Below are 56,226 nucleotides of genomic sequence, written 5' to 3'. Positions count from 1 at the left end.
GTGGCGGGCGAGGCGTTGGAGCCGATCAGCGGCACCCGGGCCTGCTCGACGGCGTCCCGGATGGCGACCATGACCGCCGAGTTGACCACCCCGGTGAGCGCGAGCACGTTCTGCTTGAGCAGGCCGTCGACCGCCGCCTGACCGGTGCGGGCGTTCTCGCCCTCGTCGGCGGTGACCAACTCGACCGGGTGCCCGCCGAGCCGTCCCCCGTTGAGGTCGAGGTAGAGCTGGAAGCCGTTGACGATCTCGGTGCCGATGGGCTTGAGCGCCCCGGTCGTCGGCGCGACGAGACCGATCCGTACAGGTGTCCCGCTGGCTGTCGGGGCATCGTCGTCATCCGATCCGCACCCCGCGACCAGCCCGGCGGCGCCGAGCCCGGCCAGCAGTTGCAGGGCCCGCCTACGGTTCATCTCCGACACCAGCGTCCTTCCCGGTAGGGGGCTGGGCCGAACCGCCGCCCCTCGGCGTTCTACCTGCTCGGTCATGCTCCGTCAATCATTGTGCAGGGACCGTAACGCGCTGGTCACGTGGGGCCAGTGCGGTGACTCCGGATCGATGAGCCCGAAATGCTCGCATCGAGGCAGCTCAACGAAGGTGACGGTCGATCCGGCGGCGGTCGCCGCGGCCACGTAGCCCCGGCTCAGCTCCACCGGCACCTGCTGGTCCAGGGTGCCGTGCAGCACCACCGTGCGGGTCCGCAGCGGCAGCCGGGTGAGCGGGTCGGCGGCGGCGTACCGGTCGGGCACGTCCGCCGGGCCACCGCCGAGCAGCGCGGCCACCGCGCCGCCGTCCAGGTCCCGCCGGTACGCCTCGGCGAGGTCCGCCACCGGGGCCAGCGCCAGCACCCCGCCGACGGTGGCCGGGGCGTGCGCCGCCGCGTACAGGGCCAGGTGTCCGCCCGCCGAGTGGCCGACCAGGACCGGCGGGTCGGCGGTCACCCGGCCCGGCAGCGCCCCGGCCGCCAGCGCGGGCAGCGCCGCGACCCCGGTGACGACGTCGGACAGGGTGCCCGGCCAGCCGCCCCCGGGCTGGCCGGTCCGCCGGTACTCCAGTTGGGCCACCGGATGACCCAGGTCCGCCAGGGCCGCCGCGAGCGGCCCGGTGTGGGTCCGGTCGTACTCCGCCCGCCAGAAGCCGCCGTGCACCACCACGACCAGCCGGCGGGCCGGCCCGGCGCCGCCCGGCCGCCGCAGGTCGGCGACCTGGTCCGGCTGCTCGCCGTAACGGACGGTGACGTCCGGCGGCGGGCTGGGCCGGCTGAGCACGGCCCGCGGGTCGGTGGTCATGGCCGCGACGGTAGCGCGCCCACCTGTGCGGCTACCGCCGGGTAGCCCCTGGTCTCGGCGGGCGGCCCCGGGTGGGCCCGGGAACGGTCCCGGTGGGCGGGGCCGGGTGGGCCCGGGAACGGTCCCGGTGGGCGGGGCCGGTCGGCCGCGCGCACCGGCGCGTCGGGCGGGGTCGGCGGGGTGGGAACCGGTCCCGGCGAGCGGGCCCGGCGGGGCCTGGGTCAAGATGGGTGCCATGACGCAAGCGCGCTCCGCTGGACAGGAAGACGAGCCGGGCCGCGACGGTGCCGGCGTGCCCGGCACGGTGGTGGTGGTCGGCCCGGACGGGCGGCCGGTCGGCACCGTGCAGACCGACGAGGCGCAGGCGGGCGAGGACCCCGCGCGCCTGGTCGAGCAGCCGGCCAAGGTGATGCGGATCGGCAGCATGATCAAACAGCTGCTGGAGGAGGTCAAGGCCGCGCCGCTGGACGACGCCAGCCGCAACCGGATGCGGGAGATCCACGAGCGGTCGATCGTCGAGCTGAAGGAGGGCCTCGCGCCCGAGCTGCGGGAGGAGCTGGAGCGGATCTCCCTGCCCTTCGCCGAGGAGCAGCCCCCCAGCGAGGGCGAGCTGCGGATCGCCCACGCCCAGCTCGTCGGCTGGCTGGAGGGCCTGTTCCACGGCATCCAGGCCGCCCTGGTGGCCCAGCAGATGGCCGCCCGGGTGCAGTTGGAGCAGATGCGCTCCGGCCAGCGGGCGCTGCCCAGCGGCCCCGGCGGGATCGTGCCGGGGATGCCGGGCGTGGGCGGCCAGCCCGGCGGCGAGGGGCACAGCACCGGTCAGTACCTCTGACCAGCGGCCGGCCCCGGCCGGGTCAGCCGGCCGGGTCGGCCCCGTCGAGCCCGAACACCTTCGCCAGGTACGTGGCCACGCCGTCCTCGGAGTTCGCCGAGGTCACCTCGTCGGCGATCGCGAGGACGGCGGGGTGCGCGTTCGCCACCGCCACCGCCCGGCCCGCCCAGGTCAGCATCGGCACGTCGTTGGGCATGTCCCCGAAGGCGAGCACGTCCCGGGCGGCGATGCCGTCCCGGTCGCAGTACCAGGCCAGCCCGGCGGCCTTGGTCACGCCGGCGGCGGAGATCTCCACCAGCCCGCCGTACGAGGAGTGGGTCGCCTCGGCCAGCCCCTGCAACGCCCCGGCCACCACCTCGACGAAGACGTCCGGGTCCTGCTCACCGGCGCGGGCCAGCAGCTTCACCGCCGGTACGGAGTGCAGGTCCTCCGGCGACTCGACGGCCCGGATGGCGTCCAGGTCGGCGTCCCAGCGCAGCGGGTAGTGCGTCTCGTGGCGCATCTGCCGGCTGTCGGCCACCTCCACCGCGAAGCTCACCCCCGGCACCGCGGCCCGGAGCCGGCGGGCCACCTCGGCGAGCAGGTCCGGGGCGAGCGGGTCGGCCCGGAGCACCTCGTCGGTGGTCGGGTCGTACACCACCGCGCCGTTGGCGCAGATCGCCGGCAGCGGCTCGGGGAGCTGGTCGTACACCAGTTGCAGCCAGCGGATCGGACGGCCGGTGACCAGCACCACCGGCGTGCCCTCCGCGCGGAGGCGGACCAGCAGGTCGGCGGTACGGCGGCTGATCGTCCGGTCGTCGGTGAGCAGGGTGCCGTCGAGGTCGGTGGCGACGAGGCGGGGTCGGTCTCCCATCACCGGCAGCGTAGTCGTCAGCGGGAGAGCAGCCGGTCGAGGTACACCGCCACCCCGTCGTCGTCGTTGCGCAGGGTCACCTCGTCGGCGGCGGCCCGGACCATCGGGTGGGCGTTGGCGACCGCCACCCGGGCCCAGCCGGCCCACTCGAACATCGGCAGGTCGTTGGGCATGTCCCCGAAGACCAGCACGTCGGCCGGGTCGACGCCGAGCGTCTGCGCCACCACGGTCAGCCCGGTGGCCTTGTCGGTCGCCGGCGGGCAGATCTCGACGAAGCCGAGCCCGGCCTGGGTGAGGGTGGCCACCTGCGGCGGCACGATCCGCCGCGCGGTCGCCAGCAGGTCGTCGACGTGGTGGTCGGCGGTCCGGACGAACGCCTTGATCACGTCCCCGGCCAGGCACTCGGCCCGGGTCCGGGCCTCGAACCGGTCCTGGTACGGCCAGCTCGGGTGGTAGTCGCCCCAGAGCGGGGCGTCGTGGTGGTCCAGCGCCTCGACCATCACGGTCAGCGGGCCGACCTCGGCCTCCAGGTCGGTCAGCAACCGGGCCAGCACGTCGGCCGGGAGCCGGACGTCGCGCAGCACCACCGGACCGGCGGGGTCGCTCTGGTCGACCACCCGGCCGCCGCCCGCCAGCACCAGGAAGTCCGCCGCGCGGATGTCGTTGCGGGTCAACTCGGTCAACCGGGGACCCCGGCCGGTCGCGCCGACCACCGGGATACCGGCGGCCCGCACCCGGTCCAGCACCCCGTGCGTGTACGCGGAGACGGTGTCGTCGCTGCGGACCAGCGTCCCGTCGAGGTCGGTGGCGATCAGTTTGGGCAGTCCCGGGCGGGTCATCGTTCCTCCTTCGCCCGCCGCCGTCGTGCCGGCCGCCTGGTGGGCCGGTTGCTGCTGGACCCACGACGGCGGGCAGCAACCGTACCTCGGAAAACCGGTCGCAACCACGGCTTCCGCGCTAATCGGGCACCAACCCGGGGCGGACACCGGGTGACGTCGCCGTGCCGGGCCCGCCACCCCTGGGCGGGCGGGTCAGGCCGGCGGTTCCGGGCGGGCGAACGGCACGGTCGGCTGGACGGTGAGGTCGGCCGGCGCGGGCAGGTCGTCCTCGTCCGCCGCCCGCCGGTCCCGGCGGCCCCGCCGCCAGCCGGCGAACCCGGCCGGCGGGTCGTCGCCGTGCTCCGGCCGCCCGGCGGGACCGTCGGTCGCCGGGTCGTCCCCGCCGTCGGTCGCGTCGTCCGCCCGCCCGCCGGTGGTCGCCGGACGCCGACCGGAGCCGCTGAGCTGGAGCGCCCCGGCGAGGAAGAGACACCCGACGAAGGCCATCACCAGCCCCCGGCCGTACTCGACCTCGAAGCCGTCCTCCGGGGAGTAGAACAGGGTGCGCTGGCCCGGGTCGTCGAGGGCGAACGCGGTGGCGACCAGCAGCGCCAGCAGCGCCGCCGCGAGGGCCAGGCCGGCCGTGCGGGCGTTGCGCCGGACGCTCGGGGTGCCGCCCAGCGCGAGCGCCACCACACCGCTCAACGCGAGCAGCCCGACCAGGTACCCGACCCCGAAGCCGCCGACCTCGGAGACGTTGCCCGGGATCCGCAGCGCGGTGTTGCCCTCGGGGCCGCTGTTCGGCACGGTCATCACCAGCCACTCGCCGACCAGTGAGGCCACCGCGGCCACCGCCCCCAGCCCGGCCAGCACCGGCGGGAGCCGCCGGTCCCGACCCAGGTCGGACAGGGTACGGCCGATCCGGCCGGCCGGCCGTTCCGCCGTCGGCCCCCACTCCAGGACGGCCGGGCCGTCGGCGCGGTCCTCCTGCTGCCGTGGGATGGCGATCTCCTGCTGTCGTGGGATGGGGAGATCCTGGGACATCGGCCATCCTTCCGCCTGCGGGCGCCGGAACCGTCGGGAGATCCCGGCCGTCGGTCGGTCCGGACCGCGCGTCGCCCCGGTCGTCGTCCGTCCGGGCACCGCGTCGGCCCGAGGCGAATCATGACACAGACACTGGTCGTCGACCCGATAGCACGCGGGCTGGTCGCCGGGCGGCCCGGCTTCGGTTAGCGTCAGGGCATGCCTATTCGTACCGCTTCCGCACGCTGGCAGGGCACCCTCACCGAGGGGTCCGGCACGGTCCGTACCGGTAAGGGCGGCTTCGCCGGGAACTACTCTTTCAAGTCCCGTTTCGAGGAGGGGGAGGGGACCAACCCCGAGGAGCTGATCGGCGCCGCGCACGCCGGCTGCTTCTCGATGGCCCTGTCCAAGCTGCTGGCCGACGCCGGCTCGCCGGCCACCTCCGTCGAGACCACCGCCAAGGTTCACCTGGACAAGACGGACGCCGGGATGACCGTGACCCGGATCGACCTGGAGACCGTCGGCGAGGTGCCGGGCATCGACGAGGCGCAGTTCACCAAGCTGGCCGAGGGCGCCAAGGAGAACTGCCCGATCTCGCGGCTGCTGTCGCCGGGCGCGCAGATCAGTCTCACCGCCCGCCTCGCCTCCTGACGATCCACCCGCACGTGCCGTGCCCGCCGGCCCCGCCGTACCCGGACGGGGCCGGCGGGTGCCGCGGGCGGTGCTGCGTGCGCTGAAGCCGGCGCGCGCGTCGGGCAGAATGGTGGCGTGCCGGTCGAGATGAGCCGAGAGCGTTTCGAGGTACTGGTCGGCGAGGCGCTCGACGAGGTGCCCGAGGAACTGCTCGGCCTGATGAGCAACGTGGTGATCCTGGTCGAGGAGGACTCGCCCCCCGGTGAGCCGGAGCTGCTCGGGCTCTACGAGGGGCACGCGCTCACCAGCCGGGGCTGGGACTACTCCGGGGTGCTGCCGGACCGGATCTTCATCTACCGCCGGCCGATCCTGCGGATCTGCGACACCGAGGACGACGTCGTGGACGAGGTGGCGGTGACCGTGGTGCACGAGATCGCCCACCACTTCGGCATCGACGACGACCGGCTGCACGACCTGGGCTGGGCCTGACCGCCGCCGCCCGCCCGTCTGCCCCCGCCCCCTGCCACCTGCCTCCCGGCCCTCGTCCGGCGGCCGGCGGCCCGGTGGGTCCGCCCGCGAGGGCGGCCTTGCGATGCTGCCCTACCGTCGCGGGCAGGTACGCGAATCAGGAGGCACCCCCACCATGCGTAGCGAGCTGTTCTCCGCGGAGAACCTGGAGAAGGAGTCCGCCCAGCCCGGCATGCGGCTGCAGAACTCCAAGATGTTGAAGATCCGGCTCAACGGGGAGGCGATGGCCCGGGTCGGGTCGATGGTCGCCTACCAGGGGCACGTGCAGTTCCAGGCGCTCGGCTCCGGCGGGCTCGGCAAGTTCCTCAAGCAGAAGCTGACCGGCGAGGGCGTGCCGCTGATGAAGCTCACCGGCCAGGGGGACGTCTTCCTCGCCGACTTCGCCAAGGACGTGCACGTCATCGACCTGGAGCCAGGGGACGCGCTCTCCATCAACGGCTCCAGCGTGCTGGCCTTCGACCCCACCCTCCAGTACGATATCCGGATGGTCGGCGGCACCGGAATGGCCGCGTCCGGCCTGTTCAACTGCATCTTCACCGGCTACGGCCGGATCGCCATCACCACCAAGGGCGCCCCGGTCGTGCTCAGCGTGGACGCCCCCACCTACGTCGACCCGCAGGCGATCGTCTGCTGGTCGGCCAACCTCCAGACCGGGTACCACCGCGCCGAGCAGTTCGGCCTGGGCACGCTGCTCGGCCGGCGGACCGGCGAGGCGTTCACGATGAGCTTCGCCGGCCAGGGCTTCGTGGTGGTCCAGCCCTCCGAGGAGCCGCCGGTCGCCGGCAGCGGCCAGCAGGAGCAGAGCGGCGGCCTCGGCAGCCTGTTCAGCTAGCGGCTTGGGTGTAAGGAGGGGCCCCTTCTTAACGCTTTCGGTAGAGCAGGGGCCCCTTCTTAACACCGCCGTCGGGCTGCCGCGCCGCCGTGTGCGTCAGGCCGGCGCGTGCGTCAGGGCCGGCACCGTGGCTCAGGCCGGCACCGTGGCTCAGGCCGGCACCGTGCCTCAGGCCGGCACCGTGCCTCAGGCCGGCACCGTGCCTCAGGCCGGCACCGTGGGGCGGGCCGCTGGGGTGCCGGCCGGGGTGTGGGCGGTCACTCGCCGCGGCGGAGGCGGGCAAGCCAGGCCGCCGCGTCGGCGTAGTCGGAGTCGGAGAGCCCGACCGGGGCGGGCACCGGTCGGTCGCCCGCCGCCGAGGTGGCCCAGCGGTGCCGGGGGTACGAGCCGAGGAAGCGGACGTCCGCGCAGACCCGGCGCAGCCCCTGGAGGGCCTCGCCGAGCCGGACGTCCGCCACGTGCCCGGTGCAGTCGAGGACGAAGACGTACCGGCCGAGGGCCTCGCCGGTGGGCCGGGACTCGATCCGGGTCAGGTTGACCCCGCGTACCGCCAGCTCCATCAGCACCGAGAGCAGGGCGCCCACCCGGTCGTGGGCGATGTAGACGGCCAGCGTGGTCACGTCGTCGCCGGTGGGCGGCGGGGGCGGACCGGGCCGGGAGACCAGGGCGAACCGGGTGACCGCGTCGGGGTGGTCGCCGAGCTTGTCGGCCAGCACGGCCAGCCGGTGCCGGGTCGCGCCGATCGGGGCGCAGATCGCCGCGTCGTACTCGCCGGTCGCCGCGCCGGTCGCCGCCGCGCCGTTGGAGAGCACGTCGACCACCACCGCGTCCGGCAGGTACGTGCGCAGCCACTGCCGGCACTGGGTGGACGCCTGCGGGTGGGCGGCGACCGACCGTACCGAGGCCAGCGTCGTACCCGGCCGGGCGCCGAGCACGAAGTCCACCGGCAGGATCACCTCCCGGGTGATCACCAACGGCTCCCCCTCGGCCAACTCGTCCAGGGTCACCCCGACCGCTCCGCCGATCGAGTTCTCCAGCGGCACCAGGGCGGCGTCGGCCTCCCCGCTCCGGACGGCGTCCAGCGCCTCCGGCACACTGCGGGCCGGGGTACGGGTGCCGTGCTCGGCGGCGGGAACGGTGCGCAGCGCCTGCTCGGAGAAGGTGCCTTCAGGGCCGAGGTAGACGAAACGGGTCGGCGGTGTTCCGGGCATGGCGACAGCCTACGCACCCGGGACGCCCCGGCAGGCCGGCGTCCGGTTCCGGTACCCGGCCCGGAGGGCGTCCGCCACCAGCCCCTGTGGGATTCCCGTGCCCGGGAGCGGTCGGTCAGCTGGCCGGGACGCCGTCGCAGGCCAGCGTCCGGATGCCGGCCGGGGCGGTGGCCCGTACCTCGGCGGTGCAGACGTCGGTGCCGGCGGTGACCAGCTCGGGCGCGCCGGGCTTGCCCCGGGTGACCACCTGGAGACGCTCGTGCCCGGTGACGTCGAGCATGGTCCAGTGCCAGTCGTCGGCACAGAGCGGACCGGTCTGCACCTTCGCCCGCGCCCCGGTGGGCAGCAGCCGGGGCCGGCCGCGCACCAGCGCGATCACGGTGCTGGCGCTGGGGCCGTTGGAGCAGGCGGTCGCGGTCGGTCCGGAGCCGACCGGGGGTGGGCCCGTGGTGGCGCCGGGAAGGCCGCCAGGCGGCACCACACCGGGCGCGCCGGGGGCCGGCGATCCCGGCCAGCCGCCGGGTAGCTCGGTCCCCGGTGTCCCGGGCAGCCCGCCCGGTGACAGTGGCGACCCCGGCAGGCCGCCGGGCGGCAGCGGCGATCCCGGCAGGCCCCCCGGTGGCAGCGGCGACCCGGGCGCGGCACCGGGGGGCGGCGTACCGCCCGGTGCCGACGGGTCGGCGGTCGGGGTGACCGGCCGGGGCGGTGGCAGTCGCCCGGAGCTCTGCAGCTCCGGCGGGGTGCCGCAGGCGGTCGCGGACAGCAGGACGAGCAGCGCGACCGGGACGACCAGCCGGCGGGACGGGGTGTGACGGGGTGCGGTGGGCGGCACGAGCCGATCCTTGCATCGGAGAACATCACTGTCTGCGGGGGTTGAGCCCATCGTAGAAGGCGCTTCGCCGCAGGTGAAGGCGGCACCGCAGGACGAGTTGACGCGCGTCGCCCCCGCTCGGAATGGTCGAGCGGGCGGAACCCCGGTGGCCGTCGCCGGCCCGGCCGCCGGGGATCAGCCATCAGAACATGCGAAATCGGGCACAAGGGCGGGTGGGTCCGGGTGCCAGATCGCGGGAAAACGGGCGCGGTCCCGCGCCGGCCGCCGCCCGTCGGGCCGCGGCGAAAAAGTGCGGCAGCCATCCGTCGGCGACGACGGTGCGGGAGCCGCCCGTCAGACCTCGGAGAAGAAGGTGAGGGAGCCGGCGACCACGCCGCCGGTGAGCACCGGGGTGGAGATGGCGTCCACGGTCGCGTCCGGCGCGCCGGCCGTCGCCTGGACGCGCAGCAGCCCCCGGGCCAGCCGGCCCGAGTGCAGCGCCAGCAGCGGGGGGATCTTGTCGGTGTCCTGTTCGGTCAGCTCGCCACGGTAGGCGGTGAAGTCGAGCAGGCGCAGGCCGCCGTCGAGCAGCGGAAGCCCGATCACCTCCTCCGGCGTGCCAAGGCAGAGCAGCCGGCAGCCGGACGACGAGACCGCGACGACCTTGGTCTCCGCGTCGATCAGCAGGCACGGCTCGGCGGCCCGGGAGACGGTCGCGGACCAGGTGTCGACGGCGTCGGACTCGGACTCCGCGAGAGGCGGCACGAACGCTTCCGAGAGCGAGAGTTCGACGTGGGCCACCGCGCCTCCTAGGTACACCGCCGGTCCGTCCACGCTAGCCGGTCGTCGTGCTTCCCGCCCGGCCATGCCGGACCGCCGGACCGCCGGCACGAGGCCGGACGTCCGGGTGGGCGGCGCGGACGGAAGGGGTGAGGCAGCTCGGTGGAACAGGCCACGTGGCGTCGCCCGAGACGTTACCGTCGGTTGGCCGCCTTGTCAGCGGCCGTTCGGCCCTCGTCGTACCACCGGTAGTCGCCCGCCGGACGGTACGTGCCCTTCAGCCAGGTGCCGGGGTGCTGGGCGACCTGGGAGAGTTTCTCGGCGGTCGCCGGACTGATCCGGTTGCCCCCGGCCACGAGAAGCCGGTCCAACTCCCGGTGGGTCGCCATCAGACAGTCCTTCGGCAGACCGTAGACGCTGATCACGCCGGAGCCGACGAAGATCAGCACCGGCGTCACCGGGATCGGCAGGCCGACCGCGTCGGTGAGGGCCTTGGCGGCGCGCTTGGCGTCGCGGCGGGTCTCCTGCACGTAGGGCGGGCGCTTGCCGTTGATCTGCACCACGTCCCCGGCGACCAGCACGCGGGAGCGGCCGTGGTCGGCGATGGTGATCGCGAAGAGCCCGCTCGGACCGATGGCGAGGAAACCCGCGCGGTCGTCCTGCCCGGGGTCGAGCAGCAGGTCGGTGGGGTCCGTGCGGGGCCACTCGACGACGTGCCAGGACGGCCCGAGGTGGTCGAGCTGCCCGAGGGCGCGGGCTCCGGCAGCCTCCAGCCGGCGGGCGCCCCGCTCGGCCCGGCGACGCCGGGCCCACTCCATCGGTGTCGGACGGGCCGACCCGAGCAGGCCGGGGGCCTCGCCCCGGTCCTGGGAGACGTCGGCGGGCGGCAGTGCCCGACCGGTGGGTACGGCTCGTCGTGCGGGATAGACAGTCATCGCGACCTCCGGCAAAAGGTCCCTCGAAGTTATGTCCTCACTACCCTACGTTGCCTGGGGCGGTGTTCGGCAAGGTGGAGCGCCGGAGTGAGTGCGGATGAATGCCATATTCACCCCCACGTCTTTTCTCGCATGCCGACAATCCCTGCCTACGCTGCCAGGGTGACCCACCATGTGGACAGTGAAGTCGGCGCGCTCGGCACGGTGCTGCTGCACCGCCCCGGCCCGGAACTCGCCCGACTCACCCCCCGGAACAACGACTCCTTGCTGTTCGACGCTATCCCATGGGTGGGAAGGGCGCAGGAGGAGCATGACGCCTTCGCCGCTGCGCTGCGGGAACGCGGTGTGGAGGTGCTCTACCTCGCCACCCTGCTCGCCGAGACGCTCGCCGTCACCGAGGCCCGCGCCGACCTGACCGACCAGGTGCTGCGCTCGCCCCGGCTCGGCGACACCCTCCGCCGCCGGGTCGCCGAGCACCTGGCCTACCTGGACCCGGTCGCCCTCGCCGGGGTCCTCGTCGCCGGGCTGGCCCACGAGGAACTGCGGCTCGGCCCGGACCGGCCCGGTGGCCTGGTCTACACCCTGATGGACCGGCACGACTTCGTCATCGACCCGCTGCCGAACCTGCTCTTCACCCGGGACTCGGCGGTCTGGATCGGCGACCGGGTCGGGGTCACCAGCCTGGCCATGCCGGCCCGTCGCCGGGAGACCACCCTGACCGAGGCGATCTACCGGCACCACCCCCGCTTCGCCGGCACCGAACTCGTCTACCACCCCCGCCTGGAGCCACTGGAGGGCGGCGACGTGCTGCTGCTCGCCCCCGGCGTCCTCGCCGTGGGGGTGGGCGAGCGGACCACCCCGGCCGGCGCGGAACGCCTCGCCCGGCAGGTCTTCGCCGCCGGACTGGCGCACACCATCCTGGTGGTCCCGATCGCCCAGGAGCGGGCCACCATGCACCTGGACACGGTCTGCACCATGGTCGACGTCGACGCCGTGCTGATGTACCCCAACGTGGCCGACACGCTGACCGCGTACCCGGTGGTGCCGGGCGAGGACGGCGTGCCGAGGGTCGGCCCGGCGGCGCCGTTCCTGCGCGCGGCGGCCGACGCGATGGGGCTCGACCGGCTGCGGGTGATCGACACCGGCCTGGACCCGGTCACCGCCGAACGGGAACAGTGGGACGACGGCAACAACACCCTCGCCCTGGCCCCCCGGCTCTGCGTCGGGTACGAACGCAACGTCGAGACCAACGCCCAGCTCGAACGGGCCGGCATCGAGGTGATCCGGATCGCCGGCTCCGAGCTGGGCTCCGGCCGGGGCGGCCCGCGCTGCATGTCCTGCCCTCTGGTCCGCGACCCCCTACCCCGGTGAAAGGAAGGGCCCCCTGTTAACGCTTCCGGTAGAGGAGGGGCCCCTTCTTAACCAGCCGCCGGGCGCGCAATCCCCCGGCGGAAGCGCGATCCCGGCGGGAGCGCGATCATTGGCGGGCGTGCGATCACCCGGCGGGCGCGTCCGCCCGGCGAAGCGGGCCGGTGGCCGGTCAGCGGAGGGTGAGTTGGCGACCGAGCAGCCCCTGCCGGGACCGGCGGCCCGCCGCGTCCAGCGGGGTCGGGTCGGCCAGCGCCTCGGCGTACCGCTTGGCGAACTGGGTGACCGGGTCCTCCCACTCGCCGGCCGGGACGTCCTCGGGCAGGTCCCAGACCGGCACCAGCCGGCCGTGGGCGCGGAACATGCCGGCGAACCGGGTGTTGTCGCCGAGCGGCAGCGTGCCGGCGGCGCCCAGCCGGGCCAGCGCGTCGAGCGCGGCGTCCTCGTCGTCGGGGAGGACCCACCGGACGTGCGCCTTCTCCGGCACCTGGCACCAGTACGCGGCCGGCGCGGCGGAGAGCCGTACGGTCGGGTACACGGCGGCGTTCGCCCGCTCCAGGGAGGCCTGCACGGTCGGGTCGGAGGCGGCCTCCGGCTCCAGCCAGAACTCGAAGCCGTCGTGCATGCTCACGTCGAGCGGGCCGTCGGCGAGCAGGTCCTGCAACCGGGGACCGGGGCCGGGCAGCGGGGGCACCTCGACCGTCCGGCCGGGCTCGGTCCGCAGCGCACAGAGCAGCGACTCGGCCAGGTCCCGGGAGACGTCCCCGGACTGCTGGTGCCGTTGCAAACCGACGAAGACCGTCCCGTCCGCCCGGGCCATCGCCGGGGCGGCCATCGGCAGCACCGTGGCGAGCACGATCGACCGGTCGGCGTGCTCGGCGGCGAGGTCACCGGTGAGCCGCAGCGGCGCGGAGGCGGCCGGCACCAGTTCCCGCAGGGCGATCCACTCCGGCTCGTCGGCCAACCCCTCGAACGGTCGGGGGACGAAGACGTCGCGGACCTTCGCCCGCTTCGGAGTGGCCTCGGCGGCCCGCTGACTCTTTCGACGCTTGCTCACGCCGAGACAGCCTAGAGGCCGGACCCGACCGGCGTGGGACGGACCCGCCCCGACCGGCCGTTCGGCCGGCGTCGGCCCGCCCGCAGGAGCCGGCCGGTGGGCCCGGCCGCGCCGGGAGCCGCCCGATTTCCCGGTGGCGCTCGACGACGTTCCCGATGTCCCGGTCGTGCGGAGGGCCGGCCGACCGCCGGTGGCGGCCCGGCCCGGGGTACGCCGGTCGCGGCGGGTCAGCCGGCGACGGCCAGATCCGCGCGGGCGGCGAGGACCGGGTCGAACTCGGCCCAGACGCTCTGCCCCAGGCCGTCGCGGTCCACCCCCCACCGGGTCGACAGCCCGGCCACGATGTGCAGCCCCCGCCCGCCGATCGCGTCCGGGCCGGCCGGGCGCATCCGGGGCCCGGCGGCGGCCCCGCCGTCGGTGACCCGCAACTGGATGCGGACGCCCTGGGTGGCGGGGCAGAGCCGCCAGGCCACCCGGACCACTCCGCCGGGCAGCGCGTCGGCGTGCCGGACCGCGTTGCCCACCAGTTCGGCGAGGACGGCGACCAGGTCGGGCAACAGGGTCGGGGAGACCACGTCGGTCAGCTCGTCGACCAGCCGACGACGGGCTATCCGCGCACCGACGGCGTGGTGGGGCACCACCACGCACCAGGAACGCTCGGCCCGTCCCGTCCCCACGCCCGTTCCTTCCCGCCTGTCGCCGTGCCGGGTCATCCGCGCGGCAGCCGCACCTCTGCGACGGTACCGCCACCGGCTCTCGGTCGGAGTGATACCCAACCATTCTGCTGCTCAACGATCTGCCGGACCAGATAGAGACCGAGGCCGGCACCCGGGTACCGGCGCCGGTCACCGGACTCGCCCTGCCAGAACCGGTCGAAGGCCCGCTCCACGTGCTCGGGCCGGATGCCGATGCCCCGGTCGCTGACCCGGAACGCGACGGTCTGCCCGTCGGCGTCGGCGGTGATCTCGATCGGGGTACCCGGGTCGGAGTACTTGCCGGCGTTGGTGCTCAGCTCGGTCAGGACCGTGGCGAGGCTCTGCCGGTGCCCGCGCGCGGGGGGCAGGTCGGCGGGGAGGTCGAGCCGGAGCCGGTGCCGTACCTCGCCGGGGATGTCGACCGCCGCGGCCCGGAGCGCGTCGGCGAGATCGAAGCGGACGGGCGGCTGCACCCCCGGGCCGGCCTCGGCGGTGGAGGAGAGCAGCCGGTCGACGAGCCGGGCCAGTTCGTTGGCCCGCTGCCCGATGATCCGGACGGCCTGCCGGCGGTCGGTGTCGGTGAGCGACTCCCAGTGGTCGTTGAGGGTGTCCGCGTACCCCTTGATGACGGTGACCGGGGTGCGCAGCTCGTGGCTGGTCACCGCGACGAACAGCTCGCGGTCGTGGGCCCGGCGCTGCTGGTCGGTGATGTCGCGGAAGGTCACCACCCGCAGGTCACCCGGGCCGGGCAGCTCCCCAGCGTTGATCTTGAGCCAGCGACCGTCCGGCAGCCGGTGGTCCAGCGCCCGGCCGGCGGGGGGCAGCGGGAACGGCACCGGCTCGTTCAGGGCCTGGCGGGCGGGGCGGCCGGTGACCCGGGCCGCCGCCGGGTTCCACAGCCGGACCCTGCCCGCCCGGTCGACCACCGCCAGCCCGTCGGCGAGCGTCGCCACCACCGGACCGTCCCCGTGTACGGGCAGCCCGTTCTGGTCGCTGTACATGTGCGCGATGCAGGCGGCCAGGTATCCGATCGTGGCGTGCTGGGTGGTGCGGACCGGCTCGTCGCCGTCCCGGTACAGCACGTGCAGGCTGCCCACGGTGACCCCGCCCAACTCGGCCCGGGAGACGACCATCCAGTCCAGCCCCCGCTCGACCAGCTCGTCGGCGAGCTGCCCGGTGAGGTGGGACATCCGTACCTGCTGCACGCGGGGCCCGGTGAGCAGGCAGACGGTGGCCGGGTCGGTGGCCGACAGCGGTCGGCCGAGGGTCCACTGGCTGGCCCCGGTCGCCGCGATCACCCGCCCGCCGGTCGAGGTGAACTCCACGAAGGCCATGCCGGCGGCACCGAGTGCCGGTTGGACCTCCTGGAGCAGCCGGGTGAGGACGGGCAGGCCGGCGTCACCCGAGTTGATCATTTCCATCGCGGCGTTCTGCCCGGCGATGAGAGCGGCGAAGTCGGTGTGCTCGGGCATGCCCCGAGTCTGCCCGCTCGACGGGGCGTCGGGCACCCCCGACCGGTCCGGCGTCGAGCCGCCACGGGCGTCGATCCGGGCCCCGGCGTCACCCCGCAGGCCGGCGTTCCGTCGCGTCCCGTCGCGTCCCGTCGCCCCGGCCGGTGGCCCGCTGGCGGCGGTCGGTTCGTCGGGGGCGGGCAGCAGGCTCGACGCCGGCGTCCCGCTGGCGGCGGACGCCGGGGCGGGGCAGCTCATCGGCCGAGTCGGGCCAGGGTCCGGGCCGGTCGGTCGGTGATGATCCCGTCCACCCCGGCCGTCAGCACCAGGTCGAGGTCGGCCGGCTCGTTGACCGTCCAGACGTACACCTGGTTGCCGGCCCGGCGCAGCGCCGGCACCAGCTCCGGTCGGGCCCGGAGCAGCTCGACGCCGGGGCCGGCGATCCGGGTGCCGAACGGCAGCCGGCCCAGCCGCAGCCAGCGCGGCAGCGACTCCACCAGCAGCACCGTGGGCAGGCGTGGGGCCAGTTCCCGGGTCCGGCGCACGGCCAGCGGGGAGAAGGACATCACGGTCACCCGGACCGGGTCGTCGGGGCCCGGGTCGGCCAGCCCGTACCGGCGCAGCAGCGCGACCAGCCGCCGCTCGACGTTCCGGCCGTACCGGGTGGGGTGTTTCGTCTCGATCAGCAGCCGGACCGGCCGGCCGGCGGCGAGCACCGCGTCGAGCAGCCGCTGGAGGGTGAGCAGCCGGGTGCGCGACTCGTCCACCGGGTCGACACTCCCCGCCGGCCCGCAGCCCGGGTGCCAGGAGCCGAAGTCGAGCAGGTCCAACTCGGCGAGGGTACGGGCGCTGACCAGGCCGTGCCCGTTGCTGGTCCGGTCCAGCCGGCGGTCGTGGACGCAGACCAGGTGCCCGTCACGGGTCAGCCGGACGTCGCACTCCAGGCCGTCGGCCCCCTCGTCGAGGGCCCGCAGGTACGCGGCGAGGGTGTGCTCCGGCAGGTCGGCCGAGGAGCCGCGGTGCGCGAAGACGAGGGGGTCGCCCATGGCGTCGACCGCTACAGCACCCGGCCCGGTTGCCCGTCCGTGCCGACCACGGGCCGGCCGGCGGCGGCCCAGTCACCCATCCCACCGGCGACGTTGCGTGCCTGGTCCCAGCCGTGGCGCACCAGGTAGGCGACCACCTGGGCGGACCGGCCGCCGGACCGGCAGATCACCGCCACCTCGCGGTCGTCGGGCACCTCGGCCAGCCGGGCCGGCAACTCCATCATCGGCAGGTGGTGGGCCTGGGGCGCGTGCCCGGCGGCCCACTCGTCGTCCTCGCGGACGTCGAGCAGATACGTCTCGTCGGTGATCTCGGTCACGGGCATGGTGGGCACCTGGGGTCCGAACACGGGTACCAAGCCTAGATCCTCCGCCCCGCCGACGCGGTGTCGACACCGGGTGGAACGGTCACAACGTGCTGATCCACCGGGCGTTCGCGGCGGCCCACCCCGCCACGCGCTCGTCCCGGAGCGCGGTGAAGAGTCCGTTGCCGCCGTTGTCCAGCACCACGTACGACACCTCGTCGATGGTCTGCGGGAAGGACGGCACCTGGACCCCGACCAGGCCGTCCGCCGGCAGGTCACGCACCGCGAGGAGCAACTCCTCCAGCGGTACGCCGTTGGTGTCCACGGTCAGCGAGCCGCCGACCGCGCGGAGCACCTGGTCCAGCTTGACCGGGTTGCCGCGCAGGTTGGTCTGGCCGGCCCGGTCCAGCATCGCCCGGAGCAGTTGCTGCTGGTGGTGCTGCCGGTCGTAGTCGCCGCCGGGCAGGTCGTACCGCTGCCGGACGTAGTCGAGCGCCTGGCGGCCGTCCATCTGGTGGCAGCCGGGGGTGAAGACCGCCCCGGTGTGGATCGAGCGGACCTCGGTGTCGACGCACATCCGTACCCCGCCGAGCAGGTCGATGACCGTGCGGAAGCCGGCGAAGTCGACGAGCGCCGCGCCGTCGAAGCGCAGCCCGGTCAGCCGGCTCAGGGTGGCCGAGAGCAGCCGGGCGCCGCCCTGCCCGCCGCCGCCGTGCTCGTACGCCGCATTGATCTTGTCCTGGCCGCCGCCGTAGCCGTTCCCGCCGGGTGGGATGTCGACCAGCAGGTCCCGGGGTACGGAGATCAGGTAGGCCCGGCGCAGGCCGGCCGGGACGTGCACGATCAGGATGCTGTCCGAGCGCTGGGCGGGGTTGGTGTCACCGGGACGCCGGTCGGAGCCGACCAGCAGGTAGTTGAGGGGCCCGCCCAGGTCGGTGTCGTCCTGCCGGGCGGCCGGGTCGAGGAGTTGCTCCCGGCTGACCGTCCGGTCGTACCGGTCGGTCAGGAACCGGAGCCCGGCGACCGCCGCCACCGCGACCAGGACCAGCACGAGGCCGGTGCCGAGCAGGACCCGCGGCCAGCGCGGCGCCCGCCGGCCGGCGGGCCGGGGGCGACCGGGGGATGGTCCCCCGGCCGGTCGCCACCGGCCTCCGCGCCGTTCCGCCCTGGACGTGGTGCCCACCCCCGCAGCCTGACGTGAATCGCCTTCACGTCAGGTTACGGAGCTGCCCTGCCTGCGTACGGCCGTTTCCGCAACTCCGCCGGGCCGCCCCGACCGACCCGTCACTTGCGGGTGGAGAGCATGTCCGGGTTGGCGTAGACGAACTCGGCGAGCTTGTCCTCCTTGATCGCCTGGAACATCTCCAGGGTGAGCGGGCTGAGCGTCTCCCGCCCGGCGGCGTTGCCGTGGAAGTCCCCGCCGTTGGTCCGCAGCATGGTCAGCTCGTTGCCGGTCACCCCGCGCATGGTGAAGACCAGGTCGGGCAGGGCGGCCTTGCCGGTGTCGAGGATGAACGCCTTGCCGGCCGCCTTGATCAGCTCCTGGAGCTTGCCGAGGTTGGTCAGCGTGCCGGTCTCGGTCGCCTTGCGGGCCATCGCCTTGATGAGCTGCTGCTGGTTCTGCTGGCGGTCGTAGTCGCCCTTGGCCAGGCCGTACCGCTGCCGGGAGTAGTCCAGGGCCGCCCAGCCCTCCATCTCCCGGCAGCCCTTCTTGTGCACCACCGGGGTCATCGCCTTGCCGGTCTTCTTCGCGTCCGCGTTCCACATCGGCTTGTCGTCGACGAACGACATGTGCCGGGACTTGACGTCCTGGCTGACGCAGATCCGCACCGAACCGAGGGTGTCGATGACGTTCTTGAAGCCGCCGAAGTTGATGATCGCCGCGCCGTCGAAGCTGACCCCGGTCATCTGCTTGATGGTCTGCGCCATGAGCTGGGCACCGCCCTCCCAGCCGCCGCCGTTGCGGGCGCCGGCCTGGAAGGCCGCGTTGATCTTCTCGACGCCGCCGGTGTAGCCGCTCTTCGGGAAGGCCGGGATCTGCGCCTCGGTGTCCCGGGGGATGGAGATCAGGTACGCCTGGTCGTGGGTGGCCGGGATGTGCAGCACGATGATGCTGTCCGCCCGGACGTCGTCGGCGGCCCACCGCTCCCGGGCGTCCACCCCGAGCAGCAGCATGTCGATCGGCCCCTCCAGGCTCTCGCCGCCCTCGGCGTCGCTCTTGCCGGCCTCGCCGAGCAGGTTCCGCTGGTCGATGCTCCCGGTCGCCTGGTTGATCATCGCCTTGCTGCCGGCGAGCGCCGCGCCGCTGGTGACCATGAGCAACGCGCCCACCACGACGGTGATCCGGGCCCAGAGGGGATCGCGGCGCTTCTTCTTCGGCTTCGGCTGGGCGGCCGGAGGTCTCCCGTCGCCGGTGGGACGTTTTCCACCACCGGCGGGGCGCTTCCTGGCAGCGCCACGCTGCGCCGGAACGGCCCGCGAGCTCTTGACGGTCGCGCTAACGGAGGCCGAGGAGGGGGATCGGCGGGAGGACTGAACCGGCATGCGTGCTCCAGTTCGTGCGTTCGAGGGGCGGGATCACTGTACGGATCCAGGGCCGTCATGGCGAGTTCTTCACCCGGCAACCCACCGTTGTTTTCCTCACCATCGCAATTGTCTGCCCGAACGGTCAGGTCGATGCGGTCGGGTCGGTGACGACCGGGGTCGGCTGTGTTCCGTCAGCCACCGACGGTGATGACGCTCATCGAAACGTATCCGAAACAGTGTGGGAACCGGGCGGGGTTACCGCCCGGTGCCGACGGCCCTAGTTGGTGCCGTTCTCCTCGGTCTTCTCGTTGGCCTTCATCCAGTCGGCCATGGTGTCCGCCGAGATGGCGCGGTACATCGCCAACGCCTTCTCCCGGTCGGAGACCACCACCGACTCGCCGTTGATGGTCTGGCTGCCGATGTGGGGGCTGGTCACGAAGGTGAGGTTCTCGCCGCGCAGATTACGGAACTGGAGCGCCATGTCGCCCAGCGAGAAATTCTGGTCGACGGTGACGGCGTCGGTCACCGAGCGGAGGAACGCGTTCAGTTTCGGCGGGTTGGCCAGGGTGCCGGAACTGGCCGCCTTGTCCATCAGCGCCCGGAGAAATTCCTGCTGGTGCCGCATCCGGGCGAAGTCGCCGTCCGGGAACTGCTTCCGCTGCCGGATCCAGTCCAGGGCCTCGGCACCGTTCATGTGATTGGTGCCCTTCTCGAACTTCCGGTACGGCTTGTGGATCGAGGTGATGGTCCGCTCGACCTTCAGCTCCACTCCGCCGAGAGCATCGGTGACCTGCTTGAACCCGGCGAAGTCGATGGCCATCACGTGGTCGATCCGGACGTCGGTGAAGCACTCCACGGTCCGTACGGCCAGCGGCAGCCCGCCGAAGGCGAACGCTGCGTTGATCTTGGCGCGGTTGCCGGAACCGCAGTCCGCGTTGGCGCTCTCCGGGATCGGCACGTACAGGTCCCGGGGGATGGAGACCAGGTACGCCTGCTGGTGGTTGGACGGGATGTGCATCACGATGACCGTGTCCGCCCGCCACTTGCTCGACTGGTCGATCGGGGCGTCCGGGTCCCGCGAGTCACTGCCGACCAGCAGGATGTTCAGCGCGCCGTCCACCTTCTTGGCCGGCCGGCCACCGGTGATCTCCGAGAACGGGTCGGTGCGGGCCAGGTCGTTGTTGAGGCTGCGGGTGTAGAGCCACGCGCCACCGCCACCGACCAGGGCGAGCACCAGCACGACCACCCCGGCCACCAGGGCGATCCGGCCCCAGCGGGGCCGCCGGCCCCGGTTGCCCGGCCCACCGGCCCCGTACGCCCGGCCCCGGCCGCCGGGGCCGCCGGGCCCACCCGGACCGCCGCCCGGTCCACCGGGGGCCGGCCGGTCGTCGTGCTCCGGGTACCACTGGCTGGTCGGCCGGGACCGTCCGGTGTCGCCGGGGCCCGGGACCGACGCGCGCCCGGCGCCACGGTGCAGGTACGGGAACGGTGCGCCGGCTGAGCTGGTCGCTGACATGTAACTCAGGGTACGTAGCCTGGGCCACCACCGCCCTCAGGCGAGACACAGGTTGGCGTCCGCCGGTGGCGGACCGGTCACCCCAGGCGCTGGCGGAAGTGCTCGATGGTGCGGCGCAGCCCCTCCTCCGGGCCCACGGTCGGCTCGTATCCGAGCAGTTCGCGGGCGCGGGTGAGATCAGGGCGACGCTTCTCCGGGTCGTCCGCGCTTCGAGTGACGTACGTCACTTCGGAGCTGCTGTCGGAGAGTGACACGATCAGTTCGGCCAGTTGCCGCATCGTCATCTCGTGCTCGGTGCCGCAGTTGACCGGCCCGGTCTCGGTGGAGTCGAGCAGCAGCAGGATGCCCCGGACCAGGTCGTCCACGTAGCAGATCGACCGGGTCTGGTTGCCGGTGCCGTGCACGGTCAGCGGCTCACCGCGCAGCGCCTGGGAGATGAACGTCGGGATCGCCCGGCCGTCGTCCGGCCGCATCCGTGGCCCGTACGTGTTGAAGATCCGGACGATCGCCGCGTCCAGCCCCCGGTGCCGGGCGTACGCCATGGTGGCCGCCTCGGAGAAGCGCTTGGCCTCGTCGTAGACGCTCCGGATGCCGATCGGGTTGACGTTGCCCCAGTACGTCTCCCGCTGCGGGTGCTCCAGCGGGTCCCCGTACGCCTCGGAGGTGGAGGCCATCAGGAACCGGGCGCCGTCGGCGACCGCGCGGTCCAGCAGGTGCAGGGTCGCCACCGACCCGACCCGCAGGATCTCCACCGGCAGGCTGGCGAAGTCGGTGGGGCTGGCCGGGGAGGCCATGTGCAGGATCGCGTCGAAGCGCTCGGCCAGCGCCGGGTGGTGGCTGGGCAGCCCGTCGGAGACGTCCGCCTCGACCAGGGTGAAGGTCGGCCGGTCGGCCAGGTGGGCCACGTTCTCCTTGCTGCCTGTGACGAAGTTGTCCAGCACCACGACGGTGCAACCCCGCTCGACGAGGACATCCACCAGGTGCGACGGCACGAAGCCGGCGCCGCCGGTGACGAGAACGCGGTGACCGGACCCGAAGCGTGGCGCGACCTTCATGTCGGCCAGCCTACAGAGGTGAGGAAGGGCCATTTGTTGACGCCTGGCGGATAGGAGGGGTCCCCTGCGCACACCCTGTGTCCTGGGAGCGCTCCGCACCGTACGACGCCGGCCCGTCCGGCTGCCCGCCCGCCTGCCGGTGCCGGCGGCCGTCGGCTGGTGGCGGCAGGGACGCCGGGGCCGGCCGCACCGTCGGGTGGGCCGGCCCCGGTCGTGGATCTCCGAGGGTCAGTGCGCGCCGGCGCCGGTCAGCGACCGGATCTCCAGTTCGGCGTACTTCTCCTCGTCGTGCTCCTTCGAGATCACCGTCCCGAGCCAGCCGCAGAAGAAGCCGAACGGGATGGAGAGGATGCCCGGGTTGGACAGCGGGAACCACTGCCAGTCGTGGTCCGGGAACATCGACGTCGGAGCGCCGGAGACCACCGGCGAGAAGAACACCAGGAGCACCGCCGACAGCAGACCGCCGTAGATCGCCCAGACCGCGCCCGAGGTGTTGAACCGCCTCCAGAACAGGCTGTACAGGATCGCCGGCAGGTTGCCGGAGGCGGCCACCGCGAAGGCCAGCGCCACCAGGAAGGCCACGTTCAGGTTCTGCGCGTAGATCGACAGGACGATGGAGACCGCGCCGATGACGAAGGCCGAGACCCGCGCGACGTTCACCTCCTGCCGCTCGGAGGCCTGACCCCGCTTGATCACGTTGGCGTAGAAGTCGTGCGCCAGGCTGGACGAGGAGGCGAGGGTGAGCCCGGCGACCACGGCCAGGATGGTGGCGAAGGCGACCGCCGCGATGATCGCCAGCATCGCCGCCCCGCCGATGTCCCCGCCGAAGAAGTCGATGCCCAACCGTTCGGCGAGCTGTGGTGCCGCCGTGTTGCCGGCCCGGTCTTGGGCGAGGATCGCCTCCCCGCCGACCAGCGCCGCCGCGCCGAAGCCGAGCGCCAGGGTGAACAGGTAGAACGTCCCGATGATGCCGATCGCCCAGAGCACGCTCTTGCGGGCGGCCTTCGCGGTGGGCACGGTGTAGAACCGGATCAGGATGTGCGGCAGGCCGGCCGTGCCGAGCACCAGCGCGATGCCGAGGGAGAGCAGGTCGACCTTGTTGTAGAAGGTCTGGGTCGCGTTGCCGGCGACCTCGACGCCGTACCGGAGCCCGGGTTCGAGGAAGGCGGAGCCCTTGCCGGAGGAGGCCGCCGCGTCACCGAGCAGCGCCGACAGGTTGAAGTTGTACTTGGCCAGCACCAGCAGCGTCATCAGCAGGGTGCCACCCATCAGCAGCACCGCCTTGACGATCTGCACGTAGGTGGTGCCCTTCATGCCGCCCACCGTGACGTAGATGATCATCAGGGCGCCGACCAGGATGATCGTGGCGACCTTGGCGGTGTCGGCGTCCATGCCGAGGAAGGTGGTCCCGGGCCGGATGCCGAGCAGCAGCGCCACCAGCGCGCCCGCGCCGACCATCTGGGCCAGCAGGTAGAAGATCGACACGGTGATGGTGGAGACCGCCGCCGCCGTCCGCACCGGCCGCTGCCGCATCCGGAACGCCAGCACGTCCGCCATCGTGTACCGGCCGGAGTTGCGCAGCAGTTCGGCGACGAGCAGCAGCGCCACCAGCCAGGCGACCAGGAAGCCGATCGAGTACAGGAAGCCGTCGTACCCGTAGAGGGCGATGAGGCCGGCGATGCCGAGGAACGAGGCGGCCGACATGTAGTCGCCGCCGATCGCCAGGCCGTTCTGGAACCCGGAGAACGAGCGGCCACCGGCGTAGAAGTCGGTCGCCGTCTTGGTCTGCCGGCTGGCCCAGATCGTGATCGCCAGGGTGCCGGCCACGAGCAGGACGAAGAGCGTGATGGTCAGGGTGCGGGCGGTGCCGCTGCCACTGGCCTCGGCGGCGAGGAGATCCCTCACTGCTCACCCCCGGTGATCTCGTCGCGGATCCGGTCGGCGAGCGGATCGACCTTCCGGTCCGCGTACCGGGAGTAGTACCAGGCGATCAGGAAGGTCGAGACGAACTGGAGCAGTCCGAAGACCAGGGCGACGTTGATGTTGCTGCCGAACAGCTTCGTGCCCATGAAGCCTCGCGCGTACGCGGAGAGGATCACGTAGAGCGCGTACCACAGGAAGAACGCGACGGTCATCGGGAAGACGAAGCCGCGCAGCGCGCGGCGCAGTCTGGCGAACTCGTCCGACCGCTGTACGGCGAGGTACCGCTCCGCCTCGGCAGAGGTCGGCGCGGGTGTGTCCGTGGACATGTGGATCACCACCTTCACAGGCGTGGGGGTTTGGCGCACCGTAGAAAGCCCGCTACCCACGGGGAAAGGCTTCGATCGGCAGCGGTCGACGGCTGCGCCGAACGGCCGGTTGGGTGCGCCGAGTGACCCACGTCACTCCGGTGAGCGGTCGGTGCCGGGTGGGTGGAACGGGGGTGCCCGGCTACCCGTTCAGTTCCCGGTACCGGCCCCGGTAGTGCAGCAGCGGGGTGGTCTCCTCGGCCAGGTCGACCGTCTCGATGGTCGCCTCGACCAGGAGCGCCCAGCCGTACTCGCGGGCGGTGTCCAGCCGGCAGCCCGCCCAGCCACCGCCGTCCGACGGCACCGGCCCGTACGGCGTCTCGGTCCACCGGCCGGTGGCGAAGAGGCCGCCCGGGGAGGGGAAGAGGCCGGCGAACCGGTCGGCGAGCTGCCGGTGCGGCGGACCCAGCGGGGACACCGCGAACCGCCCGGCCTCCTCCACCTCCGCCCACAGGTCCGACTCCGGGTCGATCAGGCCGAGCAGCCGGTCCGGCTCCCCCTCGGCGACCAGGGTGGACGACACGGTCAGCCCGGCCGGTCCGGGCGCGGTCCAGAGCGTCACGGGTGCGGCCAGCCGCCCCCGCAGCCGGCGTACCGGCGACCGCTGCCCGGCGGGCACGGCGAACGGGTCGGTGTGGTGGATCTCGGCGCCCGGCTCTGGATTCACGTGAAACATTGTGCCGCCCCGCCCCTCCCGTCACCGGTAAGGAAGGGCCCGCCCCCGGTAAGGAAGGGCCCCCTGTTAACGCATCCGGTAGAGGAAGGGCCCCTTCCTAACCGACCAGGGCGATCGACAGTGGATTAATGCGACGACCGGGACGTCCGCCGGTGCCGGACGGCGGCGGGCAGGCCGGTCAGGGGTACCCGTCGAGGGCCTGGCGGGCGGCGGCGAGGACCTCCTCGTCGGCGCAGCCGGCGGCGTACCCGGCGATCCGGCGTCGGATGTCCCGGCCGAGCAGCCAGACGCCGATGCGGTCGGCGACCGGGCGCAGGAAGGCCGGCCGGCAGCGGAAGTTGTACCGCCAGGTGGCGACCGTGGTGCCCGGTTCCGGGCCGGGCGCGAACCGCCAGCCACCGGCGAACATCTCGAAGAACCAGGGCCCCCGGACCATTTTCATGCCGACGTTCGTCGGCGGGGCGAACGAGACGTACTCGCTGACCATGGCCAGCCCGTGCCGGGACCGGGTGAAGGTGCGGACCCCCTTGCCGGGGCGGGTGGCGCCGTCGACGAAGTGCTGCTCACGGACGAAGGGGTCCCAGCGGTACCGCACCGGCGCGACGGTCTGCGAGACGGCGAACGCCAACGCGGGGGGTACCGGAACGGTGATCACCGACTCGACGACGGGCATCGGCCCATTGTGCGCCCACCTGCCAACCCGCACGTGCGTGCCGCCCGCGCCGCCGACGAAGGTGCCGACGGTGGTGCCGACGAAGGTGCCGACGGTGGTGCCGGCGGTGGTGCCGGCGGACAGGTGTTAAGAAGGGGCCCTTCCTCTACCGGAAGCGTTAACAGGGGGCCCCTCCTTACACCGTCAGCGGCGGGGGGTGACGGTGGCGAGCAACTCCGGCATCCGGCGGTCGAGCACGTCACCGGCGAGGTACGCGCCGAGCAGCGCCACCCCCACCCCGTACGCCGCGCCGACCGGCAGGGCCAGCCAGTGCCAGGCGTCGCCGAGCAGGACGGCGGCCACCAGCATCGGTACCGCCGTGACGGCCGAGACGACCATCGACACCAGGGTCAGGAAGCTCCTCGCCACCCCGGCGCCGGTGTTCATCGCGAACGGGTTGCTCGTCTCCGGCAGCGAGTACGCGCCCAGCACCGACAGGAACGTGTTCACCGCCAGCCCGCCCCCGTACGTGGCCAGCAGGCTGCCCAGCGTCAACCCGATCCAGCCCGGCTCGCCGAGCACCAGCACCACGATGACCGCGATCGCGCCCAGCATCGGCACCACGTAGATCGAGAACGCGGCCATCCGGGCCTGCAACTCCAGGCGGCCGGAGATGCCGGCGACGACGTTCGCCGCGTACGCGCTGCCGTCGAAGCCGAACTGGTTGGCCAGGGTCACCGCGGCCAGCACCCCGACGAAGACCATCGACAGGCTGACCAGCACCGGCGACGCGCTGCCCAGCCCGCTGAAGCCCTGCTCGCTGTCGAAGGCGACACCGCTGCCGCCGAAGTTGACCATCACGGGCACGAACACCCCGACCACCGCCAGGGTGATCAGGTTGGCCCGGCGGCGGGCGTCCCGCCACCAGTACCGGCACTCGCGGGCGGTCAGCGCGCCGAACCGGGTCCGTCCCAGCCAGCCGAGCGGTCGGGGGAAGAGTTGGGCGACCGCGCCGCCGGTCGGGCCCCGGCGGGCGGGTGCCGGCCCGGCGGTGGCGGTACCGACCATCGCCGACTCCAGCGACCGGGACCACCACAGCAGCAGCCCGGCCACGGTGACCCAGGTGATCAGCAGCTTCGCCAGCGCCGCCCAGGCCCGCCCCTGCGCCACCTCGATGCCGGCGCTCCAGGGCGCGCCGAGCGGGGTCCAGCCCACCACCCGGGCCACCCCGGCCAGCCGGTCCCAGTCGGCGTCGCGCAGCGAGGCGGTGAGGGCGATCTGCACCGGGCCGAGCAGGGCGGCGAGCACCGCGAGCAGGACGGCGGCCAGGTCCCGTACCCGGCGGGACCGGAGCATGGAGGCGAACGCGCTGGTCAGCGCGCGACTGCCGGCGACGCAGAGCAGCAGCCCGGAGAGCACCCCGAGCACGGCGACCAGCCCGGCCAACCAGCCGCCGAGCAGGGCGGCGGTGACCACCAGCCCGAAGAGCGCGAGCAGTACCGCCACCGTGGGGACGCTGACCAGGGCGGCGGCGGCCAGCCCGGTGACCAGGGTGCGGCGGGTCAGCGGCAGCAGCGCGAACCGGGCCGGGTCGAGGGTCTCGTCCACCCCGAAGAAGACCAGCGGCAGGATCAGCCAGCCCAGCGCGACCAGGCCGCCGCCGAGCGCCGCCGCCAGGATCGCGTACTGGTCGTTGCCGGCGAGACCGGGCGCGGCGAAGAGGAAGAAGCCGCCGACCGCGAACCAGAGCCCGAAGAACGCGCCGAACACGAACAGCGCGATCCGCCAGCCCTGGCCCCGGAAGTTGTTCGCGGTGACACGCAGTTTCAGGCGGACGAAGTGTCGGGCGCGCACCGGTCGGGCCGGCCCGGAGCCGTCGACCGCCGGGCTCACCGGGACAGCCACGCCAACTCCTCGCCGGTGGCGGTACGCCCGCCGACCACCTCGACGAAGACGTCCTCCAGGGCCCGGCCGGCGCGTACCTCGTCGAGGGTGCCGACCCGCTTGATGGTCCCGTCGGCGAGGATCGCGACGTGCGAGCAGAGCCGCTCGACGACCTCCATCACGTGGCTGGAGAAGACCACCGTCCCGCCCCCGGTGACGTACCGGTGCAGGATGTCGCGGATCAGCGCGGCGGAGACCGGGTCGACCGCCTCGAACGGCTCGTCCAGCACCAGCAGCCGGGGCCCGTGCAGCAGCGCGCAGGCCAGGCCGATCTTCTTCTTCATGCCGGCGGAGTAGTCGACCACCAGGGTCCGGCCGGCGTCGCCGAGGGCGAGCACGTCCAGCAGTTCGGCGGCCCGCCGGTCCACCACCGCCGGGTCCATCCCGCGCAGCAGACCGTGGTACGCCAGCAGTTCGGCGCCGCTGAGCCGGTCGAAGAGGCGTACCCCGTCGGGCATCACGCCGAGGAGTTGCTTGGCCCGTACCGGGTCGGCCCAGACGTCGTACCCGAGCACCCGGGCCTGCCCGCCGTCGGGACGGAGCAGGCCGACGGCCATCGACAGGGTGGTGGTCTTGCCCGCGCCGTTCGGGCCGAGCAGGCCGTAGAACGAGCCGGTCGGGACGTCGAGGTCGACCCCCGCGACCGCGACCTTGCTGTCGAACCGCTTGACCAGCCCGCGCAGCGCGAGCGCCGGGTGCTCCTCAGTCATGGTCCGACCGTATCCGCCCTGGGCCACCGTCCGCTTCCGCCGGGGTACGAACTGTGTCTCCGCCCTGGGCAGGAGCCGGTCCGCCGGGCGGCTGACCCGGCGGCCCCGCCGGGGACCCGGTGTTTGGAAGGGGCCCTTCCTCTACCGAAAGCGTTAACAGGGGGCCCTTCCTTACCGGCGGAGGGCTTCGGGGGCGTGCAGGCGGAGCATGATCGTGGCGACGTCGGCGGGGGCGCGGCGGCGGGTGGCCATCGACACGACGATCATCACCGAGAAGGCCAACGGGACCGTCCAGGCGGCCGGCTGCGCGATCAGCGTCGCCGGCCAGCCGGTCAGCGGAGGGCCGAGCACGGTGAGCAGGACCGCGCCGACGGCCGCGCCGCCGCCGGCCAGCACCCCGGCGGTGGCGCCCAGGTCGGTCAGCCCACGCCACCAGATGCCGAGCACCAGCAGCGGGCAGAAGCTGGACGCGGCGACCGCGAAGGCCAGTCCCACCACCTGGGAGACGTCCAGCCCGGAGACGTTCAGCGCGAGCACCGCCGGCACCCCGCCGGCGATCACCGTGGCCAGCCGGAAGCCGCGTACCGAGCCGCGCCCGAGCACGTCGGTGGAGATCACCCCGGCCACGCTGGTGAGCAGCCCGGACGAGGTGGAGAGGAAGGCCGCGAACGCCCCGGCGGCGACCAGCGCGGCGAGCAGCCGGCCGGTGGTGCCGGCCCCGAGCGCGGCCTCGGGCAGCAGCACCACCACCGCGTCGGTCTGCCCGGTGACCAGCAGGTGCGGGGTGTAGATCCGGCCGAGCACCCCGTACAGGGTGGGCAGCAGGTAGAACGCGCCGACCAGGGCCAGCACCACCAGGGTGGTGCGCCGGGCGGCGGCCCCGTCCGGGTTGGTGTAGAACCGCACCAGCACGTGCGGTAACCCCATGGTGCCGAGGAAGGTCGCCAGGATCAGCGAGTACGTGGCGAAGAGTCCCCGGTCGTCGTCCCCGGCGGCGCTGGGCAGCAGCCAGTCGGCGGCCCCGGTGGCCACTCCGGCGACCTCGGGCACCGGCTCGCCCGCGGCGAAGGTCAGCTCGTCGCCGGGGCGTACCTCCCGGCTCCGGCCGTCGGGGTAGGTGAGGGTGGCGGGGTGCTCGACGACGACGGTGGTCGCGGTCCGGAACGCCGGCCCGTCGGGCGGGGTCACCGCCGGCCGGGCGTCGGCCTGCCACTGCAACGCCAGGAAGATCGCCGGTACGGCGAGCGCGGTCAGCTTCAGCCAGTACTGGAACGCCTGGACGAAGGTGATCGCCCGCATCCCGCCGAGCGCCACGTTGGCGGTGACCACCACCGCCACCAGCAGCGCCCCCACCGGGTACGGCGACCCGGCGACCGTGGCCAGGGTGAGTCCCGCCCCCTGCAACTGCGGCACCAGGTACAGCCAGCCGATGAAGATCACGAAGACCGTGGCGAGGGTACGCAACCGGCGGGAGCGCAGCCGCAGCTCGCAGAAGTCCGGCAGGGTGAACGCCCCGGAACGGCGCAGCGGGGCGGCGACGAAGAGCAGCAGCGCCAGGTACCCGGCGGCGAACCCGACCGGGTACCAGAGCACGTCCACGCCGTACTTGAGGACCAGCCCGGCGATGCCGAGGAAGCTCGCCGCCGACAGGTACTCCCCGCCGATCGCGGCGGCGTTCCAGGTGGGGCTGACCACCCGGGAGGCGACCAGGAAGTCGGAGGTGGTCCGGGCCAGCCGCAGCCCGTAGAAGCCGATGCCGACGGTGACCAGGGTGACCGCCACGATCGCCGGTACCACGAGGGCGTTGTCCATCTCAGCGCTCCGGCCGCTGCACCAGGTCGGTGAAGTCCTGCTCGTTGCGCTCGGCCAGCCGGACGTACCCCCAGCCGACGACGATCAGGAAGGGGAAGGACGCCACGCCGAGCAGCAGCCACGGCAGGTTGACCCCGAGCAGGGTGGTCCGCCCGATCGACGGGGCGATCGCGAACAGCAGCGGCAGCCCGCCCAGCCCGATCACCACCAGCAGCGACATCCGCAGGGCCAGCGCCAACTGCGCCCGGACCAGCCCCCGCACCAGCGCCTCGCCGACCCGGGTCTGCTGGGCGAGTTCGGTGCGGGTCAGGTCGGCGGCGGGGGCCCGGCGGGACACCTCGGCGAGCACGATCCGGGTCCGTCGGGGCGGCTCGGGTCGCCGGGGCGCGGGTACGGGGTCGGTGGGGGCGGCCACTGACGCAGTCTCACCGCCCCCACCCGAATGTCAAGGCCCGGCCGGGCGGAGCCCCGTACGGGGTCGGCGGGGCGGCCACCGACGCACCCTGGCCGCCCTACCCGAGGGTCAAGGCCCGGTGGGCCGACCGTCGAAGAGCGGGCAGGAGAGGCCGGTGGTCCGCACCGGGTTCGTCGCGAAGACCTTTCGGGCCCGGGCCCGGCCCAGGTTCGTCGTCCACAGGTCCTCCCCGGGATACCGGTTGTCGACCAGGAACCGCAGGGTGCAGGAGCGGGCCGGCTCCGGCAGCCGGTCCAGGGCCGGTACCGCGTCGAGGGAGAGCCGGGACAGGTAGACCGTGTCGAGGGCCCCGGTGCGGGCGTACCGGTCGACGTTGCGTTCGGCGATGGCCCGGTCGGGGTCGACGAGGGCGAGGCCGAGCAGGGCGAGCACCGCCGTCCCCACCACGAACGGGGGCAGCCACCCGGCCCGCAGCCGGAGCACCGCCACCCCGACCAGCAGGAACACCACCCCGAGGGCAAGCTCCACGGTCGCCACCAGCAGCCGGAGCCGGGTGGCCCCGTACGCGTCGGTGTAGACCTGCATCCGGTACAGGGCGGAGGCCACCACCACCAGGCTGAGCAGGGTCAGGGCCCCCAGCAGTACCCGGAACAGCACCCGGTCGGCACGGGTGGACCGGGGGGCCCACCGCCCGGCCCCGGCCAGCACCAGCAGGGTGAGCAGGGAGACGGCGAGGAGTTGCCAGAACCCGCCCCGGGCGTACTCGGCGTAGGTGAGCCCGGCGGTGGTCAGCACGTGCTCCGCCCCGCCGAACAGGACCGTGAGCTGCACCAGGACGAAGCCGGTGAAGAGCAGGTCGAGCAGGACCAGGGGCAGGGCCCACTCCAGCCGACCGACCGGCCGGGCGCCCGGGGCCCGCAGCCCGGCCAGGTCCGGTGGCCCGGCCAGCAGGTGGGCCCCGGCGAGCAGGGCCCCGCCCACCAGCAGGAACCGGAGGACCCAGGTCACCACGCCGGGTACCGACACCTCCGGCAACACGGCACCGACCAGGTCGGCGAAGATCGCGTCCGCCGCGGCGAAGAGCAGCCCGAAGAGCACGAGCAGCCCCACCGTCACCCCGACACTGATCAGGATCCGAACGAGGTTCCCGCCGCCGGCCGTCCGCAGGGTGCGCAGGCCGCCCCGGGCCCAGGGCAGGGCCCGGAACACGGCCACCGGTGGTAGCAGCCCGGCCACCAGCATGCCCAACAGGCTGCGTCCCCCGGTCACCGCGAGGGTGGCGGTGATGAGGGCGGCGAGCAGGCAGAGCAGGAAGAGCCACTCGGCCGCCCGGAACACTCCCACCGAGACGAGGGCGATGGTGGCCAGGGCCCACCCGACCCGGACGACCGGTCCCGGCACCCCCGTGCCGTCGGGACGGTCGTCCGCGTGGGTCGGGGCGGTGACCGCCACGGTGACCAGGGCCCCGGTCGCCACCAGGGCGACCACCAGCCAGCCCAGGCCGGGACGGTCCAGGGGCAGGACGGAGGCGGCGACGGCGGCTGCGGCGACGAGCACCCCGAGGGCCACCGGCCGGGCCGGCCCGGCCGGTCCGGGCCAGCGTTCCTTCAGCAGAGCGACTCCCGGCAGGGGCGGAGGGGGCGGAGGGGGAGTCCACTGCGGGGGTATCCCCAGCACCGCCGGCCGCACCGGCCCAGCCGGCCCGGTCGACCCAGCCGGTTTAGCCGGCCCGGTCGACCCGGTCGGCCCGGTCGGCTCTACGGGCTTGTCCGGTGTGACCGGGGCATCCGGCTCGGCATTTTTGTCCACTTCACCCGTCTTGCCCGCTCTGGTGGGCTGGTCGTCCGAGGTGGGGGTGGTCATGGGGACTCCTCGTCGAGGGGAAGGGTCACCTGGATGCGGCATCCGCCGGCGGCGGAAGCCGGGTCGAGGACGGCGATGGAGCCGCCGTGGAGCTGCACCACCCAGCGGGCGATGGCCAGACCGAGGCCGGTACTCCCACCCCGGGAGGGTGCTCCCCGGGTGAAGCGTTCGAAGACCCGGGACCGCTCCGCCCCGGGGATGCCCTCCCCCTCGTCGCTGACCTCGAAGGCCACCAGGTTCTCCCGTCGCTCGGCGGTCACCAGCACGGTTCCCCCGCTGGGGCTGTGCCGGGCCGCGTTGTCGAGCAGGTTGGCGAAGACCTGGTGCAGCCGCCCCGGGTCGGCCCGTATGGTCAGCGGGGCCGGCAGGGGGGCGATCCGGAAGCGGACCTTCCGGCCGACCCCGACGGCGGTGGCCGCCGCGTGCTCCACCACCTCGTCGAGGAAGCCGGCCAGCTCGATCGGCTCCCGGCGCAGGGGCACCACCCCCGCGTCGAGTCGGGAGAGGTCCAGCAGGTCGGCGACGAGGTTCCCGAGGCGTTCCGTCTGGGCCAGGGTGGTGCGCAGGGTCGCCGGGTCCGGGGTGGCCACCCCGTCCACGAGGTTCTCCAGCACCCCTTGAAGGGAGGCGATGGGGGTCCGCAGCTCGTGCGAGACGTTCGCGATGAGTTCCCGGCGGCGCTGGTCGGCGGCGGCCAGGTCCTCGGCCATCTTGTTGAAAGCGGTCGCCAGTTCCCCGACCTCGTCCCGGGAGGTGGCCCGGACCCGCCGGCTGTAGTCCCCCCGGGCCATCGCCCCGGCCGCCGCCGTCATCTCCCGGAGGGGAGAGGTCATGCCGTGCGCCAACACCTGGGAGGTGAGCAGGGCCAGGCCGATCGCGGTGGCGGAGGTCATCGGGGGTAGCCAGCCGATGGCGTACCAGAAGTAGCCGAGCCCGGCCGCACCCGAGGTGACCAGTAGCACCCCCAGTTTGACCTTGATGGAACGGACCGGGTCCAGAGGGCGGGGCAGTACCCGGTTCAGCCAGGTCACCACGGCGTCGACGGTCACGCAGGCACCACCTCAAGGGCGTACCCGACCCCGTGCACCGTGCGGATCAGGTCGGCACCGAGCTTGCGGCGCAGGGCCTTGACGTGGCTGTCCACCGTCCGGGTACCAGCACCGGCGGCCCAGCCCCAGACCTCGGCGAGCAGCCGTTCCCGGGGCAGCACGGTGCGGGGTCGCTTGGCGAGGTGGATCAGCAGGTCGAACTCGGTCGGGGTGAGGTGCACCTGCACGCCGCCCCGGTGCACCCGGCGCTCGTCGGGGCTGATCTCGACGTCGCCGAGCCGGATGACCGGCCCGGACCCGGGGCGGCCGGTGGGGTCGGTGACGGCGGCGGCCCGCTCCACCCGGCGCAGCAGGACGTGCACCCGGGCGGCCAGCTCCCGCATCGAGAAGGGCTTGGTCAGGTAGTCGTCGGCCCCCACCGCCAGCCCCACCAGCAGGTCGGTCTCGTCGTCCCGGGCGGTCAGCATCAAGACCGGTACCGGGCGGTCGGCCTGGATGCGCCGGCACACCTCCAGCCCGTCGAAGCCGGGGAGCATCACGTCCAGGACGACCAGGTCGGGCTGCTCGGCCCGGAACCCTTCCACCGCGCTCGGGCCGTCGCCGGCCATCGTCACGAGGAAGCCCTCGGCCCGCAGCCGGGCGGCGACCGCATCGGCGATTGTCTGTTCGTCCTCGACCACCAGGATGCGCCGCTGCCTCATGTCCTGAAACTGTAGGCAGAAGCCGTGGAGATCGGTGGCCGAGGTTGTGAACAACCTGTGGAGAACTCTCCACAGCTGTGGATAACCCGGTGGACAACTCGTCGTTATGCCTGGTGTCGCGCGGTCTCGCCATTCGCGGTGCCGGAGCCGGTGGTGCCGGTCGGGGTGCGGTCAGCGGCTCCAGTCCTGCTTGGCGGCGCGGACCAGCCGGTCCTTGAGTTCGCGGGTGTGTCGCCGGCTCACCGGCAGTTCGGCGCTGTCGACCAGCACCACGTAGCCCGAGTTGACCAGCCGCAACTCGGTGATCAGCCGGAGCTGCACCAGGAACGACCGGTGGATCCGGACGAAACCGGCGTCACCCCACCGTTCGGCGAGCGTGGCCAGGGAGACCCGGACCAGGTGGGAGCCGTCGGCGGTGTGCAGCCGGGCGTAGTCGCCCTGGGCCTCCACCCAGCGCACCGCCGAGCGGGGCAGCATCCGGGTGCTGCCGGCCAGCTCGATCGGGATCGTCGGGTCCTCCTCGGCGCGGGCCAGCGCGGCCGGGTGGCCGGCCACCACCCGGGAGCCGATCACCCGGCGCAGCGACTCGGCCAGCCGTTCGGCGCGGACCGGCTTGCGGACGTAGTCGGTGGCACCGACGTCGAAGGCGTCCACCGCCCCGTCGTCGTAGGCGGTGACGAAGACGATGGCGGGTGGCCGGGCGAACCGGCGCAGGACCCGGGCCAGCTCCATCCCGTCCAGCCCCGGCATCCGGATGTCCAGGAAGACCACGTCCACGTCGTCGTCGCGGAGCACCCGCAGTGCCTCGGTGGCGTCGGCGGCGGTGTGCAGCCGGGCCACCCGGGGGTCGGCGCGCAGGTGGTACGCCAGCTCGTCCAGCGCCGGCGGCTCGTCGTCGACGGCCAGCACCCGCAGGAAGCCCGGTGCGCCGCCGGTCACGCGTCCGCCCGTACGTCGGGGTGGAACTTCGGCACCCGCAGGCTGATCTTCGTACCCGAGCCGACGCCGGTCTCGACGACCAGGCCGAACCGGTCCCCGAAGGCCGACCGGAGGCGCTCGTCGACGTTGGAGAGGCCGACGTGCTGGCCGGGTTCCTCGCCCGGGTCGCTGCCGGCCCGCGTCAGGTCGGCGATCCCCGAGGTCAGGGTCGTCGGGTCCATGCCCACTCCGTCGTCCTCCACCGTGATGTGGCACTCGGCACCCGCGTCCCGGGCCTCGATGCTCACCATGCCGGTACCCGGCTTGCGGGACAACCCGTGCTGGACGGCGTTCTCCACCAGCGGCTGGAGGCAGAGGAAGGGCAGGGTCACCGGCAGCACCTCCGGGGCGATCTGCAACCGCACCTGCAACCGGTCACCGAACCGGGCCCGCTCGATGGTGAGGTACCGGTCGATCGAGCGCAGCTCCTCGGCGAGCGTGGTGAACTCGCCGTGCGCCCGGAAGGAGTAGCGGGTGAACTCGGCGAACTCCAGGATCAGCTCCCGGGCCCGCTCCGGGTCGGTGCGGACGAACGAGCCGATCGCGGTCAGCGCGTTGTAGATGAAGTGCGGGCTGATCTGGGCCCGCAGCGCGCGGACCTCGGCGCGGGCCAGCCGCTGCCGGGAGGCGTCCAGCTCGGCCAGGGCGAGCTGGTTGCCGGCCCAGTACGCGGTCTCCAGGGTGGCCTGCACCAGCCCCGGGGCCGGCGGGCCGTCGGCCACCGCGACCAGCGCCCCCACCACCCGGCCGGCGGCCCGCAGCGGGGCGAGCACCGCCCCGCGTACCGGGCAGTCCACCCGGTCGCAGGGCAGCTCGGACTCGCCGAGCACGGTCGAGTGGTCGGCGGCCACGGTGCGTCGGGCCGCCGCGAGCAGTTGCGCCGCGTGGTGGCTGCCCCGGCCGTCGAGGGCGAGCAGTTCCTGCCGGTCGGTCAGGGCCAGCCCGGCCGCGCCCACCAGGGCCCGCAGGTGGCGGACGGCCTTCGCCGCGCCGGTCGCGGTCAGCCCGGCGCGCAGCGGCTCGGCGGCCAGCCCGGCGGTGTGCAGCACCTCGTACGTGGCGCGCTGGGTGGCGGTGGCGATGCCGCGCCGGGCGCGCAGCCGGACCAGTGCCCAGACCGCCGCGCCCAGCGCGCTGACCAGGACGACGGCACCGAGTACGGCGGAGAGGTCGCCGGTCACGCCGCACCCCGCCCCCGGGTCAGTACGCGCCCTTGCGGGCGAGCACCACGCCGACCGTGCGCCACAGGATGCTCAGGTCGTACGTCAGGGACCAGTTGTCGACGTAGTACAGGTCCAGCCGGACCGCCTCGTCCCAGGACAGGTCGGAGCGGCCGGAGACCTGCCAGAGGCCGGTCATGCCGGGGCGGACCAGCAGTCGCCGCCGGACGTCGCCGAGGAAGTCGCCGTCGTCGGCGGGCAGCGGGCGTGGCCCGACCAGCGACATCTCCCCCTTGAGCACGTTGATCAACTGGGGTAGCTCGTCCAGCGAGGAGGCGCGCAGGAACCGGCCCACCGGGAAAACCCGGGGGTCCTCCTTCATCTTGAACAGCATGCCGTCGGTCTCGTTCTGGTCGACCAGGCTGGCGAGCCGGTCCTCGGCGTCGACGTACATGGTGCGGAACTTCCAGACCCGGAAGGTCCGGCCCTCGTGCCCGACCCGGGGCTGCCGGAAGAAGACCGGCCCCCGGTCGGAGATCTTGATGGCGAGGCCGATGGCGAGGAAGACCGGGACGAGCAGGAGCAGGCCGAGCCCGGCGGCGGCCTTGTCCATGAGGTTCTTGGCCAGCAGCGCCGGCCCGGACAGGGTCGGCTCCTCGACGTACAGCAGCGGCAGGCCCTCGATCGGGCGGATGTGCACCCGGGGGCCGGCGATGTCGGTGAGCTGCGGGGCCACCACCAGGTCGACGCCGGAGCCCTCCAACTGCCAGGCCAGCCGGCGCAGCTCACCCGGCTCGGCGCTGGCCGAGCCGCAGACCGCGATGGTGTCCCCGCCGACCTCCCGGACCAGGGCGAGGATGTCCCGGCCGGCGTACACCGGCACCGGCGTCTGCACTCCCCGGGAGGCGGCGTACCCGTCGGTGATGTGGATGGCCACCGGCACCAGCCCGGCGGCCGGGACCCGGGTGACGGCGGTGTAGACCTCCAGGCACTCCGGCAGGGTGCCGACCAGGACCATCCGGTGCCCGGCCTGGCGGACGTTGCGCCGGATCACGTGCAGCACGAACCGGCAGAGGATCCGGTTGAGCAGGATCAGCAGCAGCGCGCCGAGCAGGGCGGTGCCGACGGTGTACCGGGACAGGTCGGTCTTGGTGGCGAAGGCGAGGAAGGAGACGGCGGCGACCACCGCCACGCCGGCCCGGATGACCCGTTTGAACTCGTCCGGGCCGAGGCCGAGGTAGCGCCGGTCGTAGGCCCGGTTCGTCCAGAGGGTCACCATCCAGCCGAGCGGGAGCAGCACGAACGCCACGGTGTGGAACCAGGTGGGGTCGACGTCGGCGTTGTAGAAACCGGCCCGGGACTGGTCGAACGCCTCGATCGCGATCAGGCTGGCGACCGCCGCCGCCCCGAAGTCCAACAGCAGCAGCAGCGCGATGTAGGGACGGTGCCAGCGGGACACCCGCCGCCTGGCCCGGGCCCACGCGGACCGGGGTACGCCGTTGTGCGACGGCGGTGTGGGCGGCTGGATCTCGAAGCTGTCGACGTGCCGCACGAATCTGCTCCGGCCTGTGTCGGTTACCGGGCGCTGGAGGCCTGCCGTCACCTCACCCCTTGTCCTCCCGCATGACGCGCGCCGCTCACTCACCGTGATGGCTCGGGTCTCCCACCGTTCCAGTTTCCCACGCGGACCCCGACCGGACGCGGAGCGTGCAGCATGTGTGTCCGGGTGAGGTCGAACGGGGAGCTGGCCGGCTCCGCCGTAATCAGAAGCCGGGGACCGGGCCACTATACCGGCGGACGTCGCCATCCCGGCAGCGGCGAGGGGGCGGTTCGGTCCGCGATGGGCGTTTCCGCACGGTGCTCACCGAGTGTGGTTACTCACCGTACAAGTTTCGACAACCTGCGGTCAGCGAGCGGCTTGCCGCCGGTCTGGCAGCCGGGGCAGTACTGGAGGCTGGAGTCGCTGAACGAGACCTCCCGTACGGTGTCGCCACAGACCGGACAGGGCAGCCCGGTCCGGGCGTGCACCCGCAGACCGGACCGCTTCTCCGCCTTCAGTTCGGCGGCCCGCTGGCCGAGCGAGCGCTCCACCGCGTCGCCGAGGACCCGCCGGGTGGCGGCGTGCAGCGTGGCCAACTGCTCGTCGGTGAGCCGGTCGGTGAGCGCGAACGGTGAGAGCTTCGCCGCGTGCAGGATCTCGTCGGAGTACGCGTTGCCGACGCCGGCCAGCACCTGCTGGTCGGTCAGCACCCCCTTCACCTGCCCCCGGCGGCTGCGCAGCCGCTCGGCGAAGCCGGCCTGGTCCACCGCGAGGGCGTCCGGGCCGAGCCGGGCCACCCCGGGCACGGTCGCCGGGTCGGCCACCAGGTACGCGGCCAGGCTCTTCTGGGTGCCCGCCTCGGTCAGGTCGAAGCCGGAGCCGTCGTCGAGGCGGACCCGCAGCGCGACCGGCCCCTTGCCGGGGCGCAGCGGGGCGGCGGACGGGAAACCCTCCCGGTAGTGCAGCCAGCCGGCGCGGGCCAGGTGCACCACCAGGTGCAGGTCGTCGTCGAGGAGCACGTCGAGGAACTTGCCGTGCCGGCGCGCGTCGCAGACCGTCTTCCCGGCGACCGCGCCCGGCGGCGGATCGTACGTCTTCAGCGCGCTGATCGCGGCGACCTCCAGCCGGTCGACGCGCCGCCCCACCGCGCGCTGTCGCAGGTACCCCGCGAGCGCCTCAACCTCCGGTAGTTCGGGCACGAAACTAACGGTAGCGTGTCTCCGCGTGAGAATCGTGGTGGCGCACAACCGGTACCGGGAAGCTCAGCCGTCCGGTGAGAACACCATCGTCGACGTGGAGATCGCCCAGCTCAGGGCGGCCGGGGTCGAGGTGCTGCCGTTCATCCGCAGCTCCGACGAGATCCCGGGCATGTCGAAGGGGGCCAAGACGCTGCTGCCGATCTCCCCGATCTACGCCCCGAAGGCCCAGCAGGATCTCTCCCGGCTGCTCACCGAGCACCGCCCGGACGTGCTGCACCTGCACAACCCGTACCCGCTGCTCTCGCCCTGGGTGGTGCGGACCGCACACAAGCACGGCGTGCCGGTGGTGCAGACGGTGCACAACTACCGGCAGGTCTGCTCCTCCGGGCTGTACTTCCGCGACGGCAGGATCTGCCAGGACTGCCGGGGCAAGGTCCTGGGCGTGCCGGCGATCACCAACAAGTGCTACCGGGGCTCGACGGTGCAGAGCGCGCTGATGGCCACCACGCTCGCCGTGCACCGGGGCACCTGGCACTCCGTCGACCGGTTCATCGCGCTCACCTCGGCCGTCGCCGACCACCTGCGCGACTACGGCGTCCCGGCCGACCGGATCGTGGTCAAGCCGAACGCCATCCCGGACCCGGGCCCGCCCGCCCCGTCCGGCGAGGGCTTCCTCTTCCTCGGCCGGCTCTCCCCGGAGAAGGGCATCGACCTGCTGCTGGAGGCCTGGCGGCGACACCCCGACGGCGCCCTCGGCCCGCTGCGCATCGCCGGGGACGGTGAGCTGCGCCCGCTGGTCGAGGCGGCTGCCGCGCAGCGGTCGGACCTGACCTTCCTCGGCCCGCTGGACCGCGCCGGGGTCCGCGCCGCCCTGGACGCCAGCGCGGTGGTGCTGGCCACCTCCACCTGGCACGACGTGTTGCCCACCGTGATCATCGAGGCGCTGGCCAGCGGCCGTCCGGTGCTCGGCACCGCGCTGGGCGGCATCCCGTACCTGGTGGGCATGGACGACCCGGCCGGCCCGTCCGGCTGGGTGGTGCCGCCGGACCCGGCCGCCCTGGCCGCCGCGCTGCCGACGGCGGCGGCGGGGGCCGCCGCGCTCTCCGCCCCGGCGCGGCTGCGCTACGAGCGCACCTTCCACCCCGACGTGGTCACCAAACGCCTCATCGACGTGTACGCCTCGCTCGCCCGCGCGCCCCGCTAGGCGACCTCGCTGGTGGGGGTTGCGGTGTTCCGGACCGAGCGGAGGATCGTGACCAGCCGGTCCACGTCAGCGGACGGGAACACCGATTCCGGCCCTTCGGGGGCGATGTCGCTGAACGGGGACTCGTAGAGCCGTTCGGGCTCCATGGCGCCGTTCCGCGTCAAATGGTCAACGATCAGGTGGAGGAAACTGATCTGGTTCCCGGTGAGGGTACGGCCGGCCAGGAACTCGCTGAACGCCTCGTGGGCCGCTTCCCGGTCGAGACCGACCAGGGAGCGGATGAAGAGCCCGAGTCCGTTGGACGAGTGGCGGGCCCGGTCGATCTCCTCGGTGCCACCACCGGCGGCCACCAGCATCTGTTCCAGCTCGTGGAGGTCGGTGGGGGAGAGCTGCTTGTTGCGGCGCAGCTTCTGCAACGCCAGGTGGTCCTCGTGGGCGCGCAGGTACGCCTGGGCCTTGTCGCGGAACCGCTCGAAGTCGGTACCGATCCTGATGTCGTCCAGTGCGACGAGTGAGATCTCCCCCAGCTTGTCGCTGAAGTCGGTGTAGACGATGGCCCGCTTGGCCCGCGAGATCAACCCGGCCAGGTCACGCAGGCGTCGACGCATCAGCTCCAGCATCGGCAGGGTGACGTCCGACCACCACTCGTCCCCGGCCACCTCGTCGAGGAGCTGCTGCTGTGCGCGGATCGTCGGGATGCTGGTCTGCTCCAGCAGCGTCGAGGCGATTTCCTGCACCTGCCGACGCAACCGGTCGTAGTCGGGCACCACGTCGAACTGGCCGAGCTGGAGGCGCAGCACCATCAGGTCGAACCGCTTGGCCACCTCGTCGGTGTCCTGCCTGTCGGTGGGTAGGCCGGCGAGGTTGCCGCCGATCTCGTCCACGGCCTCCGGGGTGAGTCGGTGCCAGCGCGCGAAGTCGACGTAGTACTCCACCAGGCGACGCTTGGGGCGTACGACGAAATTCTCTAGGTGGATGCTTTCCACCCTGGCGTGCAGGTCTCGGGCCAGTTCCCAACGCAGGCCCGCCTCGCTCTGCGTTCCGTCGGCGTCCGTCTCGGGGCCGGCGTCGGCCGGAAGGCGCTGGTCGAGGCGGTGGATCAGGTCGAGCTGAGCCTTGAACAGCCGCTCGGTCAGCGACTCGGTCAGCTTCCGCTGGGCCGGCTCGGGATTCTCGTTGAAGTACTCGAAGTTCCGGCAGAAGTCGAAGACCAGGAAGTCCTTCTTGTCCTGCCCGGGGCCGTAGAGATCCTTGCGGAGGCGGGTGCCCCGGCCGATCATCTGGAGGAACTTCGACTTCGACCGGACGGGCTTGCAGAAGACCAGGTTGACGACCTCGGGCACGTCGATGCCCGTGTCGAGCATGTCGACCGAGATCGCGATGTGCGGGTCCTTCTCCGGCTGGGAGAAGTCGTCGATGAGGCTCTGCGCGTACTTGGTCTTGTACGTGATAACTCGGGCGCGGTGACCGGCATGCGTCGGATAGGCCAGGTCGAACCGTTCCTGGATGAAGTCGGCATGCGCCTGGTTCCGGGCGAAGATGATCGTCTTGCCGATCCGGTCCCCGCCGGCCACCTTGTGACCGTGGACCATCAGCGTCTCCAGGACGTTGTCCACGGTCTCCTTGTTGAACAGCCACTTGTTGAGCGCGTCCGGTTCGATCCTGTCCGGCGGGCCGTCGTCACCCCAGTCGAGCGAGTCCCAGTCGTCCTGCTCCTCATCGCTGAGGTCGTCGTAGCGGATGCCGTGCCACTGAAATTCCGTCTCCACGGAGAACGCACGGGGAGGGACGAGATGGCCCTCCTTCACCGCCTCGTCGAGGTCGTAGTGGTCGGTGGGGACCCCGTCCTCCAGGTGGAACAGGCTGTAGGTGTTTCGGTCGATCTCGTTGCGCGGGGTCGCGGTAAGCCCGACCAGGAGGCCGTCGAACCAGGAGAAGATCGCCCGGTACTTCTGGTACACCGACCGGTGCGCCTCGTCGATGACGACCAGGTCGAAGTAGCCGGGCCCGAAGCGCCGTTCGCCGCTCGCGGTCCCGTTGATCAGGCCCATCATGGTCGGGTACGTCGAGACGTACACCCGGCCGTCGGTGTCCCTCTCGGTGACCAGGTTGACCGTGGCCGCGCTGGGCAGGTGCTCCTTGAAGGCGTTAACCGCCTGGTTGACCAGCGCGGTGCGGTCGGCGAGGAAGAGCACGTTCTTGACCCAGTTGGCCCGCATCAGCAGGTCGACCAGGGCGATCACGGTACGGGTCTTGCCGGCGCCGGTGGCCATCACCACGAGCGCCTGACGCTGCCCGGCCTGCTCGAAAGCCTCGCCGATCTTCCGGATCGCCCGGTGCTGGTAGTGCCGCTCGACGATCTCCTGCCTGATGGGCACGTCCGCAAGCGGCTGGCGGATGGCGCGGCGCTGGATCAGCAGCGCCAACTCGTCCTTGGTGTAGAAGCCCTGCACCGGGCGGGGCGGGTAGCCGCTGCCGTCGTCCCACAGCCAGGTGTCGTAGCCGTTCGTGTAGAAGACGACCGGCCGCTGGCCGTACCGCTGTTCCAGGCAGTCGGCGTAGAGCTTGGCTTGCTGCTGGCCTGCGGTGGCGTCGACGCGGGCACGCTTGGCCTCGATCAGCCCGAGGGGCTTGCCGTCGTCACCCCACAGGACGTAGTCGACGTAGCCGTTGCCCGTGCTGTTGGGCATGCCGGTCACCGGAAACTCGCGGTCGTCCGGGCCGTCGAGCGGCCAGCCAGCCTCGGCCAGCATGAGATCGATGAAGAGGTCGCGGGTCTGCGCCTCGTCGTAGTCGTGGTCGTCGGGACGGGCCTCGTTGGCGGCCTTCGCGGCCGCGACCTGAGCGCGCAGCTTCGCCAGCTCGGCATCGAGGGTGGCGCTTTTCTCGCGTTCGGCAGCCAGGGCCGCGTCCCGGTCGGCGAGCTGGTCGGCGAGGCTCTTCACCTCGGCCTGGGTCTGCTGCCGCACCTTGGCGGTGACCGGCTGGGGAACCAGGCTCGGATCGAAGGCGAGGGTGTGCGCCGGGACCTGCGCCGGGTCGCGGGTGTAGTGCCGGGCGATCCAGTACGTGACGTGGAACAACTCCCGCAGGACCGGGACCGAATCCTTGTCCGTCACCGGCGTCCGCTCGTGCACGGCCCGGTTGCCCTTCCTGCGGATGATGTTCATCTTGGTCTGGAGGTCGGTGCCCACCAGCCTGCGCAACGTCGGCTCGTGGATCTTTCCGGAAAGGTCGTTTCGGTACGGGGTGACGAGTGTCGCGTCGGCGTCAAAGAGCCAGCCGAGCGCCAGCTCCAGGGTGCGCCGGGCGTAGAAACACGAGACCCGCGGGTCGGCGACAGCAAGTCGCTCAGCCCGCAGGGCCTCGTCAAGCAGCTCGGGCCACTCGGCCCGCAGGAACGCGAAGTTGCTCATCGGACGCCTACCCCCCACAGTGGACAGCCCTAGAGCTTCTCACATCAGAGCAGCCCCCGGAAAGCCCGATCCTGCAACGACGCGAAGAGCGCATCCATCTCCGCCAAGCTGGCCTCGTGTGTCCCTCGTAGCGTTCTCACCTGGGAGATCCGGTCCACAAACTCCTGCTGCTGCCGAAGGGGCGGCAGCGGTACCTGCACCGAACCGAGACCAGCCGTGTTCAGGTTGTACTGCCCGGCAGACGTCTTACAGCGGTCACGCAGGGAGGCGCGGCCCGCCGACCCGCTCATGAACTGCTGAATGAAGGTTGGCAGAACGCGTCGCTCATCAACTCGTGCACGTATGAGGTACGACGCGTAGAGGAACTGGTCTGTTGGAAATCCTGTGTCTTTTACCAAGGCTTGATAGAAAGCCGCGCAGCGGCCGACGAAGTCGGGGTTCCCGTTAGTTCTGACAAAGAGGAGGTCGCCATCAACGAGGCGGAGCCGGTCAAACTCGGCTTGCGTGGCCGGCACCGTCTTCAAATCAGTCAGGTTAAGCGTGCTGCCAATGACATTCGGGATTCGAAGAGCCGGGTAGCCCGTCTCTGCCGATTTTTTTGACGTGCCGTAGCGGAACTCTCTTACGACCTCAGCGAACGGCTTGAATTCGTGGCCAGGTGTACCGTGGCGCAGGTCGCCGAACATGTCGAGGAAGATGGATTGGGTGAGGTTGTCGAGGTGGGCGAGGGCTTCGCGGCGCTTGACGCGCAGCTCGTCTGCCCGATCCAGAACCTCTGCAACCCTTCGCTGGTCTGGCAGCGGAGGCGTCGGAATAGGGAGACTTGCTAAGAATGATTCCGGCACCCGCCGCTGCCCGGCGCTGCCGGTCATGCGCCGTTCGCCGGCTACTCTGACCGCCGGCCTGCGCAAAAAATGAAGGAGGTAGCGTGCGTCGAGTTGTGAACCCTTCGGTCTGATCACATGGAACTCGGTTGAGCCAACGCCCATCGAGTGGGCGAGCCGAGCCTGAGCAATCTTTCCATTCTCGAAGCAAGGCGTGATTTTTGCGACGAGAACATCCTCATGCGCGAAGAATGTGTAACCCTTACTTACCTCACCGAATGGCCGGTCCTTGCCGTTCTTAATAGTTCCCGTCACGGCGTCGACCGCCGACATCGAAACGAACGAGACCAATTCTTCGGAGCTTGGGCGTTCGACGAGCTTCGGGTTTATGGAGGCCACATCGCCGAGTTTCGACACCTTTAGTGTAGTCGTCATCCGAGCATCGCCTTCAGGTTGGACATGCCCTGCTGGATCTCGGACTCTAGGCGTTCGAGGTCGGCCAGGATGTCGAGCGGCGAGCGGTGCTCGACCTCCTCGTGCACAACCTCCTTGTAGCGGTTGAGGCTGAGGTCGTAGCCCTGCCCGACGATGTCGGCTTTGGGGACGCAGAAGCTCTGCTCGGTCCGCGCCCGCTGCAACTCGTCGCCGTCCCGGCGGGACCACCTCGCCAGCGCGTCCGGCAGGTTGTTCTTCGCGTGCTCGTCCTCGGCAAGCGCCTCAGCCGGCACCGGCCCCAGCTTCTCGGCCGGCAACAGCGGAGTCCGCTTGTCGTCCAGACTCCAACCGTCGGCGGTCACCTCGTAGAACCAGACGTTGTCGGTGCCGCCGCTATTGGTCTTGGTGAAGAGCAGAATCGCGGTGGAGACGCCCGAGTAGGGCTTGAAGGTGCCGCTGGGCAGCTTCACCACCGCATCGAGCTTCTGGTCCTCGACCAGAATCCGGCGCAGCTCCTTGTGCGCCTTGCTCGACCCGAAGAGCACACCGTCCGGCACGATGACGGCCGCCCGGCCGCCGGGCTTCAACAGCCGGAGGAAGAGGGCGAGGAAGAGCAGTTCGGTCTTCTTGGTCTTGACGATCTGCTGGAGGTCCGTGGCCGTGCTCTCGTAGTCGAGGCTGCCGGCGAACGGCGGATTGGCCAGGATCAGCGAGTACTTCTCGAAGTCGTCTCCGCTGGCGCTCTCGGCCAGTGAGTCGCGGTAGCGGATGTCCGGGCTCTCCACGCCGTGCAGCAGTATGTTCATGCTGCCGATCCGGAGCATCGTGCCGTCGAAGTCGAAGCCGTGGAACATGCTTTCGTGGAAGTGCGCCCGCTGGGCGGTGTCGAGGAGCGCGCTCGGGTGCATGCGGCGGACGTACTCTCCGGCCTCGACGAGGAAGCCGGCCGTGCCGCAGGCCGGGTCGCAGATCTCGTCGGCGGGCGTCGGGGCCGTCATCTCGACCATCAACTGAATAATGTGCCGGGACGTGCGGAACTGTCCGTTGTGACCGGCCGTGGCGATCTTGCTGAGCATGTACTCGTAGAGATCGCCCTTGGTGTCCCGGTCGTCCATCGGGAGCTTGTCGATCATGTCGACCACCCGGCTGAGCAGCGCCGGGCTGGGGATGGTGAACCGGGCTTCCCGCATGTGGTGCGAGTACGTCGACCCGTCGCCACCGAGCGTCTGGAGGTATGGGAAGACCTTGTGGGTGACGATCTTGAACATCGTCTCCGGGTCCCGTTCCCTGAACTTGGACCAGCGGAGTTCTTGCTGGTCCTGCCCGAACCGCAGGGTGACCCGGGCTTCCGGGAAGCGCTCCGCCTTCTTCAGTTCCCGCGTCTCGATCTCGTCCAGTCGCTTGATGAAGAGCAGGTAGGTGATCTGCTCGATCACCTCCAGCGGGTTCGAGATGCCGCCCGACCAGAAGGCGTCCCAGACGCGGTCGATCTTGCTCTTCAGTTCACCGGTTATCACGTGCCTCGTCCCATGGTGTCGCGTCAGGCTAGGTCTGACAGGCTAGCCCGCTGGGCAATCAGTGGGGGGTGTGGCTTGCCGGCGGGTCCGTCACCACGCACTGCGCACCCCGGCGGCTTCGGCCAGGGCCAGCAGGTGCGGGTCCGGGGCTGGTGACCTGGTCAGTGTCTCGGTCAGGATCGCCTGGCCGGCGGGGCGTACCCGTACCTCCGGTGGGGCGAGCCGGTCGGTGGCCCGCAGCACCCGGGACGCTGCGGGGGCGTTGCCGGCTTCCAGGTACGCCCCGGCCACATCCAGCAGGTACGCGGCCCGGTGTTCGATCGGCAGCGCCGGCCACTGCGATCGTACCGTCAGCATCTGGTGCAGGTCGACGGCGGTCCGGTGGTCGCCGAGGGCTGCGGTGGCGGTGACCCGGGCCGCGTCGACCGCCACCCGGGCGGGGCCGTCCGGCTCGGTCAGGGCGGTGGCGTCGTCGAGGAGATCCCGCGCGGTCGACGCGTCGCCGTGTTCGGCGGCGGCGAGGGCGGCTTGGAGGAGCAGCGCCGCGCAGGCCGAGCGCTCGGCCTGCGTGCCCGAACCGTCAGTGAGTGGGGCGACCTGGTGCGCGGCGGCGATCGTCGTCTCGAACGCGGCGCGGTGGCGGCCGGCGGCCCGCAACGCCTGACCGAACGACGTGGCGGCGACCGCCTCCAGCAGAGAATCGTCGGTGCCGGTGGCCACGGCAAGGCCCCGGTCGGCGGCGAGCCAGGCCAACTCCGCCGCGCCGAGCTTCACCGCGACCTGCGCGGTCAGCCGGTACGCCTGGACGCGCAGCGCGGCGGGCAGGTCTCGGCCGTGGGCGTCGTCGAGCAAGTCGGGCAAGAGCTGTAGCAGCATCGGGTACCGGGCATGTTGGTACGCGGCGTCGGCGTGGTCGAGCCGGTTCCGGTACCGGCGCGGGTCGATCGGGGCGACTGTCGACGGCAGCAGCCCGGGGTGGCGGGTGAGCGCGGCCTGGATCGTCTCGACGTCGGCGGACAGCCCGTCGGTCGGCCGGTCGGGTGGAGCGTCACCCAGCAGCATGTCGGGGTCGATGTCGAGCGCGGCGGCGACCTCCCGCAGCACCGACCACCTGTCGAGTCGGCGTACCCCTCGTTCGACCTTGTCGACCCACGACTTGGACTTGCCGAGCCGGTCGGCGAACACCTGCTGCGACATCGTCCGCCGCTGCCGCCAGTACGCCACCCGCCGGCCGACCGGCAGGCCGTCGGCCACGGTCACCGTCGCCGCCGGTCGGGTACGGCCTGGGTGGTGTCGTCGAGCGGGGTCCGCTCGGCCTCGGCCTGGGCGAGGATCCGCTGCTTCGCGGCCTCGTGTTCGGCGGCCTGGATCTCGGCGCCGGTTGGCCGGTCAGGGTCCTTGCGGGTACGTCTGATCATCGCCGCCTCCTCTGAGGTGCGGACCTTCTCGGCGTGGAAAGTTTTCGGATGCCGGCGTGCTGGACGAAGAGTTCTCGTCGGGCGATCGCGTCGCCCTTCTCGTTCACCTGATAGCCGTCGAGCCACTGCCACCCGTGGTAGGTCGGCCGGTCGAGGACCCGGATCAGGCGGAACATGATCGGGGTGGCGAACTGGACGCTGGCGGCCCGGGTGAGATGGAGCAGGTCACCGGCCCGGAGTTCGGCTACCGCTGGCGGTACCGGCGCCATGCCGTGATCCGGGTGCGCGCGACTCTGACGTCTCGGCACCAGTCGCTGTCCGTGCAGTGCGGGCAGCGGTGATGCCGGTGGTATTCGAGGACGTACCAGGCTTGCTGGATCAGGTGGGGCATCCGCCGGGCCCTCACGACCAGCACCCCGCCCGGTGCTCCCCGGCGAGGGCCAGCAACGGCCGCTCCGGCAGGTAGGTCACTCGCGCCACACCCACGGCTCGGCATGCACCGGTCGGATGGGGAGAGACCATCACCGACCGCAGGCGGTCGAGTGGGCTCGCCCGTCTGCGCGTGAACGGCCAGAGCCTCCGCAGTAGACCGAGGTACGTCGGGTGCATCTGTTGTCGCCGGAGCGACAACAGATGCACCCGGTGCTTCGCATGCCGAGCCATGGGACCTCCTGAAAGGTGACACCGATTCTGGTTCCCTAATCTAGGATCCTATAGGCGGATGCTACGACGGTGATGCTGATTTGGGAACCTTCGGCGTGTCGTCTGGCCGGCGGTCGAGGAGGCGGAATACTCGCCGCATGGTCACCCCAACGATCCAGCGGCGTCGCTTGGGCAACGCCCTCAGGCGAGCCCGAGAGGCCGCAGGCAAGAGGCCGGACGAGGCGGCGGAGGTCATCGATTCCGCATCGAGCAAGATCAGTCGGTTGGAGCTGGGTCAGTCCGGCATCCGGCTGACCGACCTGAAGCTGCTGCTCGATTTCTACGGCGTAACCGGGGAGGAGGCTGAGCCGCTCCGGGAGCTTGCCCGCGCCGGACGGCAGCGGGGGCGGTGGAGCGGCTACCGGAACGTGATCCCGGACTGGTTCCGTCAGTACCTCGACCTGGAGGCGGACGCGGCAGAGATCCGTTGGTACCAGCCTGAGGTCATCCCCGGCATCCTCCAGACCGAGCCCTACATTCGGGCGATGATCGACGGGGAGGACGTCGAGCGGCAGATCGCAGTGCGCCTCGAACGACAAAAGGTCATCGATCGCTCGGACGGCCCGGAGTTGAGCTTCATCCTCAGTGAGTCGGCCCTGCGGCGGAACCTCGGTGACGGGGCGACGATGCGGGATCAGCTATCCCATATCGCCACGCTCGCCAAGCGACCGAACGTCACGATTCAGGTCTTTCCGTTCGATGCCGAGACGTATGTGGTGGCCTCGTTCAATTTCATCATCCTCCGGTTCGGCGAGGAGGTCGCCTCAGACGTCGTCTACCTGGAGACGTTCACGGACGCGGATTACCTCGACAGTCCCGAGGCGCTGCGGGCCTACAATCGGCTGTGGGATGGGCTCCGGGCTGCGGCTTTGGGGCCGGCAGAGTCCCGCAGGCTCATCCTGCGAATCGCCGACGAGATGAAGTAGAGGCTGACATGTCGAACCCGAACCTCACCGGCGCGGTGTGGCGCAAGTCCACCCGCAGTGACGCCAACGGCGGCGCGTGTGTCGAAGTGGCGGACCTCCGCGACGGGGTCGCCGTTCGGGACAGCAAGGACAAGGCCGGCCCCACGCTGGCCTTCGACGCCCAGGGCTGGCGTACCTTCCTCCACTCCCTCAAGAACAGCTAGCCCGGACTCTCGCCAGCTGACCCGGCTCCGCGTTCCGGAGTCGGGGCGCTCTCGCTATCCCGTAACGGCGGGAGGCAGGTGCACCTCACTCGGACGGTGGCAGTCTGCTGGGCGTCTGCCCTGGCCACGACGCCGGGGGTGGGCCGAATGCGCGACGACCGGCCCGCACGCTGAGAGTGGCGAGGGCGGCGTTGGCGCCACCACCGATCACCGCGCCGATACCGAACGGTGCCGCACGACCGAGGACGATGATCCCCTGCTTGGTCCCGTACTTCGTGATGAAGTGCGGCCCCAAGACTCTGTTGATCTGACGTAACGTCTCGACCGGCACCTTGGCGACAACCTGACGTCCCCAGTGTTGCCCCGTACGCTCGGCGACCTTGGTGATGGTGGCGGAGGCGGACCCGCCCAGCATGATTCCCAGCACGATCGTGCGGCGCCGCTCGAGTTCGTCGATGGGGACTCCGTGGACTTCGGCGATCGAGAGCGCGAAGAGGGCACTCAGCTCAAGAGATGAGAGAAACTCTCCGGCCGACAGTGCCAGTGCGACTCCCGTGCCTACGCCGGGCGCGGCTGCCGCTCCGCCGACTGCAGCACCTGTCCCGGTCAGGGCGCTGACGTACATCCGTTCCAGATTGCGGATCACCTCTGCTGGTGTCGCCTCCGGCTTGCGCTGGCAGGCCCGGGCGATATTCCTCTGCACCAGGGGGCCCTGCATGTCGATCGCCTTGTGCAGAAGGTCGAGGACCTTCTGCCCGCGTACGGCTGCTGGCGGAGCCGATTCGTCGTGGGCGCCCTTCTCCATGCCTTTGAACTCCTCTGCGTCATCCCATCCCGACCGTTTTCTCAGACCGCTGACCGGGTGAATGTCGTATTGACGGGTGAGATGTTCGATCGGCGTCCGCTGTGGTCGCAGTCAGGCAGGTTACGCTGCAGCACTCGACCGCCACCAGGTCCGAGAAGCTCGTCTGTACCGACGAACGATCATCGGGATGGCACGGCGGCAAGCGGGAGATCGTCCTACTCGACAAACTGCCGCGGAACCGCGACATGGCCGAGAACCAGCTCGAAGACGTCGTCTCGGACGTGAAGCTGCGCGCCGCCGATTTCCGTGCCCCCATGGGTCCATCGTTCTACGGCAGGGCCCTGCCGCTCGGTGTGTGAGAAGGGTGCCCTTCTCTACCGTAAGCGTTAACAGGGGGCCCTTCCTTACAGCGAGGCGCGGGCGGAGAAGGCGATGCTGGCGAGCAGGAAGCCGCCGTTGACGACCGTGAACGCCACGATCACCCAGAAGACCAGCGCCGGGGCGAAGGCCAGCACCAGGGCCGCCGCGAAGATCACCGCGCCGTAGTCGCGGACCAGCTTCACCAGGCGTACCGGCAGGGAGGTGGAGGTGACCATGCTGGCCGCGTTCGGGCCGGACTGCATCACCGAGGTGACCAGGTTGACCATCCAGGTGCCGGCGAAGACCGCCACCAGCCAGGTCGGGGTGTCGGGGCGCTGCGCCACGGCGGTCGCCCCCAGAGCGGCCACCAGGGCGATCTGGGCGGCCACGTCACAGAGCACGTCCACCCGGGCGCCGGCCGGGCTGCCCTGCCCGGTGACCCGGGCGAGCTGACCGTCGGCGCAGTCCAGGGCGTACGCCACCTGCCAGCCGACCAGCGCGACCAGCCCGACCAGCCAGGCCGGCACCGTACCGTCGGCGACGGCCGGCGCGAGCGCGACCACGGTGACCGAGGTGGCCAGCCCGAGCACCAGGTTGGTGATGGTCAGCACGGTGGGGCGCAGCCCGAGCCGCTGGGCGACCAGCGCGAAGACCGCGCCCAGCCACTGGCTGACCGACTCGCTGAACAGGCCGCCGCCCCGGTTGACCCGGTGGAAGTCGGCGACGGACGGCCGGGACAGCTCAGCCAACGTGCTGGCGTAGTTCATCGGCGTACTCTCCAAGCCGCCTCCGGGTCTCCGCAGGCGTCAGCGTGAGGTGTTCGAGGATGGTGTAGCGGTCCGGCCGGGTCCGGGGGGCGTACTGCACGACCTCGACGAACTGCTCGTCGTCCAGGCCCAGGTCGGCCGGGCGGGTGGCCAGCCCGTGCCGGTGCAGGCAGCGGGCGAGCTGACCGAAGCGTTCCCGGTCACCTCGGAGGAAGGTGCAGAACAGCGCGCCGAGGCCGGCCTGCTCGCCGTGCGAGGACCGGCCCGGGTGCAGGTGCTCGATCGCGTGCGAGATCTCGTGGTCGCCGCCGCTGGCCGGGCGGCTCGACCCGCAGATCGACATCGAGATGCCGCCCAGGATCAGCGCCTCGGCCAGGGTGGTCAGGAAGCCGTCGTCGGTGATCGTGCCGGGGTGGTTGATCAGCGCCTCGGCGCCGGTCCGGGCCAGGGTGACGGCCAGCCCGTCGATCGGCTCGCCGCGGACCTCGTGGGCCAGTTCCCAGTCGGCGCAGGCGCTGAGGTTGCTCACCGCGTCCCCGATGCCGGCCTGGGTCTGCCGGTCCGGCCCGTTCTCCACGAAGTCCAGGTCGACCATGACCGCGATCGGGATGTGCACCCCGTACGAGCCCTTGCCGCCCTCGTGGGTCAGCGAGGCCACCGGGGAGGCGATGCCGTCGTTGGCCAGGCTGGTCGCCACGGTCACCATCGGGATGGCGTACCGGGTGGCGGCGTACTTGGCGGTGTCGATGGTCTTGCCGCCGCCGATGCCGACCACCGCGTCGTAGTTGCGCCGCCGCAGCCGGTCCCCCAGCTCGTTGGCGGAGTCGACGGTGCCGCCGGTGACGGTGAAGACGTCGGCGGAGCCGAGCGTCGGCCGGCACAGCTCGGCGATCTTCTCGCCCTGCCCGGGGCCGACCACCACCGCCACGTCCCCGCCGGCCGAGATCCGTCGGTCGGCCAGGAGCGGGCCCAGGTCGGCCACCGCGCCCCGGCGTACCTCGATCGCCAGCGGCGTGTTGACCGTGCGGGCTAGTAGCGGCACGCGATCTCCCGCGCCCGGGCCAGGTCGTCGTGGTTGTCGACCTCCACCCAGGCCACGTCCCCGATCGGGGCCGCCCGGACCTCGCCGCCTCGGTCGGCGAACTCCTGGTACCCGTCCTCGTAGTAGAGGTTCGGGTCCCGCCGCCAGGTCGCCTCCAGCGCGTCGGCGAGCGCGTCGGCCACCTGCGGCTCGATCAGCGTCGCGCCGATGTACTCCCCGTACGCCTCGCCCGGGTCCATCAGCTTGGTGATCCGGGTGAGCTGGCCGGCGGCGTCGAAGGTCGTCTTCATCTCCTCGTCGGCCAGCGTCTTGAGGGTGTCCACGGCGAGCAGGATCCCGGGGCCGCGCTCGGCCAGCAGGGTCTTCTCCACGCTCACCGGGTGCACGGTGTCCCCGTTGACCAGCAGCACGCCCCGGGCGAAGTGCTCCCGGGCCAGCCAGAGCGAGTACGCGTTGTTCCACTCCTCGGCCCGGTCGTTGTGCACCAGGGTGAGCGTGACGCCGTACCGCTGCTCCAGGTCGGCCCGGCGGTCCCGGACCGCGTCGGCGGCGTACCCGACCACGATCACGATCTCCCGGAGCCCCACCTCGGCGAGGTTGCGCAGCGCGATGTCCAGGATGGTGGTCTCCCCGTCCACCGGCACCAGCGCCTTGGGCAGTGTGTCGGTGTACGGCCGCAGCCGGCGTCCCGCACCGGCGGCGAGCACCATCCCGATCATGTCGACGTCCTCCCTCGTCCGACTGCGGTCACCGGTGGAGGATAGCGCTGCCGGCCGGCGGCCCCCTGCGCAACCGGTCAGCCGGGCCGGGCCCGCGAGGTCAGCCGGGCAGAGCCGCCAGGTCGGCCAGCATCGCCAGGCGCTCGTCGGCGGTCAGGGCGGCGTACGGCCCGGCCGCCCGGCGGTTGGTCTCCAGCTCGATCGCCAGCCGCTCCGGCCCGTCGGGGAGGGCGTCGACGGTCTGCGCGGTGTGCCCCGCCGCGGTCCAGGCCGCCGCGTGCGCGTCCGCGCGGTGGTACCGCAGCGAGCCGAGCCGGTTGAGCAGCAGCACACCGGGCGGGGTGCCGTCCGGCTCGTACGGTGGGGCCACCGCGTGGAACGCCTCGCTCGTCTCGTCGGACTCCTCGGCCGTCACCAGGGCGTACGCCAGCAGCCGGCCGAGCGCCTCGACCAGCCGGGCCACCCGGTCGTCGTGCCCGGCCCAGAGCTCCTCGGTGACCTCGCCGTGCACCTGGTACATCTCGGTGAGGAAGGCGGTCCCCCGGTCGGTGGCCCAGATGGCCCCGTCGGCCCGGCGGTGCAGCATCCCGTGCGCCACGTGCTTGTCCAGGACGCGCTGGCAGATGGCGCTGTCCCGGTGCCGGGTCACCGCCGCGAACCCGGCCGCGTCGACCGTTCCGCCGGGTGCGGCGAGTCGGGTACGGAACTCCACCAGGAAGCCGGTGGCCGTCGGGCCGCCGTACCGTTGACCCAGCTCCGCGCCGCCGCCGTCGCGACCGGCCAGCATGCCGGCGACGAACGCCCGGTCGACGGCCGGGGCGACCAGCCCCGCGAACCGGTGCGGCGGCAGCGCGACGGCGTCGTTCACCGACCGATCGCGCGGAGGGCGGCGAAGGCGTCCTCGGCGATCCGCCGGATCAGCCCGTCGTTGACGTGGCGGTGCTCGTCGAGCAGCCCGACCTCGTCCTCCGCCAGCCACCGGAACTCGGTGTGCTTGCCCTCCTCCAGCCGGGGGCGGGCCAGGTCGCCGTCGACGCGGACCAGGAAGTCGCTCTCCACCCGGGTCAGCCCGTCGTCGCCGGTGTACCGGTACTCGCCGACCGGGCCGAGGACCTCGGCGACGGACCAGCCGGTCTCCTCGGTCACCTCGCGGCGCAGCGCGTCCTGGATCTCCTCGCCCGGCTCCAGGTGGCCGCCGACGATGTCCCAGCAGTCCGGGAAGAGGCGCCGCTGGGGGGAGCGTCGCTGGAAGAAGATGCGGCCGTCGTCGCCGACGATCAGCGCGCCGGCGCAGCGTAGGGGCTCGGTGGGCACGTCACGACAGTAGCGAGCGGGCACGTGGTTCGGCGACGGCCGGTTCGGCGGCGTACGGTCGGGCGGCGGGGGAGGTGTGAGCGGCGGATCGACGGGTAGGGATTCAGGTGCGGGCGCGGACGGGCCGTGACCCGTGCAGGAGGCCGTCATGAGCACCGCCGAGCGACTCGCCAGGCAGCAGTACGCGATGGTCCTGCGGCGGGACGTGGTCCGGCTGCCCGACCTGTACGCGCCCGACGCCCACTACGCCATGCCGGGTGTCACCCTCCGCCCGATCGAGCTGCCGGCGCTGATGCGGACCTGGACGGGTGCCTTCCCCGACCTGTCGGTCGAGCCGGTGGGGCGGGTGGAGACCGCCGCCGGGCTGGCGTTGGAGCAGCGGCTGACCGGCACCCACACCGGGGTGCTGCACACTCCGCTGGGCACGGTCGCGCCGACCGGGCGGACGGTGAGCTGGGACGTGGTGGACGTGGTCCGGGCCCGGCGGGGCCGGATCGTCGCCTGGCGGTCCTACTTCGACTGGGGGCAGCTCTACCTCGCCCTCGGAGTGCGGTTGGCCGGGCTCTCCCGGGAGCTGCGGCCGGCGGTGGACCGGCCCGCCGGGCCGCTCGCCGTGGCGGCCTGACCCGCGTCGGCCGGGAGGGTCGGTCGGGAGGTGGGGTCACCCGTCCCGGTGGCTCATGATGCGGACATCGCCGTGCCGTCGCCACCTGCCCGAGGGCCGCCCGTACGCTCTGAAGCCATGACCGCCGAGCAGCTGATCTCCTTCGCCCGTGGCGCTCCCTCGCTGGACATCGTCGACGTCGAGGGCCTCAAGGCCGCCGCCGTCCGCGCCTTCGACACCGACCCCGCCGGGGTGACCGCGTACGGCACCTCCGTCGGCTACCCGCCCCTGCGTCAGTGGATCGCCGACAAGCACGGTGTCGAGGCCGATCAGGTGCTGGTCACCAACGGCTCGTTGCAGGCCGACGCGTTCCTCTTCGACCACCTGGTCCGTGCCGGCGACGCGGTGGTGGTGGAGCGTCCGACGTACGACCGGACCCTGCTCAACCTGCGGCAGCTCGGCAGCGAGGTGCACGCGGTGACCATCCAGCCGGACGGGCTCGACACCGCCGAGCTGCGCAAGCTGCTGGAGTCGGGGGTCCGGCCCCGCCTCGCGCACGTCATCCCGAACTACCAGAACCCCGCCGGGGTGACCCTGTCCCTGGAGAAGCGGCGGGAGCTGCTCGACCTGGCGTCGGAGTACGGCTTCACCATCTTCGAGGACGACCCGTACGCGGACATCCGGTTCCGGGGTGAGGCGCTGCCGTCGATGCTGTCGATGGACACCCGGGGGGTCGTGGTACACGCCTCCAGCTTCACCAAGACGGTCTGCCCCGGGGTGCGGGTCGGGTACCTGGTCGGTCCGGCGGCGCTGATCGCGGAGATCGCGAAGAAGGCGACGAACCTCTACATCTCCCCGGGGATGGTCTCCGAGGCGATCGTGTACCAGTTCTGCGTCTCGGGCGACATCGACCGCTCGATCCGGACGGTGTCGACCGCGCTCGGCGAGCGGGCCGGGGTGCTGGCCGAGTCGCTGCGCCGGCACCTGCCGGAGGCCCGGTTCGTGGAGCCGGACGGCGGCTACTTCCTCTGGGTGGAGCTGCCCGAGGACGTCGACGTGGAGCAGTTGGCCCCGGCGGCGGCGCAGCGCGGCGTCGCCGTGGTGAAGGGGAGCGACTTCGTCGCCGAGGGCGGGCGGCACGCGCTGCGTCTGGCCTTCTCGGCGGTCACCGCCGACCGGATCGACGAGGGGGTCCGCCGGCTCGCCGAGGCGGTCGCCGAGGTCCGGGGCCGCTAGCCGGCGGAAGCGCCGTTAGCTGTCGTATTCCCGATAGTTATCGGATGGTGACCGGCCCGGGTCTCCCGCCGGGCCGGTCGGCGACCCGACAATGTCGCGAGCGCCGTTCACATTGTGGCCGTGGTCACCGCCCCTGCTCGGGGTGCTGATCCCCACCGTGCCCGGACGACGCCGCGAGCATCATCCCCC

At 72.2% G+C, this 56,226-nt stretch carries 55 protein-coding genes and 1 pseudogene (1 of these 56 only partly in view); 12 read left to right on the top strand and 44 right to left on the bottom strand.

Features of this window, described 5'->3' with window-relative positions; genetic code table 11:
• On the bottom strand, window positions 1-419 hold the start of the coding sequence (locus AWW66_RS07815) for an ABC transporter substrate-binding protein (protein ID WP_067361902.1). Its footprint begins 775 nt before the window's first position; the window shows 419 of its 1,194 coding nt (coding positions 1-419); it begins with the start codon at window positions 417-419; its stop codon lies off the left edge, out of view.
• A 72-nt stretch (window positions 420-491) separates the two neighbouring features.
• Window positions 492-1,286, bottom strand: a complete 795-nt coding sequence (locus AWW66_RS07810) for an alpha/beta hydrolase family protein (protein ID WP_067361900.1) — start codon at window positions 1,284-1,286, stop codon at window positions 492-494.
• A 226-nt stretch (window positions 1,287-1,512) separates the two neighbouring features.
• On the opposite strand from AWW66_RS07810, the gene AWW66_RS07805 reads away from it, so the two are divergent.
• Window positions 1,513-2,118 carry a bacterial proteasome activator family protein gene (locus tag AWW66_RS07805; protein WP_067361897.1) on the top strand — a complete coding sequence of 202 codons (606 nt, stop codon included), beginning with the start codon at window positions 1,513-1,515 and terminating at the stop codon, window positions 2,116-2,118.
• A gap of 22 nt (window positions 2,119-2,140) precedes the next feature.
• Here the strand turns inward: AWW66_RS07805 and AWW66_RS07800 are convergent, their stop codons facing one another.
• From AWW66_RS07800 to AWW66_RS07790, 3 genes are all read right to left on the bottom strand, one after another.
• Entirely contained in the window at window positions 2,141-2,971 is an 831-nt protein-coding gene (locus tag AWW66_RS07800; RefSeq protein ID WP_067361894.1) for an HAD family hydrolase, read from the bottom strand.
• A 17-nt stretch (window positions 2,972-2,988) separates the two neighbouring features.
• On the bottom strand, window positions 2,989-3,810 hold the full coding sequence (locus AWW66_RS07795) for an HAD family hydrolase (RefSeq protein ID WP_067361891.1): 822 nt from the start codon (window positions 3,808-3,810) through the stop codon (window positions 2,989-2,991).
• Between the two features lie 192 nt (window positions 3,811-4,002).
• The gene (locus AWW66_RS07790; RefSeq protein WP_067361888.1) at window positions 4,003-4,833 is read right to left on the bottom strand and encodes a hypothetical protein; all 831 of its coding nucleotides are present in this window, start codon (window positions 4,831-4,833) and stop codon (window positions 4,003-4,005) included.
• A 198-nt stretch (window positions 4,834-5,031) separates the two neighbouring features.
• Between AWW66_RS07790 and AWW66_RS07785 the strand changes: the two genes are divergently transcribed.
• The 3 genes from AWW66_RS07785 to AWW66_RS07775 all read left to right on the top strand — a co-directional run bounded on the left by AWW66_RS07785 (window position 5,032) and on the right by AWW66_RS07775 (window position 6,805).
• Window positions 5,032-5,463: an OsmC family protein gene (locus AWW66_RS07785; protein ID WP_067361886.1), complete on the top strand. Its 432-nt coding sequence runs from the start codon at window positions 5,032-5,034 to the stop codon at window positions 5,461-5,463.
• Between the two features lie 129 nt (window positions 5,464-5,592).
• Window positions 5,593-5,934, top strand: a complete 342-nt coding sequence (locus AWW66_RS07780; RefSeq protein WP_067361959.1) for a metallopeptidase family protein — start codon at window positions 5,593-5,595, stop codon at window positions 5,932-5,934.
• 154 nt (window positions 5,935-6,088) lie between these two features.
• Complete coding sequence (locus tag AWW66_RS07775; RefSeq protein ID WP_067361884.1) at window positions 6,089-6,805, top strand: AIM24 family protein; 717 nt, start codon at window positions 6,089-6,091, stop codon at window positions 6,803-6,805.
• Window positions 6,806-7,062: 257 nt separating this feature from the next.
• Here the strand turns inward: AWW66_RS07775 and pheA are convergent, their stop codons facing one another.
• The 4 genes from pheA to AWW66_RS07755 all read right to left on the bottom strand — a co-directional run bounded on the left by pheA (window position 7,063) and on the right by AWW66_RS07755 (window position 10,542).
• Entirely contained in the window at window positions 7,063-8,016 is a 954-nt protein-coding gene (gene pheA / locus AWW66_RS07770) for a prephenate dehydratase (protein ID WP_067361882.1), read from the bottom strand.
• A gap of 115 nt (window positions 8,017-8,131) precedes the next feature.
• The gene (locus AWW66_RS36355; protein ID WP_396890625.1) at window positions 8,132-8,848 is read right to left on the bottom strand and encodes a hypothetical protein; all 717 of its coding nucleotides are present in this window, start codon (window positions 8,846-8,848) and stop codon (window positions 8,132-8,134) included.
• A 333-nt stretch (window positions 8,849-9,181) separates the two neighbouring features.
• The gene (locus tag AWW66_RS07760) at window positions 9,182-9,628 is read right to left on the bottom strand and encodes a hypothetical protein (protein WP_067361880.1); all 447 of its coding nucleotides are present in this window, start codon (window positions 9,626-9,628) and stop codon (window positions 9,182-9,184) included.
• A gap of 173 nt (window positions 9,629-9,801) precedes the next feature.
• The gene (locus AWW66_RS07755; protein ID WP_067361878.1) at window positions 9,802-10,542 is read right to left on the bottom strand and encodes a hypothetical protein; all 741 of its coding nucleotides are present in this window, start codon (window positions 10,540-10,542) and stop codon (window positions 9,802-9,804) included.
• Window positions 10,543-10,674: 132 nt separating this feature from the next.
• Between AWW66_RS07755 and AWW66_RS07750 the strand changes: the two genes are divergently transcribed.
• Entirely contained in the window at window positions 10,675-11,913 is a 1,239-nt protein-coding gene (locus tag AWW66_RS07750) for an arginine deiminase (protein ID WP_211271863.1), read from the top strand.
• A 169-nt stretch (window positions 11,914-12,082) separates the two neighbouring features.
• Here the strand turns inward: AWW66_RS07750 and AWW66_RS07745 are convergent, their stop codons facing one another.
• From AWW66_RS07745 to AWW66_RS07630, 24 genes and pseudogenes are all read right to left on the bottom strand, one after another.
• Window positions 12,083-12,967 (bottom strand): DUF5926 family protein, encoded by an 885-nt coding sequence (locus tag AWW66_RS07745; protein ID WP_067361875.1) that lies wholly within the window; start codon window positions 12,965-12,967, stop codon window positions 12,083-12,085.
• 227 nt (window positions 12,968-13,194) lie between these two features.
• Window positions 13,195-13,680, bottom strand: coding sequence for an ATP-binding protein (locus tag AWW66_RS07740; RefSeq protein WP_067361872.1), 486 nt, complete (start codon window positions 13,678-13,680; stop codon window positions 13,195-13,197).
• On the bottom strand, window positions 13,677-15,134 hold the full coding sequence (locus tag AWW66_RS07735) for a sensor histidine kinase (RefSeq protein WP_067361956.1): 1,458 nt from the start codon (window positions 15,132-15,134) through the stop codon (window positions 13,677-13,679). The genes AWW66_RS07740 and AWW66_RS07735 overlap by 4 nt, the downstream gene beginning before the upstream one ends.
• A gap of 233 nt (window positions 15,135-15,367) precedes the next feature.
• Window positions 15,368-16,159, bottom strand: a complete 792-nt coding sequence (locus tag AWW66_RS07730; RefSeq protein ID WP_067361869.1) for a glycerophosphodiester phosphodiesterase — start codon at window positions 16,157-16,159, stop codon at window positions 15,368-15,370.
• An 11-nt stretch (window positions 16,160-16,170) separates the two neighbouring features.
• Entirely contained in the window at window positions 16,171-16,506 is a 336-nt protein-coding gene (locus AWW66_RS07725) for a rhodanese-like domain-containing protein (RefSeq protein WP_067361866.1), read from the bottom strand.
• A 58-nt stretch (window positions 16,507-16,564) separates the two neighbouring features.
• Window positions 16,565-17,644: an LCP family protein gene (locus AWW66_RS07720; protein WP_083978313.1), complete on the bottom strand. Its 1,080-nt coding sequence runs from the start codon at window positions 17,642-17,644 to the stop codon at window positions 16,565-16,567.
• A 101-nt stretch (window positions 17,645-17,745) separates the two neighbouring features.
• Entirely contained in the window at window positions 17,746-18,792 is a 1,047-nt protein-coding gene (locus tag AWW66_RS07715; protein WP_245648014.1) for an LCP family protein, read from the bottom strand.
• A gap of 472 nt (window positions 18,793-19,264) precedes the next feature.
• Window positions 19,265-20,503, bottom strand: a complete 1,239-nt coding sequence (locus AWW66_RS07710) for an LCP family protein (protein WP_067361861.1) — start codon at window positions 20,501-20,503, stop codon at window positions 19,265-19,267.
• Window positions 20,504-20,580: 77 nt separating this feature from the next.
• Entirely contained in the window at window positions 20,581-21,558 is a 978-nt protein-coding gene (locus AWW66_RS07705) for an NAD-dependent epimerase/dehydratase family protein (RefSeq protein ID WP_067361859.1), read from the bottom strand.
• A 228-nt stretch (window positions 21,559-21,786) separates the two neighbouring features.
• Window positions 21,787-23,463, bottom strand: coding sequence for a solute symporter family protein (locus tag AWW66_RS07700; RefSeq protein ID WP_067361856.1), 1,677 nt, complete (start codon window positions 23,461-23,463; stop codon window positions 21,787-21,789).
• Window positions 23,460-23,807 carry a DUF485 domain-containing protein gene (locus AWW66_RS07695; RefSeq protein ID WP_067361950.1) on the bottom strand — a complete coding sequence of 116 codons (348 nt, stop codon included), beginning with the start codon at window positions 23,805-23,807 and terminating at the stop codon, window positions 23,460-23,462. The genes AWW66_RS07700 and AWW66_RS07695 overlap by 4 nt, the downstream gene beginning before the upstream one ends.
• Window positions 23,808-23,988: 181 nt before the next feature.
• A pseudogene (locus tag AWW66_RS07690) lies at window positions 23,989-24,528 on the bottom strand (flavin reductase family protein); the annotation flags it as partial.
• Between the two features lie 172 nt (window positions 24,529-24,700).
• Window positions 24,701-25,195, bottom strand: coding sequence for an SRPBCC family protein (locus AWW66_RS07685; RefSeq protein ID WP_067361851.1), 495 nt, complete (start codon window positions 25,193-25,195; stop codon window positions 24,701-24,703).
• 183 nt (window positions 25,196-25,378) lie between these two features.
• Window positions 25,379-27,079, bottom strand: a complete 1,701-nt coding sequence (locus AWW66_RS07680; RefSeq protein ID WP_396890624.1) for an ABC transporter permease — start codon at window positions 27,077-27,079, stop codon at window positions 25,379-25,381.
• On the bottom strand, window positions 27,064-27,828 hold the full coding sequence (locus AWW66_RS07675) for an ABC transporter ATP-binding protein (RefSeq protein ID WP_067361845.1): 765 nt from the start codon (window positions 27,826-27,828) through the stop codon (window positions 27,064-27,066). The genes AWW66_RS07680 and AWW66_RS07675 overlap by 16 nt, the downstream gene beginning before the upstream one ends.
• A 171-nt stretch (window positions 27,829-27,999) precedes the next feature.
• A complete protein-coding gene (locus AWW66_RS07670) occupies window positions 28,000-29,640 on the bottom strand; it encodes a sodium/solute symporter (protein WP_067361842.1) in 1,641 nt (546 codons plus the stop codon).
• 1 nt (window position 29,641) lies between these two features.
• Window positions 29,642-30,055, bottom strand: coding sequence for a DUF485 domain-containing protein (locus AWW66_RS07665; RefSeq protein WP_067361839.1), 414 nt, complete (start codon window positions 30,053-30,055; stop codon window positions 29,642-29,644).
• Window positions 30,056-30,163: 108 nt separating this feature from the next.
• On the bottom strand, window positions 30,164-31,612 hold the full coding sequence (locus AWW66_RS07660) for a DUF4153 domain-containing protein (RefSeq protein WP_245648012.1): 1,449 nt from the start codon (window positions 31,610-31,612) through the stop codon (window positions 30,164-30,166).
• Between the two features lie 302 nt (window positions 31,613-31,914).
• Window positions 31,915-32,967, bottom strand: a complete 1,053-nt coding sequence (locus AWW66_RS07655; protein WP_067361832.1) for a HAMP domain-containing sensor histidine kinase — start codon at window positions 32,965-32,967, stop codon at window positions 31,915-31,917.
• Entirely contained in the window at window positions 32,964-33,668 is a 705-nt protein-coding gene (locus AWW66_RS07650; RefSeq protein WP_067361829.1) for a response regulator transcription factor, read from the bottom strand. The genes AWW66_RS07655 and AWW66_RS07650 overlap by 4 nt, the downstream gene beginning before the upstream one ends.
• A gap of 171 nt (window positions 33,669-33,839) precedes the next feature.
• Window positions 33,840-34,607: a LytR/AlgR family response regulator transcription factor gene (locus AWW66_RS07645; protein WP_067361826.1), complete on the bottom strand. Its 768-nt coding sequence runs from the start codon at window positions 34,605-34,607 to the stop codon at window positions 33,840-33,842.
• Entirely contained in the window at window positions 34,604-35,827 is a 1,224-nt protein-coding gene (locus AWW66_RS07640; protein WP_067361823.1) for a sensor histidine kinase, read from the bottom strand. The genes AWW66_RS07645 and AWW66_RS07640 overlap by 4 nt, the downstream gene beginning before the upstream one ends.
• 19 nt (window positions 35,828-35,846) lie before the next feature.
• Window positions 35,847-37,358: a sugar transferase gene (locus AWW66_RS07635; protein ID WP_067361820.1), complete on the bottom strand. Its 1,512-nt coding sequence runs from the start codon at window positions 37,356-37,358 to the stop codon at window positions 35,847-35,849.
• Window positions 37,359-37,684: 326 nt separating this feature from the next.
• Complete coding sequence (locus AWW66_RS07630; RefSeq protein WP_067361817.1) at window positions 37,685-38,545, bottom strand: DNA-formamidopyrimidine glycosylase family protein; 861 nt, start codon at window positions 38,543-38,545, stop codon at window positions 37,685-37,687.
• A 25-nt stretch (window positions 38,546-38,570) separates the two neighbouring features.
• Between AWW66_RS07630 and AWW66_RS07625 the strand changes: the two genes are divergently transcribed.
• A complete protein-coding gene (locus AWW66_RS07625; protein ID WP_067361814.1) occupies window positions 38,571-39,749 on the top strand; it encodes a glycosyltransferase in 1,179 nt (392 codons plus the stop codon).
• Here the strand turns inward: AWW66_RS07625 and AWW66_RS07620 are convergent.
• From AWW66_RS07620 to AWW66_RS34285, 5 genes are all read right to left on the bottom strand, one after another.
• Entirely contained in the window at window positions 39,746-43,165 is a 3,420-nt protein-coding gene (locus AWW66_RS07620) for a DEAD/DEAH box helicase family protein (RefSeq protein WP_067361811.1), read from the bottom strand. The two genes, AWW66_RS07625 and AWW66_RS07620, sit on opposite strands and share 4 nt — an antisense overlap.
• Before the next feature lie 44 nt (window positions 43,166-43,209).
• Window positions 43,210-44,406, bottom strand: coding sequence for a restriction endonuclease subunit S (locus AWW66_RS07615; RefSeq protein ID WP_169807073.1), 1,197 nt, complete (start codon window positions 44,404-44,406; stop codon window positions 43,210-43,212).
• A gap of 14 nt (window positions 44,407-44,420) precedes the next feature.
• On the bottom strand, window positions 44,421-45,941 hold the full coding sequence (locus tag AWW66_RS07610; protein ID WP_067361805.1) for a type I restriction-modification system subunit M: 1,521 nt from the start codon (window positions 45,939-45,941) through the stop codon (window positions 44,421-44,423).
• A 90-nt stretch (window positions 45,942-46,031) separates the two neighbouring features.
• On the bottom strand, window positions 46,032-47,201 hold the full coding sequence (locus tag AWW66_RS07605) for a helix-turn-helix domain-containing protein (RefSeq protein WP_083978310.1): 1,170 nt from the start codon (window positions 47,199-47,201) through the stop codon (window positions 46,032-46,034).
• Complete coding sequence (locus AWW66_RS34285) at window positions 47,198-47,359, bottom strand: hypothetical protein (protein ID WP_169807072.1); 162 nt, start codon at window positions 47,357-47,359, stop codon at window positions 47,198-47,200. The genes AWW66_RS07605 and AWW66_RS34285 overlap by 4 nt, the downstream gene beginning before the upstream one ends.
• 56 nt (window positions 47,360-47,415) lie before the next feature.
• Here AWW66_RS34285 and AWW66_RS36350 point away from each other — a divergent pair, with 56 nt between their 5' ends.
• From AWW66_RS36350 to AWW66_RS07590, 3 genes are all read left to right on the top strand, one after another.
• On the top strand, window positions 47,416-47,700 hold the full coding sequence (locus AWW66_RS36350) for a hypothetical protein (protein ID WP_067361802.1): 285 nt from the start codon (window positions 47,416-47,418) through the stop codon (window positions 47,698-47,700).
• A gap of 459 nt (window positions 47,701-48,159) precedes the next feature.
• Window positions 48,160-48,987 carry a helix-turn-helix domain-containing protein gene (locus AWW66_RS07595; protein WP_067361800.1) on the top strand — a complete coding sequence of 276 codons (828 nt, stop codon included), beginning with the start codon at window positions 48,160-48,162 and terminating at the stop codon, window positions 48,985-48,987.
• A gap of 8 nt (window positions 48,988-48,995) precedes the next feature.
• The gene (locus AWW66_RS07590) at window positions 48,996-49,190 is read left to right on the top strand and encodes a DUF397 domain-containing protein (RefSeq protein ID WP_067361797.1); all 195 of its coding nucleotides are present in this window, start codon (window positions 48,996-48,998) and stop codon (window positions 49,188-49,190) included.
• 85 nt (window positions 49,191-49,275) lie between these two features.
• Here AWW66_RS07590 and AWW66_RS07585 read toward each other — a convergent pair whose 3' ends face one another.
• Complete coding sequence (locus tag AWW66_RS07585) at window positions 49,276-49,995, bottom strand: hypothetical protein (RefSeq protein WP_067361793.1); 720 nt, start codon at window positions 49,993-49,995, stop codon at window positions 49,276-49,278.
• Window positions 49,996-50,096: 101 nt separating this feature from the next.
• Here AWW66_RS07585 and AWW66_RS07580 point away from each other — a divergent pair, with 101 nt between their 5' ends.
• Window positions 50,097-50,354 (top strand): hypothetical protein, encoded by a 258-nt coding sequence (locus AWW66_RS07580; protein ID WP_067361791.1) that lies wholly within the window; start codon window positions 50,097-50,099, stop codon window positions 50,352-50,354.
• A 45-nt stretch (window positions 50,355-50,399) separates the two neighbouring features.
• Here AWW66_RS07580 and AWW66_RS07575 read toward each other — a convergent pair whose 3' ends face one another.
• The 5 genes from AWW66_RS07575 to AWW66_RS07555 all read right to left on the bottom strand — a co-directional run bounded on the left by AWW66_RS07575 (window position 50,400) and on the right by AWW66_RS07555 (window position 54,197).
• Complete coding sequence (locus tag AWW66_RS07575; RefSeq protein WP_067361787.1) at window positions 50,400-51,122, bottom strand: CDP-alcohol phosphatidyltransferase family protein; 723 nt, start codon at window positions 51,120-51,122, stop codon at window positions 50,400-50,402.
• Complete coding sequence (locus AWW66_RS07570; protein ID WP_067361784.1) at window positions 51,097-52,164, bottom strand: iron-containing alcohol dehydrogenase family protein; 1,068 nt, start codon at window positions 52,162-52,164, stop codon at window positions 51,097-51,099. Before AWW66_RS07570 ends, AWW66_RS07575 begins: the two co-directional genes overlap by 26 nt.
• The gene (locus AWW66_RS07565) at window positions 52,152-52,883 is read right to left on the bottom strand and encodes a phosphocholine cytidylyltransferase family protein (RefSeq protein ID WP_067361781.1); all 732 of its coding nucleotides are present in this window, start codon (window positions 52,881-52,883) and stop codon (window positions 52,152-52,154) included. Before AWW66_RS07565 ends, AWW66_RS07570 begins: the two co-directional genes overlap by 13 nt.
• A 100-nt stretch (window positions 52,884-52,983) precedes the next feature.
• Window positions 52,984-53,751, bottom strand: a complete 768-nt coding sequence (locus tag AWW66_RS07560; protein WP_067361778.1) for a hypothetical protein — start codon at window positions 53,749-53,751, stop codon at window positions 52,984-52,986.
• Window positions 53,748-54,197: an NUDIX hydrolase gene (locus AWW66_RS07555; protein ID WP_245648010.1), complete on the bottom strand. Its 450-nt coding sequence runs from the start codon at window positions 54,195-54,197 to the stop codon at window positions 53,748-53,750. The genes AWW66_RS07560 and AWW66_RS07555 overlap by 4 nt, the downstream gene beginning before the upstream one ends.
• A 148-nt stretch (window positions 54,198-54,345) precedes the next feature.
• Here AWW66_RS07555 and AWW66_RS07550 point away from each other — a divergent pair, with 148 nt between their 5' ends.
• Both AWW66_RS07550 and AWW66_RS07545 read left to right on the top strand, forming a co-directional pair.
• Window positions 54,346-54,822 carry an ester cyclase gene (locus AWW66_RS07550; protein WP_067361943.1) on the top strand — a complete coding sequence of 159 codons (477 nt, stop codon included), beginning with the start codon at window positions 54,346-54,348 and terminating at the stop codon, window positions 54,820-54,822.
• Window positions 54,823-54,939: 117 nt separating this feature from the next.
• The gene (locus AWW66_RS07545) at window positions 54,940-56,037 is read left to right on the top strand and encodes an aminotransferase-like domain-containing protein (RefSeq protein WP_067361774.1); all 1,098 of its coding nucleotides are present in this window, start codon (window positions 54,940-54,942) and stop codon (window positions 56,035-56,037) included.
• The last annotated feature ends 189 nt before the right edge of the window (window positions 56,038-56,226 follow it).

The sequence above is a fragment of the Micromonospora rosaria genome (assembly GCF_001567585.1).
In the GTDB taxonomy this organism is placed as follows: Bacteria; Actinomycetota; Actinomycetes; order Mycobacteriales; family Micromonosporaceae; genus Micromonospora; species Micromonospora rosaria.
The sequence above is the reverse complement of the archived record's forward strand: the minus strand, read 5'-3'. Positions and strand labels throughout refer to the sequence as shown.

What these genes read in the sequence shown, in the direction of transcription:
- AWW66_RS07810 (WP_067361900.1), bottom strand. Translation starts at nt 1,286, where the DNA reads ATGACCACCGACCCGCGGGCCGTGCTCAGCCGGCCCAGCCCGCCGCCG.
- AWW66_RS07805 (WP_067361897.1), top strand. Translation starts at nt 1,513, where the DNA reads ATGGGTGCCATGACGCAAGCGCGCTCCGCTGGACAGGAAGACGAGCCG.
- AWW66_RS07800 (WP_067361894.1), bottom strand. Translation starts at nt 2,971, where the DNA reads ATGGGAGACCGACCCCGCCTCGTCGCCACCGACCTCGACGGCACCCTG.
- AWW66_RS07795 (WP_067361891.1), bottom strand. Translation starts at nt 3,810, where the DNA reads ATGACCCGCCCGGGACTGCCCAAACTGATCGCCACCGACCTCGACGGG.
- AWW66_RS07790 (WP_067361888.1), bottom strand. Translation starts at nt 4,833, where the DNA reads ATGTCCCAGGATCTCCCCATCCCACGACAGCAGGAGATCGCCATCCCA.
- AWW66_RS07785 (WP_067361886.1), top strand. Translation starts at nt 5,032, where the DNA reads ATGCCTATTCGTACCGCTTCCGCACGCTGGCAGGGCACCCTCACCGAG.
- AWW66_RS07780 (WP_067361959.1), top strand. Translation starts at nt 5,593, where the DNA reads ATGAGCCGAGAGCGTTTCGAGGTACTGGTCGGCGAGGCGCTCGACGAG.
- AWW66_RS07775 (WP_067361884.1), top strand. Translation starts at nt 6,089, where the DNA reads ATGCGTAGCGAGCTGTTCTCCGCGGAGAACCTGGAGAAGGAGTCCGCC.
- pheA (WP_067361882.1), bottom strand. Translation starts at nt 8,016, where the DNA reads ATGCCCGGAACACCGCCGACCCGTTTCGTCTACCTCGGCCCTGAAGGC.
- AWW66_RS07755 (WP_067361878.1), bottom strand. Translation starts at nt 10,542, where the DNA reads ATGACTGTCTATCCCGCACGACGAGCCGTACCCACCGGTCGGGCACTG.
- AWW66_RS07750 (WP_211271863.1), top strand. Translation starts at nt 10,675, where the DNA reads ATGCCGACAATCCCTGCCTACGCTGCCAGGGTGACCCACCATGTGGAC.
- AWW66_RS07740 (WP_067361872.1), bottom strand. Translation starts at nt 13,680, where the DNA reads ATGACCCGGCACGGCGACAGGCGGGAAGGAACGGGCGTGGGGACGGGA.
- AWW66_RS07735 (WP_067361956.1), bottom strand. Translation starts at nt 15,134, where the DNA reads ATGCCCGAGCACACCGACTTCGCCGCTCTCATCGCCGGGCAGAACGCC.
- AWW66_RS07730 (WP_067361869.1), bottom strand. Translation starts at nt 16,159, where the DNA reads ATGGGCGACCCCCTCGTCTTCGCGCACCGCGGCTCCTCGGCCGACCTG.
- AWW66_RS07710 (WP_067361861.1), bottom strand. Translation starts at nt 20,503, where the DNA reads ATGTCAGCGACCAGCTCAGCCGGCGCACCGTTCCCGTACCTGCACCGT.
- AWW66_RS07705 (WP_067361859.1), bottom strand. Translation starts at nt 21,558, where the DNA reads ATGAAGGTCGCGCCACGCTTCGGGTCCGGTCACCGCGTTCTCGTCACC.
- AWW66_RS07695 (WP_067361950.1), bottom strand. Translation starts at nt 23,807, where the DNA reads ATGTCCACGGACACACCCGCGCCGACCTCTGCCGAGGCGGAGCGGTAC.
- AWW66_RS07685 (WP_067361851.1), bottom strand. Translation starts at nt 25,195, where the DNA reads ATGCCCGTCGTCGAGTCGGTGATCACCGTTCCGGTACCCCCCGCGTTG.
- AWW66_RS07675 (WP_067361845.1), bottom strand. Translation starts at nt 27,828, where the DNA reads ATGACTGAGGAGCACCCGGCGCTCGCGCTGCGCGGGCTGGTCAAGCGG.
- AWW66_RS07670 (WP_067361842.1), bottom strand. Translation starts at nt 29,640, where the DNA reads ATGGACAACGCCCTCGTGGTACCGGCGATCGTGGCGGTCACCCTGGTC.
- AWW66_RS07650 (WP_067361829.1), bottom strand. Translation starts at nt 33,668, where the DNA reads ATGAGGCAGCGGCGCATCCTGGTGGTCGAGGACGAACAGACAATCGCC.
- AWW66_RS07620 (WP_067361811.1), bottom strand. Translation starts at nt 43,165, where the DNA reads ATGAGCAACTTCGCGTTCCTGCGGGCCGAGTGGCCCGAGCTGCTTGAC.
- AWW66_RS34285 (WP_169807072.1), bottom strand. Translation starts at nt 47,359, where the DNA reads ATGATCAGACGTACCCGCAAGGACCCTGACCGGCCAACCGGCGCCGAG.
- AWW66_RS07595 (WP_067361800.1), top strand. Translation starts at nt 48,160, where the DNA reads ATGGTCACCCCAACGATCCAGCGGCGTCGCTTGGGCAACGCCCTCAGG.
- AWW66_RS07590 (WP_067361797.1), top strand. Translation starts at nt 48,996, where the DNA reads ATGTCGAACCCGAACCTCACCGGCGCGGTGTGGCGCAAGTCCACCCGC.
- AWW66_RS07585 (WP_067361793.1), bottom strand. Translation starts at nt 49,995, where the DNA reads ATGGAGAAGGGCGCCCACGACGAATCGGCTCCGCCAGCAGCCGTACGC.
- AWW66_RS07575 (WP_067361787.1), bottom strand. Translation starts at nt 51,122, where the DNA reads ATGAACTACGCCAGCACGTTGGCTGAGCTGTCCCGGCCGTCCGTCGCC.
- AWW66_RS07565 (WP_067361781.1), bottom strand. Translation starts at nt 52,883, where the DNA reads ATGATCGGGATGGTGCTCGCCGCCGGTGCGGGACGCCGGCTGCGGCCG.
- AWW66_RS07550 (WP_067361943.1), top strand. Translation starts at nt 54,346, where the DNA reads ATGAGCACCGCCGAGCGACTCGCCAGGCAGCAGTACGCGATGGTCCTG.
- AWW66_RS07545 (WP_067361774.1), top strand. Translation starts at nt 54,940, where the DNA reads ATGACCGCCGAGCAGCTGATCTCCTTCGCCCGTGGCGCTCCCTCGCTG.